Origin of the sequence: Clostridium ljungdahlii, assembly GCF_001636845.1 — a bacterium.
In the GTDB taxonomy this organism is placed as follows: Bacteria; Bacillota; Clostridia; order Clostridiales; family Clostridiaceae; genus Clostridium_B; species Clostridium_B ljungdahlii_A.
This window is the reverse complement of the sequence record NZ_LITT01000009.1, coordinates 1-57671: the sequence shown is the minus strand read 5'-3', so window position 1 is coordinate 57671 and position 57671 is coordinate 1. Positions and strand designations below refer to the sequence as shown.

Here is a 57671-nt window from a genome sequence, read left to right as displayed (position 1 = left end):
TGACCAAATGATTTATGGAAATGGATATGATCATAATTGGATATTAAATAAAAAGGGAAAAAGTCTAGAAATGGCAGCAGAGGTTCTTGATCCTCATAGTGGAAGAGTTATGAAAGTGTATACGACTAAACCAGGAGTACAATTTTATACGGGAAATTATTTAAATGAATTTGAAAATTGTAAGGAAGATACTTGCTACACTAAAAATAGTGGATTGTGTCTTGAAACTCAATATTTTCCTGATGCATTAAATCATAATAATTTTCCATCACCTGTATTAAAGGTAGGAGAAAAGTATAGGCATACGACAATATATAAATTTTTGACTATATAAATTAAAAGAGGAGATGGGTTTAATGAATGTAAAAATTAATAGTGCGGTGGTATATGTTTTTGGTGCACTTGGCGGTCTTTTATTTGGTTATGATACTGGAGTTATTTCAGGAGCAATCTTATTTATCCAAAAACAAATGAGTCTTGATTCATGGCAGCAAGGGTGGGTTGTTAGTGCTGTATTAGTAGGAGCCGTTCTTGGAGCTGCAATTATTGGACCAATGTCTGATAGGCATGGACGTAGAAAGTTGATTTTATTATCGGCAGTTATTTTCTTTATTGGAGCACTTGGATCAGCATTTTCAATAGGATTTAGTACACTTATTATATCACGTATTATTCTTGGTATGGCAGTTGGTTCTGCATCAGCACTAATTCCAACATACTTAGCAGAATTATCACCTGCTGAAAAACGTGGATCTATGTCAAGCTTATTTCAATTAATGGTTATGAGTGGAATTTTATTAGCTTATATTACTAACTACAGTTTCTCAGGCTTACATAGTGGTTGGCGTTGGATGCTTGGCTTTGCGGCTATTCCATCTGCAATACTTTTCCTAGGTGCTCTTGTATTACCAGAAAGTCCTCGTTACTTAGTTAAAGATGGAAAGCTTGATAAAGCCAAAGAAGTTTTGGATCAGATGAATGAACATAATCAAAAAGCTGTTGATGCTGAACTTGTTGAGATTAAGAAACAAGCTGAAATTAAAAGTGGTGGACTTAGCGAGTTATTTGGCAAATTTGTTCATCCAGCATTGGTTATTGCTGTTGGCTTAGCTATTTTCCAACAAGTTATGGGGTGTAATACAGTTCTCTACTATGCACCAACTATTTTTACTGCTGTTGGTTTTGGTGTTCAAGCAGCTTTACTTGCTCACATTGGAATTGGAATTTTTAATGTCATTGTTACTGCTGTAGCTGTTGCTATTATGGATAAAATTGATCGTAAAAAGATGTTGATTTATGGTGGCCTTGGAATGGGTGTCTCTTTATTAATTATGAGCTTTTCAATGAAATTGTCTAATGGTTCATTTATTGGCTCAATTATTTGTGTTATTGCATTAACCGTTTACATTGCTTTCTTTTCAGCTACTTGGGGACCTGTAATGTGGGTTATGATTGGTGAAGTATTCCCATTAAACATTCGTGGCTTAGGTAATTCATTTGGCAGTGTAGTTAACTGGGCTTCTAATGCGGTAGTATCATTAACATTTCCAACATTATTAAGCTTCTTTGGGACTGGTAATTTGTTCATAGGTTATGGAGTTATTTGTTTCGTAGCAATTTGGTTTGTTCATTACAAAGTGTTTGAAACACGTAATCGATCACTTGAAGAAATTGAAACTACTCTTAGAGTACGTGCTGGTGAACAAGGAAAGAAAGTTAGTTAAAAAGATTATTTAATATGTTTGTTAACTGCAATTTTAGGTGTTGATGTGAAAAAATCATCAACACCCGTTTTATATAGAGAAAAAATCACAAATTTATGCTTGTTTATAACGTTTACTTAAAAATTACATACAGTAATGATATAATTAAATTATTATAGGGATAATTTAAAATTTGATTGGTGGTACTAAGATGAGTAGATTAAAATCAGTAGATCAAGAAACAATAAGAATATTAAATCAGAAAAAAATATTGAACTTGCTATATAGGAATAATAAACTTACAAAGCAGGAAATATCCCAAAAGCTTAATATAAGCATTCCAACAGTTATAAGTAACAGCAATGAACTTATAGAACAGGGTTTTTTGGAGGAAGCTGGAGTTGCAGAGTCAACTGGTGGCAGGAAGCCTACGATTCTCAAATTCCTGCCGGACAGCAGATATTCTTTTGGAGTGTGGATTACAAAAGATAAGGTAAAAATTATACTTACAAATTTGAATTTTAAAATAATACATGAAATAGACTTTAGTATGCCGGAAAAATTATATGATTTTACTGATGTGATTTGTAAAACGGCAGAGGCTATTGAATATTTGGTGAATAATTTTAATATTTCACCGGATAAAATACTCGGAATAGGATTTTCCTTACCTGGTACGGTAAATGAAAAAGAACTCCTATTAAAAAATGTACCTAATTTGGGATTTAAAAATGTATCTTTTAAAAAATTTGAGAGGTATTTCAAATTTCCTATTTTTATAGAAAATGAAGCAAATGCGTCAGCTTATGCAGAGACATTTATTAATTTTAATGATGCGAAAAATAGCCTTGTTTTTATATCTATTACAGAAGGTATTGGAACAGGTGTAGTTATAGCAAACAACGTATATAAGGGATTTAATAAACGTGCAGGTGAATTTGGGCATATGGCTATCGTAAAAGATGGCAAAAGGTGTAATTGTGGAAGAAAAGGGTGCTGGGAGCTATATGCTTCTAAAAAGGCACTACTTGGTGCATACAGGGAAGCATTTGATGATGTGAATGGAAACTTGGACGATTTTTTAAAGAGAAGTGAAATGGATTTAAAAGCAAAAGCAGTATTGAATACATATATTGATTTTTTAGCTGAAGGCATTAAAAATATAATATTGACATTAGATCCTAAAAATATACTTATAGGTGGTGAGATATTTCCTTACAAGGATTTCATAGAAAAAGAACTAATTAAAAAGATATTTACGGATAACAGCTTTTATGATGAAAGCCAGTGCAATGTGATGTTTTCAAATCTGGGGGAAAATGCAGCTGTATATGGGGCAGCACTTTTGCCTATGGAAAATATATTTTTTCTAAATGACAATGTATTATGATATATTGAAGAGACACATTATTTTTATCTATAGAAAGTAAAAATTTAAATTTCATGTTGACAAAGTATTCTAAAAGTTATATTATATGTATAAATTAATTGAATAACTTCTTATCGAGAGAGACGGAGGGACTGGCCCTATGATGTCCGGCAACCTGAATATTTTATATTTAACGGTGCTAATTCCAGCAGGAGTAACCTGAAAGATGAGAAACACGAGAATGTAACTTCCTGTGCTTTCCTCATAGGAAGTTTTTTAATAGTTAAATTTAATATTTTAGTTGGCTGACTAGAAAAACTAGAGGTCAAGTTTCATTTGAACTGGAAAACACTTTTTCGTTTTTAGTGGATTTTCTAAGTTTGTTGAAGCTTGGCTTTTTTGTTTATAATTATTACCAAATTAGTAATAAGTACAAGTAAATTAAGAAGTATAAAGTTTAAGAGTAAGCTGGGAAACATTTTAGTTTTTGTTTAAAATTCTGGGGGGAATAATAAAAAAGCACCCTCAGGGATTAAGATAAATAGAGGTCTAAGGCTTTTCTAATACATTTTAAATATTAAAGAGGGTGAAGGAAATTGAGTTTAGTAATTGAGGGATTAAGTAAAAAATATAAAAAAAATAATACAGAACTGGAGGTACTTAGAAGCATAGATTTAACCGTGAAAGACGGGGAGTTTGTATGTGTTTTAGGTCCTTCAGGTTGTGGAAAATCCACGCTTTTGAATATTATAGCTGGATTTGAAAAGCCTAGTAGTGGAAAAGTTATTTTAGATGGAAAAGAAGTAACTTCACCAGGACCAGACAGGGCTGTTGTATTCCAGGAGCATGCACTTTTTCCATGGTTAAAAGTTATAGATAATGTAGAGTTTGGAATGAAAGTGTCTGGAGTTCCCAAAAATGTAAGAAGAGAAAAAGCTCTTAGATATTTAAAAATGATGAATCTTATTAAATTTAAGGATGCTTTTGCTAGTGAACTTTCTGGTGGAATGAAGCAAAAAGTATCAATTGCTAGAGCACTTTGCTTAGATTCTAACATACTTCTTATGGATGAACCTTTCTCAGCTCTTGATAGCCAAACAAGGGATATCCTTCGAATGGAAACTCAGAAAATGTGGCGGAATACCAAAAAGACTATAGTATTTATAACTCATAGTATTGAGGAAGCAGTAATTTTAGCCGATAGGGTTATTTTAATGCCATCAAGTCCGGATTCTGAAAAGAAAGAATTTAGAATACAGTTAGCAAGACCTAGAAAGATAGATAGCCTTGATGTAACTTATATGGTTTCATCAATTATGAAAGAGTTTAAAAGGGAGGTGGAAAAGGTTGCAAAAGCAGATTTTGATGAAAGGTGGGGTATGGAACAAGATCCTATTCTATGTGATATTGATAGTAATATGGGAATTGGCCTATAAGTTTGGTGGCTTTCCATCCATGGTCAAGGTGCTTGAAAGAATTATTGAACTTATAGCAAATAATACTTTAGAAATTGCAATTCTTATAAGCTTGAGAAGACTTGTAATAGGTTTTTTAATATCACTTATTCTGGGAGCACTAATAGGACTTTTAATGGTAAAGTTGAAATATATTAGGGATAGCCTAGGTGAATTTATTGCAGGACTTCAAAGTATGCCTAATGTGTGCTGGGTACCCTTTGCAGTTTTATGGTTTGGACTAAATGAAAAGGCCATATTATTTGTAATAATTATAGGGTCAGTTTTTGCAGTGTCTATGGCAATAGAAAGTGGTATTAAAAATTTTACACCTATATACGTTAGAGTAGCGAAAATGGCAGGAGCTAGAGGATTTTCTTTATATAAGGAAGTGATTTTTCCGGAATCTATTCCAGTAATTTTAGCAGGAGTGAGACAAGGTTGGGCTTTTGCATGGAGAGGTTTAATAGCAGGGGAAATGATAGCTTCTTCAATGAATGGGTTAGGACAAATATTAACTGAAGGTAAGAAATATAATGATATAAATGAGATTGTTGCGGTAATGGTAGTGATCCTTTTACTAGGATTTTTGATTGATAAGCTTGTGTTCCAAAAGATAGAGTATGCCATAAATCGTAAATACGGATTTGTAAAAGCATAATAAGAATTATTTAAAAAGGAGTATTGTATGAAAAAGGAGATACAAGTAAAACAGTTAGAAACAGATATATTAATTATTGGTGGAGGTACAGCAGGGTGTTATGCAGCCTTAACCATAAGAGAAAATTCCAATGCTTCTGTATTAATTGTTGAAAAAGCAAATATTAAAAGAAGCGGTTGTTTGGCAGCTGGGGTCAATGCGCTTAATGCTTATATTGTAAAGGGTAGAACTCCAGAGGATTATGTGGATTATGCAAAAAAGGATGCAGATAACATAGTAAGAGAAGATTTACTTCTTACTATGTCTCAAGGACTTAATAGAGTAACCAAAAAGATGGAACAATTGGGACTTGTTATTTTAAAGGATGAAAATGGCGAGTATGTGGCTAGAGGAAACAGAAATATTAAAATTAATGGAGAAAATGTAAAGCCTATTTTAGCAGCCACAGTGAAAGAACTTTCTGATGTAACGGTTATGAATCAGGTGAATGCAATTGATTATATTGTGAAGGATAACCAAATATTGGGTGCCTTTGCAATTGATGTGGAAGAGGAAATACTTTATGAAATTAGAGCCAAAAAAGTAATATGTGCCACTGGTGGTGCAGCAGGATTGTATAAACCTAATAACCCAGGTTTCTCCAGGCATAAGATGTGGTATCCACCATTTAATACTGGAGCAGGCTATGCTATGGGAATCCGATCAGGGGCGGAAATGACTACTTTTGAAATGCGATTTATTGCTTTAAGATGTAAAGACACTATAGCACCTACTGGAACTATAGCACAAGGTGTAGGAGCAAAGCAGGTTAATTCAAAAGGAGAAGTTTATGAGGCAAAATATGGTCTTACTACTTCTGAAAGAGTTTATGGAACAGTAAGGGAGAACAAGGAAGGCAGAGGGCCTTGCTATTTAAGAACAAAAGGAATTAGTTCTTCACAGGATAAAGAGCTGCAAAAGGCATATTTGAATATGGCCCCAAGTCAGACTTTGAAGTGGATAGAAGAAGGTAAAAATCCAAGTGAACAAAACATAGAGATAGAAGGAACCGAACCGTATATAGTAGGTGGTCACACTGCAAGCGGATATTGGGTTGATACGAAACGTGAAACTACAATTAAAGGCCTTTTTGCTGCTGGTGATGTGGCTGGCGGTTGTCCACAAAAATATGTTACAGGTGCATTTGTAGAGGGTGAGATTGCTGGAAAAGCTGCAATAGAAGCAATAGAAAGGAATAAAAGCGGTACTGTTATTTTATCGAAATCAGAGGAAGATTTAATTATCAAGTCAAAGAAACAGGAAGTAGAAAGAATATTGAATTTTGAAAGCCCTATGTTTTCATCTGAAGAGCTAGAAGAAGCTATGCAGAAAGTGATGGATGCTTATGCAGGAGGAATTGGAAGTAATTATCAGTTTAATGAAAAACAGCTTGCATTGGCGGATGAAAAAATTGGGCAGATTATGAAGCTAAGCAGTAATTTGTATGCAAGTGATATGCATGAATTGATGTTTGTATATGAATTAAAAGAAAGATTGATTCTCTGTAAGTCAGTGATTGCTCATTTAAGAGCAAGAAAAGAAACTAGATGGCATAGTTTTGCAGAAAATCTGGATTATCCAGAGAAAAGTGATGAATGGCTTAAATACGTTAATTCAAAACTTGTGGATGGAAAACTTACTATTTTGTTTAGAGATTTAGTAGGAAGAGGTAAAACCTATGAGCATATCAATTAACAAAGAAAAATGTGTGGGTTGTAAAAAATGCTTATCTGTATGTCCAGGAAGTCTTATAAAGTTAGATAAAGACGGAAAAGCCTATATAAAGTATCCAAAAGATTGTTGGGGATGCAGTTCCTGTATAAAGGAATGTAAGAAATGTGCAATTTCCTTTTATCTTGGGGCAGATATTGGAGGAAGAGGAAGCCGCCTAACTGTTGTGTCAGAAGGGGATATAGTTCATTGGAATATTGAAAAAACTAATGGAACTGTACAGACCATTGATGTAAACCGTAAAGATTCTAATAAGTATTAACAAAAGGCTTTAGATATGTGAAATTAGAAAAATTAGTGATGAAGTGAAGCTTGAATTAGACAGAGTTTGTCTACGATGACTGGGCTTTGCACGTTAAATATAATTTAGGTATTTAACTTATACCAGATTCTTAGTTGAATGAATCAAGTTAAGTAGCAGCTCTTTACGCCTTCGTTAAAAGGGGAATCAGAGAGGATTGTTATCGAAAAAAATAAATAGAAACAGTAGGAGGATTTAATAATGAGTGAATTGTCACATCTTGATAAATTAGAAGCAGAAGCAATATATATTATTCGCGAAGTTGTTGCGGAATGTGAAAAACCAGTAATGTTATATTCAATAGGAAAAGATAGCTCTGTTATGTTGCACCTTGCCATGAAAGCATTTTATCCAGAGAAACCACCGTTTCCATTCATGCATATTGACACTACATGGAAGTTTAAAGAAATGATAGAATTTCGTGATAGAAGGGCGAAGGAATTAGGAATAGAGATGCTTGTTCATACTAACGAAGAAGGGGTAAAACAGGGAATTAATCCTTTTGATTATGGTTCATCTTACACAGATATTATGAAAACTCAGGCTTTAAAACAAGGACTGAAAAAATATGGTTTTACAGCAGCTTTTGGTGGTGGTCGTCGTGATGAAGAAAAGTCACGAGCAAAAGAGAGAATTTTTTCTTTCCGTAACGAGGCACAGGCATGGGACCCTAAAAATCAGAGGCCAGAAATGTGGAAACTTTATAATACTAGAATTCATAAAGGTGAGAGTATGAGAGTTTTTCCTATTTCAAATTGGACAGAAAGGGACATCTGGCAATATATTAAAAGAGAAAATATTGATATCGTATCATTATATTTTGCAAAGGAACGTCCAGTGGTATATAGAGATGGTAATATCATTATGGTGGATGACGATAGAATGAGATTATTACCAGGAGAAAAAATTGAATACAAAAAGGTGCGTTTTAGAACTCTGGGATGCTATCCTCTAACAGGAGGCATCGAATCAGAAGCTGCAACTTTAGATGAAATTATTGAAGAAACATTAAGTGCGGTATCATCTGAGAGAACCACCCGTGTTATTGATACTGAAGAAATAGGCAGTATGGAAAGAAGAAAGAAAGAGGGGTATTTCTAGTATGAAAAGCTTGTTAAAGTTTATAACCTGTGGTAGCGTGGACGATGGAAAATCCACTCTTATTGGACATATTTTATATGATGCAAAGCTTTTATTTGCAGATCAGAAAAAAGCCTTGGAATTAGATAGTAGGGTTGGCAGCCGTGGGGGAGCTATTGACTACTCTTTATTATTAGATGGTCTTATGGCAGAGCGTGAACAGGGTATTACTATAGATGTGGCATATCGTTATTTTACAACAGATAATCGAAGTTTTATTGTAGCTGATACACCAGGGCATGAAGAGTATACCAGAAACATGGCAGTAGGTGCATCCTTTGCAGATCTTGCCATTATACTTATAGATGCAAAACAAGGGGTACTTGTTCAAACAAGAAGACATGCAAGAATTTGTTCATTAATGGGTATCAAACATTTCATATTTGCTGTTAACAAGATGGATTTAATTGGATATAATCAAGAAAGGTTTTTAAAAATTGAAGAAGAAATTAGAAAGTTAAAGAAGGAACTTTCATTGAAAAATATTGAAGTCATTCCTGTATCTGCTACAGAGGGGGATAACATTACAAAGAAGTCAGAAAATATATCGTGGTATACCGGAATACCTATTTTAACTTATCTTGAAAATGTAGATGTGGAAAGTACTGGTGAAGAGAAAGATTTTTATATGCCAGTACAGAGAGTATGTAGACCAGATCACACTTTTAGAGGTTTTCAAGGAGAGATTGAAGCTGGCAGCATTACAGTAGGAGATGAAGTAACAACACTTCCAAGTAGCGAGAAAGCACTAATAAAAAGTATTCATATGACAGATAAGAACGTACAAAGTGCAGTAAAAGGCCAGCCTATAACAATACAGCTTAACAAGGAAGTAGATGTATCTAGGGGATGTGTGCTTACAAAAGATACAAAGCTTGTAACCAGCAATTTAATTACTGCTACCATTCTTTGGATGGATGATTCTGAGTTAACAGCAGGAAAAGATTATTTTGTAAAGATAGGAACAAAAATGCTTCCAGGTGCTGTTACAGAGATAAAATATAAAATTGATGTAAATACAGGAGAACACTTATCTACTGGATTTTTAAAGAAAAATGAAATTGTAATATGTAATATATCACTTTCTGAAAAGATTGTAGTGGACAAGTTTCGCGTGCACAAGACTCTAGGAGAACTTATATTAATTGATCGTATTACTAATATGACCTCAGCTTGTGGTGTTGTAGAAGATATTTTCAATAGTGAAAATAAGAAGGATAAGATTGCATTTCAGTATAATGATCTAAAAGCAAGAGGAGATGTTTTCGAAGAATTCTACTATAATACAGAAAGTTTATCTTTATCGAAATATAAATCAGTATCACATACCTATACAGTGGGAGATGAAATTCCGGTTCAAGGTGAGAGTTACAAGTATCCAGAAAATGTGGATATTTTAGTTCTTCGTGATTGGGTAGCAATTAAAGTTCGTCACAAGAGGATTAGTGACATTCAATCTATTGATAGATATAAGTATACGGGAGTTCCAATAGTCAATGGTAGAGGGTTTGCAGTAAAAGTAAATTCAGCTGAGGAAACGTTAGAGTTCTTAAATGAATATAATAAAATGAAGCAAGAAAATGAAGTGGAATTTTTAAATAAATGGGTTAACCTAGAAACTTATAGAGGAGTAATATTTCATAAGGCTCAGATGGACGTATTATAGAAGTTACAGAAGCCCATGAAATAGTATGAGTCCATATGATGGGAAAAGTTCTACTAAGATGAATATGGTCTATAGATCATGTAGAGTGTTTAGAGGAATTGATGAGCGTGGTAAAAGTTCAGCAATTCCTTTTTATTATCCTGCCTTAAATTTATAGTCATTTTTTACAATTATCTCTTCTATATATTGTATATGAAGAGGATAAACCTTAGAGTGGGATCTAAGTCAAAGATAATTTTAAAATTTTGTTATAAATATTTCGCCTGTCTAGAGAAGCTTCAATTATATAATAGGATATTTATTAAAATTAATAAAATATTAAATCACACCAATTGATATTGATATATACTATAAATTTACTCATAATAAAGTATATATCATATAACTCTTAAAAAGAAGGTATAAAGATGAAAGATGAAGTATTGTTACTGGACAATGTTACAAAAACAATAAAGGGTAGGCAGATAATTAAAGGAATAAGTTTTTCAATGAAGCAGGGAGAAGTAATGGGTTTTTTAGGTCCTAATGGAGCAGGAAAATCAACGACACTTCGTATGATTGTAGGACTTTCAAAGCCTACTTCTGGAAAAGTTGATATATGTGGATACTCTATAACTAAAAATTATGTAAAAGCTATGTCAAATGTGGGATGTATTATAGAAGGACCTGATTTATATAACTATATGAGCGGAATAGATAATTTAAAGATGCTAGCATCCATGAGTAGAGCTGTTACAGAAAAGGATATAATAAATGTAGTAGATTTGGTAGGCTTAAAAAATAGAATTAGGGACAAGGTAAGTACATATTCTCTTGGAATGAAGCAGAGACTTGGGATTGCACAGGCTTTAATGCATAATCCAAAACTTCTCATTTTAGATGAACCAACTAATGGACTTGATCCATCTGGAATAAGTGAACTTAGAAACTTAGTAAAACAATTGGCAAGTGAAAAAAATATTTCTGTACTTGTATCAAGTCATATTATTTCTGAAATAGAACTTATGTGTGACAAAGTAACTATAATTAAAAATGGGGAAACTGTTTTAGAGAGTGCAGATGTAGATAAATTATTAAATAATCAAGGAGTATTCTGGGTTTTAAATGACAATGAAAAGGGAAGAAAAATTTTAGAAGAAATTTGGAAGGTCAAAGGCAATGTAGTTGAAGAAAGGCTTGAAGCAAATGTTTCGCTAGAAAAGCTTCAAGAGATAAATTCCTGCTTTGTGGAACAAGGACTTATGATAAAGTATGTTGACAACAAAAACAAGACACTAGAGGATTTGTTTTTGAACCTGACAGAGGGAAATCAAATTGTTTAATTGGGGGGCATAAAATTTTGATAAGATTAATTGAAAATGAAGTACTTAAGATGCTTTCAAAAAAGAAACTAGTTCTTATTTCTGTAATTTTACTTGTACTCGTATCTCTTTTTTGTTATGGAGAAAATGCATCATATAAACATACAATAATGAGATTTTCAGGTACACCGGGACAAACTCAAAATTATAATTGGAAATCAATGGTGAATCAGCAGATATTATATTTAAAAAATACTATGAACAGTCAATACATAAAAGAGGACAGAAAAAATTCAATAAATATTCAAATTGAACAGCTGCAGTATTATATAAATCACAACATAAATCCAATAACTCCAACTAGTGCAAAATTTACTATTGATTTTATGGATGAGGCAATTTATTTATTTTTACCGCTGCTCATAATTATATTAGCAGGAGATGCTGTTTCTGGAGAATTTTCCTCCAAAACAATAAAGGTATTGTTAACTAGGGCTGTTCCAAGGTGGAAGATACTACTTAGCAAGTACATTGGGGTTTTGATTTTATCATGTATAGTAATTTTAGAGTCTGCGCTTATGTGCGTAATAATATCAAGTTTTGCATTTCACAGTGGAGGATGGAATGAACCTATGGCAACGGGATTTAAAGTTATAGGAGATAAGCTGGATTCCTCAAATGTAATAAGAATTTACCAGTGGCAGTATGCTATCTTAGTATATTCACTTGGATGGTTTGTCTCTGTAAATATTGCAACTTTATCTTTTATGGTTTCTGTAATAGTGAGAAATACTGTTACATCTGTGGGTATAATGCTGGCAACTTTAATAGGAGGGGGGTTCCTCCAGATGTTTTTACAGGATTGGCCGATGATTAAATATTTCTTTGCTGTAAATTTGGATTTAACACAGTATTTAACAGCATCTTATCAACCTGTTTCTGGGATGAGTCTTTCTTTTTCTGCATTAGTGCTGTGTTTATGGTCAATTGCAGCTTTAGTTATAAGTTTCAGCGTATTTCAAAAACAAGATGTATTGGTTTAGGCAGTATGATAAAAAATGGGCTAGCATACTGACTGGTTATTTCTTTGAAAATGCCTTATGAGGTAGGGGGAAAATGTAATGTACAAAAAAGTGAAATTTACAATTTTATCTATTGCTGCATTTGTATTTACAATAGTATTTGCAGCAGGATTTGCATATTCTATTAATATTACTAATGCATCATCTGGCAGCAGCAGTAGTAAAGTTGCAAATAAGGGAAGTGAGAATAAAGCTGTGGATACTAAAATAAAAAAATTAAACAGTAATTCCTATAATATTTTAGTTATGGGTGATTCACTAGCAAGAGGAACTGGGGATGAAACTAATAGTGGATTCGCAAGTGACTTTTCTAAACTTTGGAAAAATAAAACTAAAAAACCCATAGACATTACCAACATTTCCGTTAATGGTGATGTATCTTCTGGACTTTTAAATATAGTAAAAAGTAAGCAGACCCTGCAGTATATACAGGATTCAAATATGATTTTTATTTCTATTGGTGGAAATGAAATAAAAAATTTTAAAAATTCAAGTACAGTTTCCTCTGTTGTTCAGACAGATAGCTTGAAGACAGTTGAAAATAAGTACATGAAAAATCTGTCAGATGTCTTTAAACTAATAAGAAGTAGAAATCAAAATAGTATAATTGTGTTTATTGGATTGTATAATCCTTTTGGAAGTGAGCTAACTGAAGACAAATTGGAACTTCTAAATGAGTGGAATTATAAAACAGACCAACTTGTATCTTCAGATGATAATGCTATATATATTCCTACATATGACCTTTTTAAATATAATTCAGGAAATTATTTTGCTGCAGATAATTTTCATCCTAATTCTATAGGTTATGAGGCCATTTCAAAAAGAATCTTTGAAGCATTGAAAAATTATGAAAAGTAGTTAACATTATAGGAAAATAGTAATATAATTGTATCATTAATTTATAAAATAGGAGGATATATAAATGGTTGGGTTACAAAAATATTTGGGAGCTAAGGTTAATATATATATCTATGCTAGTATAGAATCTTATAACAATGAACGGGAAGATACGTCATTAAAGGATGTAACTGTTATGGGGGTAACAGATGATTTTATAGAAATAGAAGATGAAAGAGGACTTTCTCATTGTATAAACTTAAAAAAGTGTTTTTCTGTTGTAGTTGAGAGGGAAAGGAGCCTTGGATATTGATAGATGAAGCTATTAAGGAGTGCTATTACAATATATATAAAAATTTTTATTTAAATGCAGGAGTGATGTCCTGCTTTATAAAGTCTCTTGTTTTTACATCTGTTGTAAATTTAGAGAATGTAGATATCGAAAATAAGGTACAATTAGATATTACTAAAATTAAATCTGTTGGAAATGGAGAAGATTTAGTTATACTCGATATACCAGGAGACAGAGGACTTGAATATGGATATAAGTATAGAGATAAATATACTATAGTACCAGATTTTAATATGGTATGTCACGATTTTGGAGTAGTTAAAAGTAAGCCTATATTAAAAAAGCTTGCTTTATTTTCAAACACACGTTTAAAAAATTATGATAAATACATGATTATACTTGATAGTAATCGATATGTGGATATTGAAATAAATAGTGTAAATCAATATAACAATCAATATGAGATAACAGAAGAGGATTTGCCGGAAGTTGAAATGTTGAATTTTTTAAAAATCCATAGTGTGCTATATGTATGTGACGAAAATATAAAAGAAGATGCGAAAGAGTATTTGAATTATTTAAGGGCTAACAATATTGGAGTTAATGTGAGTAAGTTAAAGGAAAAGAGGAATTGAAATTAGATGAATAAGAAAAAAGCAGCATTAGGATTAATTATATCAGCTTTGGTTGGAAGCTCAATATATACATACAATCAAAATTACATAACTGATCAGGATCAGGAGAATGCAGCACAGCAGCAGTCTGGCTGCACTTCACCTTTTGTATACTATCCTAATAGTTTTTTTAAAGGATACAAGGTATCAAATGAAGGTAAATCTAATGTGGATTTTTATGGGTGGCACAGTTGGACAAATTCTACCAGTGGAGTGGTAAGTCCATATACAAGCTCTAATTTAAGCAGCATTAAGACTAGCAATGGAGGAGTTACATCCTCTTCAGATCATATAAGCACTTCTGGTTATAGTGGTGTACATGCTGGCAGTGTTGCTGGATAGACTATATATTGGTAGTAGAAATTGGCTAAGAATAGGGCAGCAAGTATGGGACTTATAATAAGGAGTTTAGTAGGATGAAATATAACAATGTGGTAGATGAATTACTTTTTGAATATTACTCAATACACTGCAGACGAAAAGGAGATATCTATTCTCCATATCCTTTTTATTTAACAGAAATTGAATACAATAAAATAAAGAATTACACTAATGTAATTGATAGACTGTCCTTAGATGTGTTGAATAACTTCAATACTAAATACAGTGATTATGAGAGCATGATTCCTGATTTCCCTCTTAAAGATGAAATAATGAATTTAAATAGAGAAATTCCAGATATTTTTTGGACGAGATATGATTGCTTTCTTCAGTATGATGACAAAATATTTTTTAGTGAAGGCAACTATGACAAGCCCTGTGCCCAAAGAGAGCTCGCAATAGGTGAATACTTTAATTGCAATAACAATGCAAATAGAGGCTTTGTTCAAAATTTTAGAGAAAAATTTAATTCAATAATTCAAAAGTATTATGGCGGCAAAAAAATCAATGTATTAGTTCTGGCGGATCCATGTCATTATGAAGAAGTCCACTTATCAATGCTCTATAGAAAATGGCTTGAAGATGATAGGATAAATGTAATTTTTGGAGGAAGTAATAATATATACATTAAAAATGAAGAGGTATATTGTTTTAATAGGCACATAGATGTTATTTTGAGGCAATTTCCATGTGAAAATTTATATGAGGTTAATGACATTAAACTTCTTTTAAATTTATATGAAAAAAATAAGGTGCTTATATTAAATGATCCTAGAGTAATAATTCTCCAAAGTAAAAGTATATTTGCCTATTTTCATAAATTATTGAGAGAAAATAGACTAGATGAAGGTACTGCAAGTGTTGTAAGAGAATGTATTCCATATACAGAGTTATTAAGTGATACGAATTTTGATGTGGTTAGATATAATAAGGATAAATATGTAATAAAGCCTATACTTGGACGTTATAGCGAAGATGTATTTATAGGAAAGCTATATTCAAAAGAAGAATGGAAAAGTATTTTAGATGATATTAAAGAGTATAAACATTACTATGTTCTTCAAGAGTTTAAGGAGATAAGAAAAGACAATGTAGTTGAATTAAGAGGTGGATATACTCATACTGTTGATGCCTTTTGCAATTTGGGAGTTTATCTTACATGTAATGAGATAAGGGGAATATGTTCCAGATGGAACTATGACTATCTTACAAATAATGAAACCACATTTATAACTCCAATAGGAATAAGAAATTCTAAACTCAACATAAAATATAGTAAAAATATAAAAGATAGATGTAGTGAGTTTAAAAAGGTAAATTTAGATCTCGTAAAGTTAGGATTTACGGGTGCCTATAATAATGCCAGGGAGTACATATCTTTAGATGAAGTCATCTTAAGTAGTGACAAATTTGAAGAGTTAAAAAATGCTTCCTGTGAAGTTTTGAACATATTTAGGAAGGTTTCTGAATTTATATATGAAAATAAGGGAATGTTTGATGAAATTTTAGGAACATCAAATGTAAGTGAAAGTATATATTCATCAAAAGATTTTAAGTACTTGAGTATTTTGGGGAGGATGGATTGGGCTCTGGATACGGATAACAATTTGAAGCTTATGGAGCTAAATAATGAAACTCCTGCTGGACTATATGAAAGTACTATTGTAAATGACTATCTTGTAAATAGATATAAACGTAATGTACAAAATCCAAATAAGAATTTGAAAAACATTTTAAGTGAAAATATTGAAGGATATATAATGAAATATTCCCCAAAGACTATAGGAATATTTAGTACATGTTATTATGAAGATTACTATAATATAGATATTGTATATAACATAATAAAAAAAATAGGTGACAAATATGGAATTAGAGTGATAAGAGGTAATGTGTATAATCTAAGAGTTGAAAATGGTAGGTTATATTATTTTGATGATAGGATTGATATGATTTATAGGTATTTTCCACTAAATTGGTTTGAAAAATTCAATATGCAGGATGTTGGAAAGTGGATAAATAATAAAAATTGTATAAATCAACCTGTAACTATGATAGGGCAAAGTAAGTCCATTTTTGCTGTGGTATATGAAATGCTTGGAACAGATTTTTTTACACAGCATGAAAAAAGTGTGATACTAAAATACATTCCCTATACTGATTTTAGTAATAAATCTATGAAAACCATAGATTATATTTGTAAACCCATATTAGAAAGGGAAGGAGAGGGGATATACACTAGGGGACAGCTATCTTGTCAGGATATAAACAATCTGGATAACTATATTTTTCAAGAGAGAATTAATATAAAAACTTTAAACTATATATGTAGGTCAACATTTGGTGAAAAAAGAAAAAATTTATTCCCGATACTTGGATGTTTCTATAGTAAAAGTGAATTTATTGGAATGTACTGCAGGCTAGGAGATTTAATCACTAGAGAAAAATGTATATATATGCCTGTATATATTGATAGGGTGGTATAAGGATGAATAGAGAAAATATTAATAAAATATATAAAAATAAAAGAATAGTTATAATTGGCATTGCTGCTGTACTTTTAATTTCTTTAGTTGTTGTATATGTGAAAAGTTATGAAAAACTTGTAAGTAAATCTTATGTCGGAACTTATCAGCTGCATAAAGTTGATGGATATTATTTGGGTAAAGGAACTAATGATGATGACAAGATGGAATATGTATTTCAAGTAGAACCTATAGATGGATCTAAAACCTTATCTGATAATGTAGATGTTACAGAAGGTGTAACTATAATAGAAAGTTACACTGATGGAGAAAAAGAATCAATATTAAAAATTGCAAATAAATCAATTGCAAAAAAATCCATGGATGCCTTTAAAAATAACTTAGGAAAAAATGATACAGTTTCTGTTTTTGCGGCTTCATATAAAAACTGGAGTGGCAAAGTCAATACAAAGTATGAGTATGAAATTTTGATTAACAAAAGTGATATAAAGGACTTTGATGATTAAAAAGGAGTAAAGCATACTCCTTTTTACAATATTTAACATAAAAATGTGTAAAATTTAATATTTTCCTCTTCCCTGAGTATCTACTTTAACCTTTACATTAACTTGTATATCAGAATTGCTTATTACTTCATTCCAATCTGTGCCCGTTTCTCTGCCGTATTTAGCAGCAGCAACTCTTCCAAGATCCAAAATATCAACTTTATATTCGTTTTTTATTTGGCTTATGGTTCTGTTGCACATTTCTACTACTAATTTTTCAGTATTTTGTTCAAATTCTTTTATATCTTTTGGGTCTTTATACATATTTTCATATAGTTCATTATTTAGTATATCACCTTTTAAATCCAAGTTTATTATAAATTTGTAATTGCCATTTTCTCTATAGCATTTGACTTTTCTTTTAGATGTTGCGTAAAAGTCTATATACTTTTTTGAATTTTGCTGTAATGTTAAAATACCTTTTACATTATTTTCTTTTAGAATATTTATGATTCTAGCTTCTTTTATATCTGTTTTTGCAACCATTTTATCTTTCTTAAATATGGCAATACCTGTAGTTTTAAGTAGGTTATCCCCACCACTATTTCCATCACCTGTAATTTCTATATAGGGCAGCAATGTATTTCTACCTTCTGCATCTATCCTTACTATAATATCCATTATGGTATACTGTGAAGGGAAAAAATTAAATTGATTTAAATTTTTTACCATTTCGTAAATATATTCTGCAGAACTAGCATAACCTTTTACGTTATATTTAAATATATTTTCAACTTTCCCTTTACATACTACACAAAATGCCCTGTCATTTGTATTTGCATTATTAAAAATTATATCTATAAAATTTTTTATTCCATTTCTAGAAGCTTCTTCACTGAAAATATATATTTTATTAATACCTAGTAAAAACTTTTTACTGGATTTTAGCTGCCTATTTTCTCTGGTTTTCCCAATAGTTGAGCCCTCTCCTGTGAGTACATTGCTCACTATTTTATTACCAGATTCAAATGAGTGCATAAGAATTGGTGCAATATAAGAAGTATATGAAGAAGTTTTTTCTATATCGGCTCCAACTCCCACAGGTATTTGTAGGTTTTCAACAAGTTCTCCTTTTGCTCCCATAAAGGATATTACAAAAATTAATATAATTAAAATCAATATAAAAAATTTATTTTTTTTCAAAACTACCACCTTTTTTGAAAGTTATTAAAATTACTATTAGTGAAATATAAATTAAGTTGTATATCAAATAAAATGACATTATCATGTCTGTATAGTGCCTTCTTCTAGTAGGATCTCCATATAAACTTGATAAAAATAAGATTATAGGGCATAAAATTAAGGTAAATGTTTGAGTGGATATTTTATTTATGACCCTATTCAGGCCATAACAAGATGAAAAATAGTAAATAGATAGGCATCTCAATACTACCAATGCCCACAATGATATAAATATATACCTAAAACTATTGATAATAGGTATATTTATACTATCAGCTAATGTTAATATTGGCCATAAGAACTTAGGTGAAATTTCAATACCCAAATAATATATAGCTAAAAAAACAAACCACGTATAAGCAGACATAGTAATTACAGTGCTTGTTATTCCACATTTTAGTAATTTGCTCTTATCTTCAAGGAAGGGGTAAATAAAAAAAACAATTTCAGCACCGCAGTAAAAAAAAGCTGTTTCTTTTGAAGATATTAATATATTTTTAAAACCTGAACCAAATACAGGCATCAGGTTTAAATAAGTTCCATATTTTAAAGTTGCAACAGGTACCAAAAGTAGTATTAGAGCTAAATAGAAAATTATTTTACATAATCTACCTAAGGGTTTCATACCTTTATAAGCTGTGTAAGCTGCAACAGTTAGTACAGGCAAAAATATTTGATAATTTTTTAAAAATGGTGTGGTATATACTTTAAATGCATTAGCTAGGCCTGCAAGTTCTGTAGTTGCTATGAATATAAAAAATGTTATAAATATAAAATTCAAGATACTACCTAAGATTTTTCCAAGAGATTTTTTACTAAGTGTGAATATGTCATTATTGGGGAATTTGTTACAGGTGTAATTTGCTAATATTAATATATATAGGGGATATACTGCACCTATTATGCAGCCTATCCATCCGTCTTGTTTGGCATCTTTTATGGCAGAGTTAGGTAAATATAAAATTCCAATACCAATAAAAGATGAAAGTAAAAAAAATGTAAATTCACTTGATGTTATAAATGTATTTTGAGTTTTATTCATTTATTTTTCCCCCTAAAATGCTGCCTTATAGGATTTATATTAGGTATAATTTTAGGCCGTTTAATCATATCTTTAATGGGTGCTCTTATAAAAGTATCTTTCATATCGCTTTTATTGAATTCAAAATAAGGTACTCCAAAGTTTTCAAGGGAGCAGAGATAAGACAATATAAAAAACCATCCTATAATTATTCCAAGCACACCAAGCCAATTTGAAAGTATAAGCATGGGATAAGCAAGAAACCTTATTGCAATGGACATTTGATAATTTGATATTACAAAAGAGGATACAGTAGAAATACCAGCAACAAATAATGTAGAAGAACTTACTATTTTAGCTTTAATAGCAGCATCTCCGATAATAATACCCCCAACTACACTAAGGGTTTGGCCAATTTTACCAGGAAGTCTTAAACCGCCTTCTCTTAAAAACTCTATAGTTAAATTCATAGCCAAAAATGACATAAAAGGTGTTAGAGCTATTCCCTTTCTAGCTTGAACGAGTGACTCTATAAATTCAACAGGTATGAGTTCAGCATTGAACTTAACAAAAGTTATATAAATTGCAGGAACAGTTATTACTATAAAAGCAGCTATAAATCTTATTATTCTTATAAAAAATGCCTGAATTGTTCTTCCATAATAATCTTCGGGTGTTTGAAAAAATTCTATAAATGTAGTTGGATAAGTTGTAACGTAGGGGGTTCCTTCTAATAAAAAGGCTATCCTCCCTTCCACTAGCGCAGCTTCTATTATATCTGGTCTTTCAGATCCTATAGTTTGAGGAAAAACACTGTACGTGTGTTCTTCTATGAGCTGTTCAATTGTACTATTTGTGGCTACAAAATCCTTATCTATTTTACTTATTTTTTCTTCTATACTCTGCAAAAAGTCTTTGTCAACTATATCTTCAATATACGCTATTACAAAATTACTTTGACTTCTTCTCCCTAATTTAAATTTATGTAAAGTTAGCTTTTTATCTTTTATTCTTCTTCTTAATATGCTTATATTTGTTTCAATATTTTCTACAAATCCTTCTCTTGGGCCTCTTAATGACACGTCGCTAACTGGTTCAGAAATTTGCCTGTAAGTACCACCTGAAGTATCTATTACAATAAAATTTGAAATGCCATTAAGTACTATTATAGTTTTACCGCTATTTATACTATCTGGAAGCATATTTATATCAGTCTCTATACTTGTATTACTTGCAGCAATATACTTTTTGCATAAATAGTCATCCACATTTTGAATAGTTGATATATCTTCATGTACGTGAAGCATTAGAGGATTTAGTATATCCCTATCTATAATATTTTTATCTGTTTGGGCATTCAAATATATAACAGCAGCTGTTAAACTATTCTTATCCCCAATAAATATGTATTTTATTACTAATTCAGATTTGTTACCAACTAAATTTTTTATATTATCAATGTTAGAATCAATTGCGGTTTCTGTGTTCTGCATGTTTATTCACCTCCGCATCAATAATATAATTAGTATGCTCTTTTTTAAAAAATTTATCCCATGATTACTCATGAGGATACCCTCTAAAAAATTGTACAAAAAAACAGGAAGTCTTTAAGCTTCCTGTTTTTTATAGAACAAAGTAGATTAAAAATCAACCTTTTTACCATAATAGATGTATTCTAACAACTTTTTCATTTCAGCATCATTTATACTTCTAGGATTTGATCCAGTGCAGGCATCTAATACGGCATTGTGGGCTATAAAATCTTCACTATCTTTAAATTCTTTTTCATCTACTCCATAATCTTTTAATGTTAAAGGAATATCCATACTCTTGTTCATATCTTTAATCATGTTGGTTAATGAATCTACTAATTCATCATCAGTATTTCCTGGAAGTTTAAGACTCCTAGCTATTTCAGCATATCTTGGCGCACAAGCTTTTTTATTGAAATCTATAACATAAGGAAGATATATTGCATTGGCACATCCATGAGGAATATGGAATACTGCACCTGTTTTATGTGCTAAACTGTGAGTTATTCCAAGAAGTGCATTTGAAAATGCCATTCCAGCTAAACATTGAGCTAAATGCATTTGATTTCTAGCTTCTTTATCTTCATTGTAAGATTTAATTAAATATTGATGTACCATAACTATAGCTTGAATAGCAAGAGGATCGGAGAAAACTGAATGAAGTCCTGCAACATATGCTTCAATAGCATGGGTAAGTGCATCCATTCCGGTATGTGCAGTTAATTTAGGCGGCATTGTTTGAGCTAATGCTGGATCAATTATAGCTATATCTGGTGTTAAATTGAAGTCAGCTAAAGGATATTTAATTTTAGCTTTATAGTCTGTTATTACAGAAAATGCCGTTACTTCTGTTGCAGTACCACTTGTAGAAGGTATAGCTATAAATGTTGCTTTTTGTCTTAATTTGGGAAGACCAAAAGGAACTACAGCCTCTTTAAAAGTAAACTCAGGATATTCATAGAATATCCACATAGCTTTTGCTGCATCAATTGGAGAACCTCCACCTATTGATACTATTAAATCTGGCTCATACTCTCTCATTAGTTTAGCGCCATTCATAACAGTTTCTACAGATGGATCTGGTTCAACGCCTTCTATTAATTTTGATTCAATACCTGCTTCTTTCAAGTAGTCTACTACCTTATCAAGGAATCCAAATCTTTTCATGGATCCTCCACCTACGACAATAACAGCTTTTTTTCCATCTAGGTCTTTCAAGGTCTCTAATGAATTTTCTCCAAAATAAATGTCTCTTGGTAAAGTAAATCTTGCCATTTTTATCCTCCTTGTAAGTACATAAAGTATTTTTAAAAGATTGTTAAAATATTATCTAGCTGATTATACTATACTTATCTGGATTATGCAAATCAGTCTAGGTAATATTTTGTAATATTTTAGAACGCATACCTTTGTAAATCTTAAACTATTGATAAGTATATTTTTATTATGTGGAGTAGAAAATAAAAATATACCGTATTATAAAGTAAAACTGTATATTTTTATGGTTAGTATTTCTTCATATAGTAGCTGGAAAAGAGGATACTCAATATAACTTTTAAAAGCACAATGGTTGAAAATGTAATACAAATTGTTCTAAATCCTAAAAGTCCAGTTACAACAATAACTGCTGATTCAAGGTAAATCATTATAGTGTAAACAAAAGATTTTGTCTTTGCTTTTATGAACTGTGTACGTTCCTCTGTTTGCGCCATTTCAATTTTTGCTGCTTTTTTAGGATCTTTTAACAATTTTATGTTGGTGATAATTCCGATTATTCCTGCAATTGTAAAAGCAATACCAATTCCTGAAAGCATCTCTTTACTGTGATTGTCTGTAAAATGTCCAAACAGAAAAAGTAGAAGTGCAATAATACCGAAAATAGTTTGAAATATAAAGTATATAAGATTTCTTTTAGCATGATTCATAAAACTATTCCTCCTCTTCAAAAATAAATACTTGTTCAATTGTCATATTAAATATCTTTGCTATCTTATAAGCAAGAAAAATAGATGGATTATATTTACCATTTTCCAGTGATATTATTGTTTGTCTTGTTACATTGCAGAAATCTGCTAATTCTTCTTGTGTGATTTTTCTTTCTTTCCGAAGCTCCCTAATTTTATTTTCCATATTTTGAGGATTCACCTCCCAAATGTATAGCATGCTTTACAATTATAGTATAGTTGACTTTACATTTAGTGTCAAACTAACTTTACAATATTATATATAAATATCTGTTTTTTCTTCCTTCTTTAGTGTGTATTTTAGAAGTTGCATAGCTTATGATATCTCCAATAGCTGTATTAGTTGGAAGTGTTAGAGTAGGAATATTGAGTGCACATCTTACTGCATTATGACCGGCAAGGGATCCTGTACATATAGCTTCTGATCGTTTTAGCAAAATGCAAGTGGTCATACATCTTTAGAAAAGTCATTTTTTTTACTGCCCCAGAACTTTATATCAAGGTTCCCGGCACATTTGTACTAGGTTCTCTATTCTATCATCTTTGCCAGTAAATTTCGATTTCCTTGAGTGTATTGCTATTTTCATGTGCTGTGTACCTCCTTAAATAGAAGTTTTTGTATGTAAAACTAAAAAACATATAAGAAAATATCTTATATGTTTAAAACATAGATCAGTTGCCAAAGTTTTTATTAGAGAGTTCTTTTATAAAATCATAAGCTTTTTCACCTTTACTTGAGGTTTGTGAAATATCTTTAATAGCTCTGTTATGGAGAGAGTAATTCCTATCTATAGTTTTATTTACTTCTTCAAATTTACGATCCATTTGTTCTGATAGATTTTTATGACATTCAGCTAACAATTGTATGTCTTTACCCTGTCTTTCAAGTAATATAGTGTTTTTATCAACCTTTTTTTCTAGTCCATCAATTCTTTTGTCTATACCATCAATTCGATTGTTAACACCATTAAATCTCTCGTCAATCTTCTTAAACCCTTGCTGCATTTCAGCATACATTTTAGTCATGAGTTCAAATATTTTATCATTTTCCATAATTATTCTCCTTTAAGGTAAAATATTTTATTCTATTTATTGATTTTCAGATGAAGAGAACTTATTGAAATTCTCAAGGTAGTCATAAGCCTTTTGACCTTTAGTTACGGCAGATTTAATTGATTTTACATCACCAGATATCTCAGCAACGGTATGAGTTAAATTATCTATTTCAACTTTATGTACTTCTGAACTGTGTTCAAGAGCTTTAAGAATTTGAGTGCTTTCTGATGTTTGAGATTCGAGTGCATCAAATTTTGATTCAAGTTTATTAAGTCTCTCGTTAGTTTTATTCTGAGAGTCAAGTATCTGTTGTAATAATTTTTCAACATTATCCATAATAATAGATCCTTTCTTTATATGTAATAACATTATATCATGAAATTATATTTTATTGAGAAGCAATTTATGTGTTACTATTTGAAACATAATATGCTATAGTACTGTCGTCTGTATTAGTGCTTGAACTTTGTTGTTTACTTGTAACTTTTTGTTCTTGATTTGTATTTGATGTTTGTGGAGTATTTGGGGTATTGCTTTGTGATGATGAAGTACTATTTTGTGATGAAGGGGTTACGTATGTTTGTAAGTCCCATTAAATAATTTACTGATACATTGAAATAATCGGAAAATAATTTTAGGGTTTCTATATCGGGTTCTCTTCTTCCTGTTTCGTAATGAGCATAAGTTGCCCTATTAATGTTCAAATTTTTACTTAATTCTATTTGTGTTAATCCTTTTTCCGATCTGAGTTTTTTTAAATTATGTGATATATCCATTTAAATACACCTCACTTTTATATTATCAAAAAATGATACAAAAACGAACAAATAATACAAAAAGCAACTATGATATAAACATAGATACGAAATGTATCATATATAATTAAATCATCCTGCGTAAGTACTGTTTTTAACTAAAAAATAAACTTATGCGTAGAAATATTTAACCGTGCTTGTGGTTGTAAAATATTCGCAGCATAAGTTTATTTTTTGTTTAGAAGCCTACTTAGAGCTATTAAACTAATTTTTTATTAAATATATTTGAAAGACCAGTATTTTTAATTCTATTTTGTATTTCTTCTCTGTCTATGGAATATAGACCTTTTTCTTTCATTCTGTTAAAAAATTCTGCACCAGCAAAAGTATATCTGTTTTTTCTTCCTTCTTTAGTGTGTATTTTAGAAGTTGCATAGCTTATGATATCTCCAATAGCTGTATTAGTTGGAAGTGTTAGAGTAGGAATATTGAGTGCACATCTTACTGCATTATGACCGGCAAGGGATCCTGTACATATAGCTTCTGTGTGACCTACAAAGAGACCACTTTTCTCTCCACCGCAAAATAAATTATCTATGCCATTTACTTTTAAGTCTACAGAAACGGGTGCTATGGAAAGATATCTTATAGAATTTCCTTTACCCCCAGAATATGGATCTATGAATTTGACATTCTCTAGTCCTCGTATTTTACGCAACTTTTCTAAAGGATAATAGGATGTCATTAACTTTACGTGGCCTGTATCTAGAAGTATTACATTTTGTGCAAATTCTTTTAAAGCATACTGCTGGCATACTTTAGCCTTTAATTTATCCATATTTATATCTTCTTCTGGAACTTTAAGTACTACTGCACCTTTTTCTTCAATTTCATGCAAGAGATTTTTATCTATAGTATCTTTGGCAAGTTTACAGGAACCGCTGAAAGCTCCGTAAGTTCCATCTAATCTCTCGCCGTGAAGATCTTCTACTCCAGCACATTTGCTTATGCTTATCCTAGGTCCGAAGGAAGGGCATCTAAGTATGCACATGGAGCAACCATTACCATATTTTATACAGTTTCCCATAGGACCTGTGGAACCTGTAGTCTCAACAAAGGCATCTGCTTCTTCATAATCTCCATTTGAGGTATATATGCCTTTTATTTTAGTACCTTCCATTTTTACATCCACTACTCTTGATATTAGTTTTAATTTTATATCTTTACTTAAAATATATTTTCTAACAGCTGGTTCGATTTTATTTACATCATAGAGCCAAGCATGAACATGGTTTATAGTATTGCAGCAGGCTTAGAAAATATTAGGATGAAGCTTGTGTGTTTTTTCACTTCCCCATAGGTAAACATCAATATCACCTGTATTACCATTCCAGTAGATTTTGTCAATTATGTTTTCTAAGATGTGCCTTTTGATTGATACATCTTTTATTAGGGAGAAGGATGAATTAAAATCTTCTAAGTTTTTCTCTATTATATCTAGATTTATCTTTCTATACATATTTTCTTCTTCGATACTTTTAGACTTGTCTAATTTCAAATTTAAATCTTTTATTGCTTTTGCTAAGTTTTCTATTTTATTTAGGATAAATTCAGAAGCAGGGGAGTTAGCTGCATTTATATTTGATAATTGCTGCAATAATGTGTTCATTTGATTATTTTTATCTTCGATTTCTTTTTTTAACATTTCAGTAAAGTTGTTTTTAATAGAGGAGCTTGATTCATTTTTATGACATTGTAGTTCTTTTAAAAGCTTATTTATGTTTAGTTTTTTTATATTTTCAGTAATAGCTTTTTCAATTTTTGGACCGTTGGCATTAGGGTTAGCACATCTGCTTTTTCCAGAATGGGCTTTCATTGTACATACATAATAGTAAATTCTTCCATTCCCATTTTTCTTAGACCTTCCGTAAGAGACACGCATTGGTGCACCGCACAAAGCACATTTTAATATTCCAGATAACAAAGATTTTTTAGAGGTTCCCTGTCTTGGATTAGATTTTCTCTTATTTTTATCTAATTGAAATTGTACTTCTAGCCAGGTAGTACTTTCAATAATTCCTTTATGCTTGGCAACTGCAGCAATCCACTTATTTGTATTTCTAGTTATATATTTTGAATTGCGTTTATTATATGTAATAATTCCATTGCCATTAGGTATGCCGCAGGTAGTTATACTTAAGCCCTTTAAATATTTAAAAACCGAATCGTCTGATTTGACATAAACGGGATTTCTAAGAATATCATTTATTGACATAGATGAAAAGTCTCCACCATTTTTTCCTTTTATGCTATTAGTAAGCAAATATTTAAGAACTAAGGATATAGAACCAAATTCCATGTATTTACTATATATCAATTTAACTTTATCCAATTCTTTTTTTATAGGAGAAAGTTTATGCATAAATTTTTGTTTCATTTCAGAGTTATAATAAGTTACTTTCTTAGAATTGAAACCAAGGGGAGTTTGACCTCCAAGCCAGCGGCCGGATTTTGCAAGTTCTAACATATTATCTCGAACACGTTCTGCAATAGTTTCCCGCTCTAACTGTGCAAATACAGAAGCTATATATACCATGGCTTTACCTATAGGTGTACTTGTATCAAACTGCTCTTTTACACTTACAAAAGATATATTGTGTTTCTGTAATAATTCTAATGTAGTAGAAAAATCAGCAACATTTCTACTAATCCTGTCTAATCTGTAGCATATTAAAAAATTAAATTTTTCTTTTTTAGCATCCTTTAAAAGTTCTTGAAATCTAGGCCTATTTGTATTGCCGCCAGAAAAACCTTCATCTTCATATATTATAAAACTGCTTATTTTCAAATTATTCTTTGCGTATTCTTTACATATTTGTACCTGATTTTCTATAGACTCACCTTTGCATGTAAATGTGGATTTTCTGCTGTATACAGCTGCTATCATTTTTTAAAATCACATCCTCAAAAATTAATATAGTCTTATATTAAATTACATGGGCTTAATTAACTTTTTATTCCTTTTTAAATTAAAAATTTTCATCACACAATAAGTTGATGTGAATATAATATTGTAGGTAAATATGCTTAAAAAATAACTGGGAGATGTTATTTTATGGCCAAGCCAATAAAAGTAAGAATGCATTATTCAAAAGACCCTAAAATAATGGATGAACTGGAAACAAGAAAGGCAAGAGCTTTTGCAAGAGCACTTATAAGCGAATTACGTGTTGAACAAATAGATGAACTCATAAAAACATTAAAAGAAAGACAAACATGGAATAAATAAATAAGTATAGACATATTGAAAACCATTCAAACTAAAATTAAGAATATGAAAAAATGAGTGTACCTTCGGAGGAGGTATAAGATGGAAAACAAAACTAAAATGAGATTTGAAAATATAGAGCAGAGAGATAAACAGTTAAAAGAGTTTAGAACTATAAAGTATATTATAGATAAGAAAAATCCTTTAATAGTATGGATATATATTTAAAAGGAGGTGCAGCAATATGAATAAGGAGGTACGGCTTTTAAAAGCAGATGAAATTGAAATAAGAGTACAGAGCTTAAAGAAAACTGCAAACGGTGTAGGATGTGTTTTGCTCTTATATAAGGATGCAAGAGTTGATATGAAAATACTTGATGAAACGTTTGGAATGACAGGGTGGAAAAGAACTCATGAACTTATAAATGGAAGATTATTTTGTAATATAGATATTTGGGATGATGAAAAGAAACAGTGGATTAGAAAGCAAGATGTGGGAGTGGAAAGTTATACGGAAAAAGAAAAGGGTCAAGCTAGTGACAGTTTTAAAAGGGCAGGATTTAATATTGGAATAGGAAGAGAACTTTATACAGCTCCTTTTATATGGATTAGTTTACAGCAGGGAGAATTTGCTGAAAAAGATGGAAAAGTTACTCTGTCACCAAGGGTACATTTTCAAGTTAAGTCAATAGGATACAACAAGAATAGGGAAATCAATCAGTTGGAAATTCAAGATAATTATTATAGATTAAGATATTCTTTAGGAAAAGCTGGTGGTGATCAGAATAAAACAGTTACTATAGACAATAAAGACGTAATAAATAAAAATGAGCTTCACTGCGAAAAGTGTGGAAACATCATATCGGAAAAAGTAGCAGATTATAGCAATAAAAAATTTGGAAAAATGTTATGTATGAATTGTCAGGTAAATGTTAAAGGTGCTCGAATTTTAAGTACGGCCAAATAAACAGAGTTCTTGAAATTAGATGGATACTTATTGTAAACATGTCGAAACATCCTAGAAAGATGACGTTTTGACATGTTGCTTTTATTTGAATTAAAAAGTTAAAGCTTTTAATAAGGTCGCAATACTATAAACGGAGCATGCTTATGACCGGGAAAATCCAGGTTTTTGTGTCTAGTAAGACTGTCTGTGATGCTTATTAGATCTCCTGCTCCAAGTGCAGTGATTTCTTCTGCAGCAGTGTATCTGCCGTTATTTCTCATTATTCCTCCTACATTTCCTAGGCCAAGTACCATGTCTGTTTTTTCATATACAACTACATCAGCACCTGCTTTTTTGGCAGATAAAGCTGCGGAGCATCCGGACCATCCTGAGCCAATTACTATTATTTTCATAAAAAAATACCCCCTATAATAATCTTCTACCTTTAAATAAATCTCTTGGATCCATCTGCACCTTGCATAGTCTTCTAACTATGTCACCATCATAGTGTTTGGTGCAGCTTGCACATATTCCTTCACCGCAGCTCATTTTGGAATTATTGCAGCAGGAAAAATTTATGAATTTGTTTTTTGAATTGTTCATTTTATCTATAAAATCTATAATTTCATAACTCATTATATCCGGGCCTCCACAGTGTACTAAGTTTATGGAATTTTCCCGGAGAATTTTTTCCAAAATTAATTTGAATTTCTCAGATAGATTTCCCTCGTCTAATATAGTGCAATCTAACACTTTTGATTTGCATTCTTTAAAATAATCCTCATAAAAATTTTCTTTAAATTGTGTGTCAATAATAGATATAACCTTGTTCTTATTGGAATATAATTTTTTCATAACTGGAATAGAAGGAGCAATTCCTATGCCTCGAGCTATAATTAATGATATACCATCTTTAGCATTAGAAACATTTGAAAGTCCCATTATTCCGTTTGAAAACGGTCCTCTAAGAAGTATTTTATCTCCTTTATTTAATTTAAAAAGAGCTTTAGTTTTTGTGCCGCTTGATTTTATTGCAACATCTAGAGTATTGTTTGTTTTATCAGCGTTTATAATGGAAATTGGTACATCGTAATAATTTACACTTTCCTTATTCCTTAAAAATACAAAGCTTCCAGCATTAGATAATTCTCTTACTAGGTTTTCTGGTCCTTCTAAAGTAAACATGCAAAGAGAATCTTCAGCTACTTTTTTGTCTAATATAGGACAATCATAAGTTTTTCTTAAATTTTTTGCTTTTTTACCATTGGAAATATATTGTTCATATATACAAACTCCACACCAGTCTTTGCATTGGCAAAACTCTTCACCGGAAAGTTGAGAGCATAATATACAGTCAAGAGTCTCTGCCAGGTGGCATGGACAATAGTCACTTCCTGCATCAATACAATACATGTAAATAACCTCCGTTGATATTATTATAAAACTATGTACAATATTAGATTATTTTTCAGAATGATTTTTGTTACTTTAAAATGAAAAACTATGTTAAAATAAAAACATTGACTGCTAAATTTAATTACTCAGATAGGGGTGTTCTGTTGAAAAAAGGATACATATATTCCGTATTGTCTGCCATATTATTTGGAACTTGCGGAATCATAATAAAAATTGCTTTCTCAGAAGGGGCAAATTCTATAAATATATTGACACTTCAATATATGATGTCAATTCCAATTATGTTTCTAGGCATACTTATAATAGATAGTAAGGCTTTAAAAATAGGAAAAAAGGATTTATATCACACAGCAGTTCTTGGCATAGTGGGTAATACTTTTATGACTATTTTCTATTACATGGCTTTTAATTATCTTGACGTTTCAATGGTTACCATACTGCTTTATACATATCCTGCTATGGTTTTTATTTATTCAGTAGTATTTCAAAAAATGCAGGTAGGTTTTAATAAAATTTTTGCTCTTATTGCAACTTTTATAGGTTGTTTTTTAGCTTTGGGTCTTAACCAGGGGATAAAGGCCTTTTCAACAAAAGGTTTTATGTATGGAATTCTAGCAGCAGTATTTTATGCTTTTATGAATATATATACGGAGAAAAAAATGGATAAATTAAATCCACTTTCAGTTAACTTTTACTCCATTATTTTTTCATTTTTATCTTTAATAATTCTTAAATTTCCAGTGGAAGTGTTTAGACAGGATTTGAACGGAAAATTAATTGTTTGCATTGTAATATTAGGAGTGTTTTGTGAGATAATACCTTTAACTTTGCTTTACGCGGCAATTAAACATATTGGATCTTTAAAAGTTTCAATAATAGGTAATTTAGAAATACCTACAGCTATGTTTCTTTCCTTTTTTATTTTAAAGGAACCTTTAACACTACTTCAAATTTTTGGAGCAGCATTTGTCATTTATGCCGTTTATAGTATTAAAAAAATAGATTGATTTTTATTTAGTTATCACAGTCATATTAGGTGACTATGATAACTATTTCAGACTGAAAATTGAGATTCATGCATTAATAGATAAAGTATATTAATGGAAAAGAACATTTAGATATGAAAATTATTTTAAAGATTTTTGTTTTTTACTGTAAGAACAAGCTTTCTTTTCGATAGTATCTAGAGATTCACTTAGACATTCTTCAATAACATCAGGTGTTATTAATATATTTTTCTTCTTCAAATTACCGCCTCCTTTTACTCATTAAATTTAATTATATTCTATTAAACGGAATATGTCAACTAAATTATTTCGAAATACATACTTTTATTGGAACAATATATAGTATATAGTTATATGACTATAATTATAACTAATAATTAAATATTCTGCTGTAATTTTTTTAATATGTAAATACTATAAATAGTAATATATTAAAAATAGGGGGTATATTAGTGAAGAAAATCATAGCTTTCATAATTTCAATAGTTATATCAACATGTGGAGGAGAATTTGTATATGCTAAAACTGCTTATGGTGTAAGTAGAATAAGAGGGGCAAATAGATATGAAACATCTGCAAATATAGCAAATAGTTTTAGTAGCGACAAATTGGAAAATGTAATTATTGCAAGTGGGGATAATTTTCCAGATGCTTTAGCAGGATCTGTGCTTTCAAGAAAGGAAAATGCTCCTATATTGTTAGTAGGAAAAGATGTAAGTTCTAGTGGAGAGTCTATTAACTTTATAAAAAATAAGTTAGATAAAGTAGGAACTATCTATATATTAGGAGGAAAATCATCTGTAAGTAAAAATTTTGAGAGTTATTTTAATTCATTAGGATACAGCAGCGTTAAAAGATTAGGGGGAAGAGATAGATTTGATACAAATTTTACAATTGACAGATATTTAATGACAGAAAAAGGTACTCCAGTGGTTGTAGTAAATGCTTTTGGATTTGCAGATGCTTTAAGTGTTTCAAGTATTGCTGCGTCAAAAAGATACCCTATTATCATGACTGATTCATTTAACTTAGCTGATGAAACAAAAGAAACACTGAAAAGTATAGAGCCATCTAAAGTATTTATTATTGGGGGAGAATCATCAGTAGCAGGTAATATAGTAAGTCAGTTAAAAGAAATTGTCCCATCACTCAATAGCAATAGCATAATAAGAATAGGGGGCATGAACAGATATGATACATCCTTAGATGTATGTAAATACTTTAATCAAGCTTCAAATGAAGCTGTCATTGCAAGTGGTGAGAATTTTCCTGATGCGTTATCTGCAGGTGCACTGGCCGCAAAAAACAATGCACCCATAATATTAACAGATGGAGTTGGCATATCAGATCAAAAACAATACTTGGATGGATGCAACTATGAAAAAGTTATTTTAGTAGGCGGCACTGGAGCTGTAAGTGAAGATGTACAGAATGCTTTAGAGGGCAAAACTGTTATTTCAGATGAGGATGCTAAAAAATTGCTGCTTCAGGGTGATGATGCCTTTAAGAAAATATTAAAAATTAATGTAGATGGAAACTCCTATGTGGATGTATCAGGTGTAAGCTATGCTCCCGTAACAGATAACATGGGGGAATACAATTCCATAAGTAAATATTTAAATCAAAACTATGGATTGAACAACTATTATACGAATGATTTTGTAAATACTCTAATAAATTTTATGTTTAAGGATATTGATGGTAAAGTTTATATGAGATATGGAAATCCAGAACCTGCACTCACTGTTGAAGATTCTGAAGTAGGTTCTAAGAAATATAATGGTAATAAAGTTGATATTATGTTAAAGGGTTATTATTATGGAGAGTTATCCTATGCCAATGCCACTTTAGTTTATGATGGGAATAGGTGGCTCATAGATAAGTTTGATAACTGGGGAGTAGAATAATTTATCTTGTAATATAGGAAACTATTGGAGATTAATTACGTCCACATTATTGACGCTGTTGTTTGTACCGGTTGTATACACATATGATTTTAAGAAATCTTTAAAAAAGTCAAATAACATTTAATGAAAAGTAAACACATACCATGTTTAAATCGGTATGTGTTTACTTTATACTATTCTAATTTTATATTGTATTCAATACCGTGTTGAAAGCTAGGTATAATAGGACATACTAGAGCTGTTATATTTACATTATAGTGCCTGTATTGATTTTTGATATATAGAATACTATAATAGCAAATATAGGCAGTTTGAGACGGAAGGTGCTATATTTATGGTGAATACTTTAGAAAAAGAGCTATTTTTCATAATTAACAATTTGAAAATGGAAGGATATGTTTCTTTTTATAGGAGATATCAAACAGCATTTTTTATTGCAATAACCATAGTTGCAGTGCTATTATCATTTATAATTGTATTTTTTATAAATATGAAAAAGAGAAATTTAATGGAGCAAAGATATAAACTAGCTGTAGAAAGTTCTAACATTGCTATTTGGGAATATGACATAGATAAAAATAACTTTTTCGCTTCAGATAAGTGGGAAGAAATTACTGGGTATAAAGTTAGCAAGAATGATAATCTTAAAATCATATTAGAAAAATTGTTACCAGATGAAAATAAAAAGATAGTGCTAAATTATTTACAGGATCACCTAGCAGGGATAACTCCTTTTTGTGAATGCGAGTTTAAATTAACAACTAAATGTGGGAAGAAAAAATGGATTTTTATTAGAGCAAAGGCAATTAGAAATGCAAAAGGAAAAGCTTTAAAAATAGCAGGCTATGTTGCTGATATTACAGAACAAAAGCTTATACAGGATAAAAATAAATATCTAGGTTATTATGATAGCTTAACAGATCTTCCTAATAGAAAAATGTTTCAAGATAAGCTGGATAATGTATTGAAAAACTCTAGTGAAAATAGTAAAAAAGGAGCATTACTTTTTATAGATTTAGATAATTTTAAAAGGGTAAATGATACTTTAGGTCATCAATGTGGAGACAAGCTTCTTCAATATGTGGCAAATACATTAAAAAATATTATGGGAGAAGATAATACTGTATTTAGATTAGGTGGAGATGAATTTTTGATAATACAGCATGACATAAAGGATAAGAATGATGTTGTAAAAGTTTGTAATAAAGTAATACTTGCATTTAAAGGACCATTTAAAATAAACGAAAATTTAATTCACATTAGTGTTAGTATAGGCATCGCCATGTATCCTCAGGATGGGACTACAGCCGATTCTTTACTGAAAAATTCAGATATAGCTATGTATAAAGCAAAGGATTCATGTAAAGGTATATATAAATTTTATAATAGAAGGATGTCTTATGAAGTTTCGAGAAAAGCAGAACTAGAAGAGGGGCTTAGAAGTGCTTTAGAAAATAATCAATTTCAGTTATATTACCAACCTGAAATTGACTGTAAAACTGGAAGAATCAAGGCTATGGAAGCTCTACTAAGGTGGAAAATTGGGGAAAATGAATTCGTTTCTCCAATTGAATTTATTCCCGTAGCTAAAGACACATCATTAATAGTTCCTATTGGTAAGTGGGCACTGGAAACTGCTTGCAAGCAGCATAAACGATGGTTAAATAAAGGATATGATTTTGGTATTATATCAATAAATGTCTCAAAAGTTCAATTACAACATCCCAATTTTTTTAAAATGGTAGAGACAGTTTTACATGAAAGTAATCTTCCACCAGAGCTTTTGGAAATTGAAATTACAGAAAATGAAGTTATGCAATCTTTACAATCTAATATAGCTGCCTTAGAAAAGTTGAGAAGACTTGGAATAGGCATTGCCCTAGACGATTTTGGGACAGGTTATTCTTCATTAAATTATTTAAGATTACTTCCTATAAATACTCTCAAAATTGATAAGTTTTTCATTAATCGAATTCATCTTAATTCCAAAGATTGTTCTGTAGTAGACGGCATAATAAATCTATCTCACAAGATGAATATAAGTGTAGTTGCTGAAGGAGTTGAGTTCGTAAAACAATTTGAAATACTTCGATCTATGAATTGTAATAAAGTTGAAGGACACCTGTTTAGTAAGCCCATGCCTGTAGAAAATATTGAAAGTGTGGTTTATTCAGTATGTAAGTTTAATCATATGTAAGCATGAATTAAATATAATTGTATTTAAAACACATTATGCTGTTATACAAAAAATAAGGGACTGTCACACTGAAAATAAATTCTACAACATATTGTATTGGTAAGTAAATTATAAAACAATATGTTGTATGTAAATTTCTTAGTGCAACAGCTCTTTTCTTAATAAATTTATTAATGTTTCCCTGCCAATTCCTGATCTTTTTTAGGATTTGTAAAGCTAGGTTCTGTAGGATTAGGGTCTCCATAGTATCTACCTGGTGTTGAAAGGTCAAAATACAATTTGGAATCTTGAGTTACACCAAAATCCTTATTTGAACCTGTATCTTTAACTTTATTTAGTGCCTCTCTAAATAGTGCATTGTGAGCTTCTTCACGTTCTAGTAAGAAATTTATTGTCTCACGTACATATTTATCATTGACTTGACGATATAAGTATTCGTATACTACTTTTGCCCTTTGTTCAGATGCTATATTTGAAAGCAAGTCTGCCACAAGATCTCCTGTAACGGTTACATAATTTGCAGTCCATGGTTCTCCAGAAGAGTTCATTAATACTGGTGCTAATCCACCTAATACGTGAGTTTCAATTTCTCCACTACCTACTGAATTAAAATCAACTGAATGACCGTTCAACAAATTTACAGTCTGTGCAACCATTTCCATATGGCTGAGTTCTTCTGAACCAATATCTAAAAATAAATCCTTTATTGCAGGATCATTTACTCTAAAACTCTGGGATAAGTACTGCATGGCAGCCTTAAGTTCACCATTTCCACCACCTAATTGTTCTTGCATTAGTACTGCATATTGTGGATTGGGTTTTTCTACCTTAACTTCTTTTAAAAGTGGCTTCTCATGTTTAAACATTAGTATATCAACCTCTCCTTCATTTTGTAATTTATGAATCTAATTTAGTTTTTACAAAATGAACACATATAATACATTTTATAGTTGATGTGATTTCAATATACAAAAAACTAAAGGAAAAGATTGAATAAAAAGGTTCTTGGCATTTTTGATTGATATGTTAGGAATTGTATTTAAAAGGTTATTTTATTTGCTGTCTTAAATTTTTAAATAGCTCAAGCATAAAGGCTTGTTCATTAATTATGTGTCTAACTAGTTCCTGCCAAGCTTTATTTGCTTTTGCTAAAGTAAGCAATTGGGGATAAAAAGATAGGGCACGGGTATCGTAATATATGAATCCATCAATTAATTTTTTTATATGCATAGTATATTGAGCAGGATTGGTGCTTGTAGACTTTTTTAGCTGAACTGCATTGTTATATAATTTTAAAAATGCATTGTGAAGGTTATTTAAGCCATCTACTATAGGTCTTGGTAGTTTAATATTAGAAAGGGAAGCTACAGTCTTGAGAAAAATTGGATGATCACTTGAAATATGAGACCACAGTTGAAGTTCATTGAAAACGCAAGTAAATTGATTCATGTAAGTGTAGCAATACATGAGTTACCTCCTGATAAAATTATACATAATAATATAATATGCAGGCTATTATGAAAAGGTTACCATAATAAAATTATTTTTAAACAGGCACATAAATTTGTAAGTTTTATATGCCTGTTTGTTTATAATATTTTCTTTAATAAATTAATGTCTGTTATAGGTTTTTTGCAGGTAAAGTTTTCACAAATGTATGTGGTAGTTTTATTGTTGATGTCTATATAGTTTTCTATAATAGGGGAAATAGTGCTTAAGTCTTTATTTAAATTGCAGTACAAAATTGAAATTGTAAAAGGATTAAAGTTCTCATTTATCATATGAATTACTTGTTTTCCTTCTTCAATGTTACTGCCTGCAGATACAATAATTTGCCTTATAGGTGATTTTGAAAATAAAAGTGCTATAAGAGAAAATGAGCATACTCTTGGGAAACCATTTATTTCCTTTGAAAAAGCTTCAAATAATTGTTTGGCTTTATCTTCAAAATCATAACTGCTTGTTAGATGGGACAATCGCAGCAAATTTAGTGCGGCTACGGAATTACCAGAGGGAAGGGCACTATCGTGTATTTCCTTTGGCCTTGTAATTAACTTCTCACCGTCATTTCCATATAGGAAGAAGCCTCCATTTTCTTTATCCCAGAAAAGTTTTAATAAATCTTCATTGAGTTCCAGTGCTTTTTTTAGATAATCTGTGCTGTAGGTTGTTTCATATAATTCTATAAGTCCCCATATTAAAAAGGAGTAATCATCTAGATAGGCTAAAAAAGAAGCTTCTCCATCACGATATCTTGCAAGGAGACGGCCGTCGGATCTAACTAAGTTCTTATAAATAAAGTCTACAGCTTTTTTGGCAACTTTAGTATATTTGGAGTTGTTTAAGACTCTGCCAGCTATTGACATAGCAGCAATCATAAGACCGTTCCAGGAGGTTAAAATTTTATCATCTTTATAAGGATGTATTCTTTTTTCTCTTTCAGCAAATAATTTTTCTCTGCAGTTTTCTACAAATTGCATATCATCTTCTGGAATAGAACTATTTATTAGGTTCAAAATATTTTTGCCTTCGAAGTTTCCACCTTTTGTTACATTAAAATAAGAACAAAACTTGCTGCCATCTTCTTCTTGAAGTATATCTTTTATTTCTTCTTCTGACCAGACGTAAAATTTACCTTCTTCACCTTCAGAATCAGCATCTTCTGCAGAGTAAAACCCACCTTCATTTGAAGTCATGTCCCTTAATACATAACTCAGTATTTCTTCTGCTGTTTTACAGTATTTTTTATTACCTGTAGTTTGAAAGGTTTCAATATAGGCTATAATTAAGAGCGCATTGTCATAGAGCATTTTTTCAAAATGTGGAACGAGCCATTTTCTATCTACAGAATAGCGGCTGAATCCAAAACCTATATGGTCATATATTCCGCCTTTTCTCATGCAGTCCAATGTTTTTTCCACCATTTCTAAAGCAGAGGAATCTTTGGTTTTGTAAAAATATCTGAGCAGAAAAAGCAAGTTATGTGCTGATGGAAATTTGGGAAAGTCTCCAAAGCCTCCATATGTAGGGTCAAAATCATATTTGAAATTTGAAAAAGTTTTTTGAAAGATATCTTCATTAATGGTTTCATTAGAGATTTCTTTTGAATTTTTTAGGAAATCTAATATTTGTGTGCTGGCATTTAAAAGTTCACTTCTATTATTTTTCCATGCCTTTTTAATGTAGTCTAAAATAGACATTAACCCCATGAGTGCATCTCTACTATTTTTGGGGAAATAGGTACCTGCAAAAAAAGGCTTTTGATCAGGTGTCATGATAATTGTAAGGGGCCATCCGCCGCTTCCAGTGATGGACTGACATACATCCATATAAATACTGTCTATATCAGGCCTTTCTTCTCTGTCTACTTTTATGGATATGAAACTATCATTTAGCATTTCAGCTACCTCTGTGTCCTCAAAGCTCTCTTTTTCCATTACATGGCACCAGTGACATGTGCGTTTGTGGTAATATTCAGCTATACCCAATAGATAAGAATATAGGCTTATCTTCTGATTTTGCCTTGTTAAATGCTTCATCTCCCCAAGGATACCAATTTACTGGATTGTGTGCATGTTGAAGCAAGTATGGGGATTTCTCATTTATTAATCTATTGGGCGTGCTTGTAATTGCCATAAGACCACCTCCTTTATTTTATTTACAGACATAGTATATCCAAGATAAAGTATTTTCAGTCTTACAAAATAAAGGATGTAATAAATAAGTTACTGGATATGGTTAATCTGATTACAGGTAGTGGAATATAACAGGCTTTAGCACTCAAAACAAAAGAAGGACTGGGGAATAATCCTCAATCCTTTTTTTGTGTTTGCTTTTCTTGTTCTAGTTCTTTTACTATTCGTGCCATTATATTGAAACTTCTGCTTAGGGATTCATTGGACGGTCTAGTGGCTTTAACTGTAATTGTAAGTTCAAAACCATTTATAATTCGTTTTTCTGTATATTCCCTAACATATTTGCTATCACACATTGAAAGTCACGTCCATATTTGCATAGCCCTCGTTACTTTTTATGCTAATTGCTAAATAAATTATTATGATCATTTCTATTTCCAACCCCTTCTGAAATTATGTTTTTATCTTTCAAAAGGTGTATAGAAAAATCAGAAATATTGTGACATAAAGGGTATGAAAAAATAATAAATAAAATGATAGTACAATAATTGCTATAGGAGTCCCAATAGTACACAAAACACAAGTATATCAAGTATACTTGGAAGTGCTGACAACTCTAGTCTTGTAAAGAAACTTAGCATGACATTTCCTAATTTAATTATTAAAGATACAATTAAATTTACTGCATAGGAGCAATTAGCTCCTTCTTTTTTGCTTTAAAATTTAAGGTATGCAACTTTAAGTGTGGAATAATTTTATATAATGATAAATAAAAAAGAATTTTTATTTTGTATTTATTGACAATATATTTGTTTTGTGACATAAAAACCGTAACATTCAATTTTGGATAATACAGTGTTTTAGTAAATTGTTTGGCTTTTATAGTGGAATCATTAAATAAAAATATTGCAAAAATAATATAACTTTTATTAAAATTTATCCTATAAGTATAAGTAATACTACAAATATTAGTGCAAAAAGAATTATACAAATATACATGCTCTTTTTATCTCTATTTATAATAACCAACCTGGTTAAAACTATCATAAAAAATAAAGCACTAATAATAGATAAATTTAATATGACAATGGTCTTAATTCCGTTGTTTGCCAACTCTTTAATTGCAATAATATTTGAAAACAATATTGCAATTATCCCTGCAAATATTGATAAAACTTGAATATTTTTAATAATATTATCATCAAGATTTTTTTGTATATTTTCATAAGTTTTTTCAGCCTTCTCCATCTCACTTGTAAATTTCGTTTGCATATTATTTATCTCGTCTTGGTGTGGAGCAAGAAATTCTTCAAATGCCGATTCAAAACAATCTTTAATTTCCTTTGCAGATTCTTCAAGTGATTTCTCTTCTTCTTTATCTAAACATATCTTACGGTATACGTTGCTCCCAGATACTTGCATATCAGTTGTTAATCTAATTTGACTACTTTCTGTATTAATTTGCTTTTTTGTATAGAATAAACCTCTATCAATATCTTTATCATCTGTTGCATTGTTTTTGTAAGGATTTTTATCTTCAGTTATATATTCTACTAATCCCAATGCTACAAGTCTATTTATATTGTTTTCTATAAGTTTTTTACTTTTTAATATGTTATTTTTTTCAATGGTTTTATAAACAATTTCCATATCCACTTCACTAACGGTAACCAATCTATATTTTACTATGTATTCTGCACTACATTTTGCAATATCCATAAAAATTTCATACGCATCATTTTTTTTTAATTCATCAATAAAATATTGTTCATCTCTTATCATTTATATATCCTCTATTTTTCAATTATTTTCTTATTATAATAATTCAATTATACTTGAAATAATATCCAATATCAATTTAACAAAGAAAAATACAATAATGTGATGTAAAGAATATGAAAAAAGTAACAAATAAATTAATGGTACAATAACTGATATGTCGAATATATTGATTTTACTGGTCTTACATCTGACGTACCAATAACTGATACCTAAGTAATTCTTAATACATATATCTCTTTATATTTATATTATTATTATTTACGTATTAAAAATTGGTATGTCACAAAATAAATATTAAATCTATACACTCTATGAAGTTTAAAAATTCATGGAGGTTTTTTATTATGGTTGAATTATTTGATACTCAGTTTGTAGATGATGGAAAGGGCAATACTGATTTTTTAATTACTTTTAATATAAATGTTTTGCGTGACAAGGTATTCCCTCTTTTAACTGCTTCCGAACTAAAAATTTGGTTAACTATATTGTCTTTTACTAATTTGCAAGGCACTTGTTTTCCTTCACAAGCTAAAATTTCTGAAATATCCAATATATCAAAAACTACTGTAAATAATGCCATAAAGAAATTAGTGGATATTGAGGTCAATGGTGAACCCTTATTAAAGAGAGATGTTGTAGGCCATATAAGAAAGAAAAGTATATATTCTGTAGCAAGAGAAGCAGACGAAGGAGAAGCAAAAGGCACAATGACACCACAGATGGTAATAGAACTGTTCTGCAAAGCTTTTGAGAAAGAATATAACACTAAATATAATGTTGTTTGGCAAAGAGATACTAGACCTGTAAAGACTAAATTAATAAAAAATTATACAGATGATGAGATAAAAACAATTATAGAGATTGTTATAACTCAATATAAAAAAAGATGGTCAAGTCCTAAGTTCCCGACACCTACTATAACTGCTATGTGTGGTTGGTTGTCTACACAGGCTATGACAATCGCTAAAGGTACTCACAAAACTTCAATTAATAACCCAGAAAAATTTGAGGTAAATAATATGTGGGATGGTGACACATTTTGATAGGAGGTAGTATGTATGTTCTATAACTGTAAATTGAGCAGAGATTGCCGTAGAAGAGAGTGTAATGTGTATTGCTACCCTTATGTGCTGCTACATGGAACTAATGGAAAAGGGGGGTTCTGGGCGACAAGGAATACCCCTAAAAAATATGATGATTGCTTCGTGGAAACTTTACCAATTAAAGCAGATAACCCAAGAATATATAAAGCTGTAATCAATTATATAGAGAATATATTGGAGAAAGTTCAAAAAACAAATAGAGGATTGTACTTTACTGGAGGAACAGGTACAGGAAAGACAACTACAGCAGTTACTATAATGAATGAATATTTATTATCAAGGGTAATACAGCATTGTAAGAGAGAGAAGCTAATAGAAGTAAATCCAGTGCTATTTGTAAGGCTATCGGAGTTCCAGAATGTATATAACGCACAATTTAGGGGCAGTAGTACCTTGCAGGATGAAAGTTCCTACAGGTTCTACAATTTAAAACATAAAATGACTGAGGTAGATCTATTGGTTGTAGATGATATAGCACTACGTAATTTACCAGAAGGTTTCCAGAATGAATTGTACGAGATAATTGATTATAGAGCTACTGAAGACGCAACTACAATATTTACTTCTAATGTGACATATGAGGAATTACCTGAGTATGTGGGAGAACGTATAGCAAGTAGAGTACAGGGGATGTGTGGACAACAGGTATTAATGAAAGGCACAGACCATAGAACAGGAGGTTTGTTTTAATGGCTAATATTGAATGTAGATTAATATCAAAAATATTGGATGAGCAGGACATTACTTTACTTAGGAGGGGAATACTACTTGAAAGTGATTTTTACACGCAGCATAAGACTTACAACTTCATATTAGGCTATTCTAGGCAGTATAATACTCTGCCACCTTATGATACGGTTGTGTCAGAATGTGAAAATTTTGAGTACGAGCCAGAGGTTAGTGATCATTTTAATTACTTAGTCAGCTCTTTAAAAAATGCTACAGCTAAAAGAAAATCTTTTGAACTTCTACAGAAAGAAGCAGGAGAAAAGTTTCAAAAGTTAAAAGGTGCAGACTTTGTGAACTGGTTATCCATAGAGGTTAATAAAATAAAAGATATTGTAGAAGTGGATATTGGAGTAGGGACAAACTTTGCTGTTAACGGTAGTGACAGATGGAAATCCTACAATGAAAGCAAAACTAACAGAACAGGTATATTTATTCCTACACCTTATAAAAGTTTAACTGAAAAATTAGGTGGTGGAACAGAACTCGGAGATTATACATTAATTATGGCCTTTAGTAACAGGGGTAAATCATGGATTGCTTCGGATATAGGATTAGCTGCGTGGAGAAATAAGTTTGGAGTTTTACACTACTCTCCAGAACTTTCAAAGAAACAGCAATTAGATAGGCTTGACACTTTAAATGGTCATTTTAAAAATTCAGCTTTAAGAATTGGAAAGCTAACTAATGAGGATCAGTACCAAGAGTACCTTTCAAAATTTAATGATAAACAAGAGATACCATATATAGTAAAGACAATGGAGGATCTGAATAAAGGACTGTCAGTTGATACTATTGAAGCAGATCTTTTGGCTAATCCCGATATTAAAATGGTTATTATAGATGGACTTCTTCTAATGAGCCATAAAGGAAAAGGTCAATCCAACAGGGACGCACTTTCTAATACTTCAAGAGCTTTACGTCAATTATTTGGAAAGCATAAAGTAGTAGGAATTGTAGTACATCAAACTCCACAGTCGGCAGAAAAGGAAAATAAAGAGAAAAGCGAAGCAGGAGACAGAATAGTAAAATGTCCAGAGCTACACCAATATTCAGAGAGCATTGCAACTATACAGGACGCTTGCACAGTTTTAACTTTTGACGCATTTCAAGGCAGTGGAAAGATCAAGATTGCGAAAGCTAGGTGTCCACACGTAGATGAAGAGATAGAGCTGCATACCGATTTTGATAATGGTTTTATACGAGAGGTAGAAGCTTGTGACTATTTCTAGGAGGGAATATATGAAGATTAATGGTGCAGAAATAAATATTGACTTTTTGGCAGAGCTTGAATACTTTGATTGGTCTAAGAATGTGATAAAAGGAGATAAATTTCAAGCTTGCAGCCCTTTTCGTGCAGAGCATAATCCTAGTTTTGCTGTTAACTTAGAGAATGGCCTATGGGTTGATAGTGGGAGCATAGACGAAAAACTTCATAAAGGTAATTTTATAAGTTTATTGGCATATCTACGAAATGAGGAATACGAGGAAATAGAAGATTACTTACTACAGAAATACAGTACGATACTGTCTGATACGGAGGACTTACAGCTCAACTTAAATTTATGTATGGGTAAGGGGCAGTACAAGACATTTAGTAAAGAGTTTGCAAGTCAATATTACAAAAAGAAAGACGTATATCTTACAAACAGAGGAATATCTACAGAAGTACAGAACATTTTTGAAATTGGCTATGAGGACAAAATGACAGCCATAGTAATACCTTGGCATGACAATAGAGGTAATATAGTGACCTTTAAATATAGGTTTACAGAAAGAAAAGAGTTCTTTTATATTAAAGATGGTCAACATATTAGAAATCACCTTTATGGTCTGTATTTTTGTATAAAGATGAAAGCAAAAATAGTATATCTGTGTGAAGCAGAGATTGACGCATTGACACTATGGACATATGGCTATTTTGCAATTGCAGTTGGTGGCAGTAGCCTTTCCGATGTACAAAAGAACCTTATTCTAAATTCGGGAATAGAAAAACTTGTGATTGCAACAGACAATGACCAAGTAGGCCACAGGTTCAGAAATGCCTTAAAACAGGAACTTGCTGCACATATGACACTTTATGATTTCAAATTCCCTTCTGGAAAAAAGGATATAAACGAATTAAAAGAGAGTGAACTTTTTAACTCTTGTGAAAGTATTGCACATCCAAAAATTTTTCTTAAAATCTGATAATTTAGTTTTTTACAAGGCGGTTTACATTTGGTAAGCTGCCTATTATTTTACCCTAAATCGTGAATACTCCATACACTCCATAAACACACTATTGTTTGAAATTACGATATTCTGTTATTGTGATATTGCAGCGAAAGTATACAAATAAATGTTTCTGTATGCTAGGTAAGCTGTAATTTTTTTGACCTTATGATTACATAATATCGTAATTATAGAATTACAGATTAATAAAAAACAATAAAAAATTTTCGGGTGTATGTCACAAGACAAAATTGCTTTCTATACACCTTATGAAACCCAAGGAGGAAGAAAAAAATGATAAACAAAATTGATGAAATGGTGCTGAAATTAAAAGGTGAGGAAATGTCTAAGATTGAGAGAGAATGGTTATTTACAGATCTATATGTTGCTGTACAGCCAGAGTTTAGTAAGATCATCCGCAGATACTTTACTAAGAAGAACTTATTAGGATTTACATTTGATGTTACTGATTACGAGTCTAGGTTTGCACAAATTATACAGGACGCTATCACAGACTTTGACAAGAATAAAGGTACTTTTATGGCTCTGTTATGTGCCTATGCTGACATTCAATTCAAAGATATAACACGATACAACTTAGCTCAGAAACGCTTTGATATGAAACAAAGAGCTTGTAGCTTTGATGAATTGTTTGAGGGAAATGGGGTTGACATAGAAGATTTGGGACAAGCTAATTTGCTAGAGTGTGATACTGCATTAAGTATAATAAAAGAATTTATAAAGACAGATAAAGAAGGTCAAATAATTTCAATACTAGCTTCATGTGGAAATAAAAATGACAGAAAAGAAATGCTAAAAGATTATTTCAATGGTAAATACGGAGCAACGGAAAGGAAGAAAGTTCAAAGAGTTAGAGAAAGACTTGCTAAAAACTTACTATCTAGTGGAATTTTTTTGTAAAAAATAAAATAAATGGAGCAAACGTACAAGGTGCTATTTTAGTCATTATGACTTTAAAATAAATTAAAAATTTTAAGGAGGAAATTATTATGAGTTTAGTTTCAGGTAGAGGATCACAAATTAGGTTTGGTGGAGATGTTGATTTAAAAACTGTATTTATTAGATTGAAGCAGAATGAGAGTGTGAAGGTAAGAGTATTAAGTGTAAATGATTATGTAGAATATTTGTCTCATGGAAGCTATGCACACAAAATTTATACACAGCCTTGTGTAGCTCCAAATGGTGTTGAATGTCCTCTATGTATAGCAGCAAAGTCTGGAGTAGAAGGCTTTGACGCCCTATATGTAAAAAAGAGATATTTGTTTGCCTTTGCAGACCTGGAAATGGGCAGCATACGAGTTTGGGAATGTTCTTATAATCAAGCAAAAGACTTGTTATCCCAGATAAAAGAATATGAAGATGATATAAACGAGGTAGCATTTAATTTTAAGAGAACTGGAACAGGAACAGAAACAAGCTATAAGTTAAACCCTATCTTAAAAATGAAAGGTGATTTAAAAGATAAGTTTGATAAATTTGAGGGTGGCGAAGTTGAGTTAAGCTTCTTTGATGATGTGCTAGTACCAAGAAGTGAAAACATGATGTTAGATGTGTTAAGCGAAGCAGGTTTCCCAATGAGTGAGTTTTTCCCTAACTATTTATCAAAGGAAGTAAGAGAAGTAAATAACGCTGCTAATGATGAAGAAGAACCAGCATTTTAAATAACTGAGGGTGTAACAACCCTCTTTTTTATTTGCTTTACGTCACAAGGAGAGTCCTTTACCTATACACCTTATGAAGTAAAAACGAAGGGAGATTATTATGGGATTAGCAAAAAAAGGTACATTAAAGGTAGTAAGTCCAAGAGGTTCGGAACTAGAGAAGGCTTTATTTAATCAGTTTAACATCTTTCACAGTAGAGACTGTTTCCCGATCAAAGAAGTTGAGAAAATAATATTGAAAGAAAGGCAGCATGATGTGTATTTAATGGATAACAAGCCAAAAAGACCACCAGAAAACTTATTAATTTTTAGTCCCTCTGGAGCTTCTAAATGTAACAGAGAACTTATATTTAATGCTAACAAAGAAAAGAAGATAGAAGAGAGGTATCCATACCAGAGAAGGTGGACAAGGAATTCAACAGCAGTACATGAAGTCACACAGAGCGATCTATTATACATGACACACCTTATGAAGAAACCAGACTTTAAAGTTAAGTTCCTAGAGAATGGACTCCCAGCTTGGGAAAAGAACCTAAAAACATACAAGGTATTTAAACATAATGGAGTGGAGTTTTCAATACTGGGAATGATGGACGGAATACTTACTTACAAGGATGGTACAGACATAGGATTTGAATTTAAGACCAAAACTAACAGTGTGGCACAGGTTGGCAACTACAAGATGAAAGAACCAGCACTTTACCACAAGCAGCAGTGTGTATGTTACTCCTTACTGTTTGGTATGGATGAATTTGTACTAATGTATGAAGCAGTAGCTAAGGATGGCTGGAATAAAAACGGAGAAGCAAGAACAGATATAAGAACCTTCTATTATAAGGTTGATGAAAAGGACAGAACTTTATTACTAGACAAATATGCACAAGTGGTTAAGGACTTTGAAGCAATGAAATAGACTTTCAAAGGATGTTGCTGTTATTGAAAAAGGAAAAAATAATTGGTCTGGATACTGAGACAACAGGATTGGATTACGATAAAGACCATATTGTAGGAATTTCTATGACATTACCAAAAGCAGACTACCATTGCTATATTCCAGTAGGGCACGTTACAGGAGAAAAGCAACTCTCACCAGAGTATGTTTTTAGCTCTCTAAATAAGTATTTAGAAAATGAGAAATTAGGTAAGGTACTTCACAATGCAAAGTTCGACTTTCATATGTTTTACAAGGAGGGCATTTATGTTAAAGGTCTTATAATGGATACTATTATTGCCATGAAAATACTGAATGAGAATGAGCTAACTTATGCTCTCAAAAATCTGGCTACAAAGTACGGAAAGTATTTTGGTTTTGAAGATAAGTCAATGACATATGAGGAGTTATTCGGGAAAGGTGGTTTTGAACGTACACCATTTGATATAGCAACTGTTTATGCTTGTAAAGATACCCATTTATGTTACAGGTTCTATAAATGGATAGATACACAGTTTGATAGGCTGCCAAAGATAAAGAAAATATACTATGAGATAGAAAATCCATTGCTGATTGTATCTTTTGATATGGAGAAGAATGGCTTTGAAATGAATTTAGATTTTGCACAAAAGTACAAAAGAAATTTGACAGTAGAAATTATACAACTGGAAAAGAAGTTATATAAGATATTCGGGGAAATTAATTTAAATAGTCCGACTCAATTAGGTAAGGTAATATACGATCAGATGAAATTACCTGACATATCAAAAACAAGATCAGTGGACGCTGAAACAATTAAAAAGTTGGCAGACCATTCATCTGATATAAAAGCACTCTTAGATTACAGAAATAAAAAGAAATTACTTGGTACCTATATAGAACCACTACCACAAAAAATCTGGAAAAGGGACAATAGACTACATGGTAATTTTAATCAGAATGGAACAAAAACAGGTAGGTACAGTTCAAATGATCCTAATTTGCAGAATATACCTCCAGAAGCAAGGCCAATGTTTGTAGCTCCGAAAGGGAAAGTTATCATAGGCAAAGATCTTAGCCAGATAGAACCACGCTGTCTAGCTTATATGTCTGGGGATGAGCACTTTCAACATCCTTATTTACATGGTGGGGACTTATACTCCAGTCTTGCTTCTAAAACTCTTAAATTAGATATGAAGTATTGTCTTGACGGAGCATATGATCCAACACATACCTTTAAGCCTAGAAAGAGGATGAAAACTGGATTACTTGCTGTAATGTATGGAACCTCTATTTTTACACTCTCACAGCAATTAGGAATTACATTAGAGGAAGCAAAACAGTTTATAGAGGACTTTTTAAATACCTATCCTACAGCAAGAGATTATATACAGTCTATAAAAGATTTTGTAGATGAAAATGAGTATGTAGAAACTTATTTAGGCAGAAAGAGGAGATTTATTGGTCATAAAAAAGTAGCACAGCAGTATAAAGCAGTATGTAAGCATATTATTGATGTTCTGGGCTATATGCCTACAAATATATGGCAAGAGAAAAAATTATCCAGACATATTAAAAATACTTACTGGAAATATGCTAAAGATTACGGTAGAGTTACCAGACAGGCTGTTAATGCTGTTATACAAGGAAGTTCCGCAGACTATATAAAAATAGTTATGTTAAGGGTAAACAACTATCTTAAAATACTTGGAGAAGAGTATAAGCTACTTGGAATTATACATGATGAAATACTTATGGAAGTTCCAGACATAGTAGCTCCAGAGGTTATAGCAGAGCTAGACCGTATAATGACTTCAATTGAATGGTTCAAGTTCCCTATAAAGACTGATACCGTAATTATGTATCAGTGGGGAAATGAAATAAATGTTAGTAAGTGGCTAGAAGATAGAGAAAATTATAATAAGAAAAGGAGTGCTTAACATGGGAGAAATAGGGTTCAGATATGAAGAGGAAGAAGAAATTATTGAGGTTGGACAGGCTACCATTGAAGAGGTTGAAGCACCAGAATTAAACAGCGAACTTATTAGAGCTATCAATATATTGGTTAGTGTGCTTCAACAATATAATGGAGTGATAAAAGGAATTAATATTGAAACCACAGCCAACTCAGAATACTCGGCTAAACTAAAATATTAAGAGTGGGGGAAGGGTAAATGAAAGTGTATTTACAAGGAATAACACAGGTAAATAAGTTGGAAGAATTAATAAAGAAAGTTGTGCTTAAAATGGCTGAACGTATAGGCTTAGAGGCTTCTGTGAATTTTAAGGTTGAAGATGTTGAAGCTAAAATAATGTTTAACATGGATGGTAATGACACATATGCTACAGTGCCAAGGGATGTGCAAGGTACAGTAGCAAATGAATTATTTGAGGTCCTCGTACCATTAGATAGGGAAGGTAATATTGATGAAGATAAGGTAAAGGATAATGAGAAAGAAAGTTTCTATGATGGTTATACATTAGCACAGGCTCTTGGTAAAGAGTACAAATATGAAGGTATTGAGAGCAAATACAGAAATGGCGATTTGAAAATTATAGAATATTTAGGTGAGAATACTCCAGGCGAGCCTATGGCAGTTAAATATAGTATAAAGGGTACAGATAGGGAATTAATAAGGCACTACAAAGGAGACAAGCTTGTGGCTGAATATGAAAGTAAACCAAAAATAGAATAAAAAAAGGAGAGCTGAGTAATTGGCTCTCCTTGCTTTTACTATTTATTGTTATTAAGAAGGGGTGTTGCTGATTTTGTATTCTCACTGTATAAATTTAAAATTTCCTGTGGTATAGTGTTTTCTTTTACCCACTTTTCTCTCTCTTTATCAAAACGCTCTTTAGTTTCTTGATCGAACTCTATATCAAATAAGTCTCTTATATCTGTAATTCTAAGAGCTATCATAACGGTTATAATATGTGTCTTACTTGTAGATGTCTTATTCCCTTTTACAAGCTCAGTAATTGTTCCAGCACGTAATCCTGTTATTTCTGCTAATTGCTGCTGCGACAATCCTCTTTCTTTTAAAACATCATCCAATTTTGATACATATTTTACACCTGGAACACTGTCTAATATCTTAATCATTGTGTCGTTTGATTTCTCATGTAATAGAAAATTTGAAGTAATTTTTTTCATAACAATCCTCCTTCTTATTCACTCTTTAATTATGCAATAACAGTATAACGCAACTTTGTCACACTGTCAATGCTTTGACTATACACCTTATGTAAGGTTCAAAAATCAAGATAGGGAGGTCAAAGCTATGAGAATAGCCATGGTAGGTAAAATGAGATCTGGCAAAGATACTGTAGCCGATCTAATCACATTGAGGTGTAATTGCAAACATATTGCTTTTGCTGATGGAATAACAAAAGTAATACAAATATGTTTCCCAGAAGCATTTATGCAGGAAAAACCAAGGGAGCATTATCAATTTATAGGACAGCAATTAAGAAAACTTAATCCTAATGTATGGGTAAATTATGCTGACAGAACCATAAAAGATCTGGGGAGCATTACAAGTATTATTATAACAGATTGCAGACAGTCAAATGAAGAGGAATATTTAAGAAGAAATGGTTTCTTTATTGTGAAAGTAGTTGCAGACGACAAAGTTAGACTGGACAGGATTGCTAAAGCTGGTGAGAGTGTGACAGATGAACAATTCTACCATGACACAGAGAAGCAAGTTGATCTTATAGAAGCAGACTACGTAATTGAGAATAATGGTACATTGGCAGAAATGGAAAAGAAGGTTGAAAGACTTCTAGAATACTACCTGTGTTACATTGAACCACAGCTAAAATATAAAAAACAACTGGAGGATTACGAATATGAAGATAAATAACTATACTGTACCTTTTGTTGTAAAGATGATACAAGAAATATACAAGTTAGATGAACAGAGGTTTTACAAGGCAGATCTATCTGCTAGTGATCTGCTTATGGATCTAAATTTAATACTTAGCAAAATCAATTTAACAAATAAGCAGGCATTTATCTTAGAAAAATACTGGCAGGAAGGCTATACATAAGATGAAGTAGCAGAAATGTTAGGAATCACGCAGCAAATGTGTGTTAAACACTGTAATGCTATAAGAAAAAAGATAAGAAAAGTCCTTATTGAAATGGAGGAAATACAAAATGATGATAAAGAATGAGATTGTAGAAGTTTTTGAGAGGAGGATTGATGATGTTGTAGTAAGAGAAAACCTACCTAATCTACAGGAGAGATTTAAGGCTATAGAACAGATAAGTGAGGATTACTACCAGCAGACAGAGAAAATTCTACCGTCTTATTTGTTAAATAGATTAGGTGATTGGGTACTGGAAGAAGTCTTAAAAGATAAAACAGTGGACAAGGTTGCAAATGATGAGTATGCGGTTCTAAGTTATAGGCAAATAAGGCGTAGAACTAAAAGGGAAAATTCAGTTAGTTCTGAGGTTATGGACTACTTAGATTTAAAAATGAATAAGAATTATTCTAGTCTTTTAAAAACTGTTAGAAGGGAATGTGATTAGTCTCATAAATGAAATTTGTAGAATAATTGAAATGAAGGTACAATGGTATATAATAATATTTCAAATAGTTTTGGAAAACCGCAAATAAAATTTAGCACTATATTGTGTAAACGAAGATAAGTACTGGTTAAAGCTGGTGCTTATTTTGTATTATGAAATTTATTAAGGTGAATAATTGAAATATATTTTGAACGAACTTTAGTCCAGGTATAACTTTGAACTAAATTGCAATTTAACGACATGTTTCAAATTCCACATCTCAATACACTTCAACACACTTTTTAAAAATTCATTATTATTTCTACGTATATAAATTAAACACTAATTTAAATGTACAAAATTTCATTTTAAATAGTTTTAAAATAAATATTAGTAATTCTAAAACTATTTAAAGTAACGAAAAATTTTTTTATTGACAAAAAAACTGGTTAATGTTACGATTTAGCTATAAATAAGAATTTGAAACTACTAATTTTTGAATATAATTTATGAGGAGTGATTTTTATGTCGGTTAGTTTCTTGAAAAAGGTTTATATTAATCCTTTTGTAGACTCTTGTGAACCTATAATAAAAATTGAAATAGTTCAGGTAGACTGCATTTATCGATATACTAGAAGAAAAAAAATTGAGGGAAAGCCAAATTACGAAGTAATGTATAAGAATATAAGTTTCGATGTCCACGGAACTTCATTAGATGATAGTTTAAAAAAATGGAACCTGAGCCTTTGGGAATACCTTGATCTCTTATCAAAAGAAACTGAACAAATTAAGAAAAAATATAATTTTTATTGCTCAGATACATTAGTACTAAATTTTTATTACTTTATTCAAGACGTACTAGGAGAAAATGATATCTACCTTGTGAAGCTAATGCACAAAATTCTAAGCGAGCTAGGTATACCACACACACGGGTTAATGATACAGCTATCCGTAGTGTGATTGAAGATAGAACAATTGACAAAGAACGAATGGATTCATTCAATGAATGTATCAAGACACCATACTTAAGAAAGAAATGAATACCCATAATAAACAAAAAAACTATAACGTTACTAAGGGTGTTAACAATATTTCCGGCAAAACCTATGCTAAGGAATAGGTTGCAAAACTAATTTTCATAAATATTTGTGCCGTAGAAGCAACGGCAAGATGGAGGTTAAAATGTCAGATGAAGAATTAGAAAAAGAACAATTAATCGAAAAAGTAAGTAATGGTACTATTTCAGTAAGAGATATTATAGAAGTATTAGTAGAAAAGATAACTGAACTTAGCGAGGAACAATATTATGATTATGGTGATGAATGGGAAGAAGAACGAAGACAGAGAGAAGAAGAAGAAGAACGAAGACAGAGAGAAGAAGAAGAACGAAGACAGAGAGATGAAGAAGATGAAGAACGAGAAGATGAAATAGCTTTTGAAAGAGCATGGGATGAATGTAACTCCAGATAAATAATAAAACAATTTACAATAATTTGCAACGTAAGTATAACAAAAATATAAAGTGAGATGACTAATCCCCTTTAAAATACTTGTTTTATTGACTATGTAAAAGTAATAGGTTTAATAAAAACGTTACATATAATCAAATAATATTAAGGCAAGAACAGGTTGTATTTTATAATACAGCCTTATTTTTTTATAAGAAGGGGGTATTTTTTTACTAGGGGGGAGGGGGTTACTTCATTTTTAGAAGGAGGGGGCTACCTGCTCCAGACTTTTTTAGAAGGAGAGGTCTGTGAAGTATGGGTAATTTATACGTAAGAGGGATGAAGTTGCCGAGTAAATATGTACAGCTATTTGTAGAAAATACAGTTAACCATATTGTACAAATAGTACATAAGAAATGCTAGAAACCTACCCTATATTGAGTAGAGCTTTATAGAAAAGAATAGAGTCTTATCCAGAAGTATTGAGACAGTAAAATTATAAGTCCATTGTTCCTATGAGCTTTGATCATTTCTACTATATGTGTGTATGTGTATGTATCAGTACCTTATGTTTAAGAAATGCTATAAGAATTTATAGGCATATGTAATGATGTAGTGTATGAAGATGTGTATATATGTGTACGCCCGCCCGCGAGCTGCTATTAAAGTTCCTCTCATGTATCTCCCTATCCAACTGGAAATTGCAGGGTATATGGAAATCAAAAGGAATTATAAGGCTTTACTGGGATTGAACCTAGAGTATACATGTATACCCAATAAATAACAAGTAAATATTTGATAAACATACAATTAATGGCAAAATAAATTACCTAAAAAATTTACAAATAGAAGTGGTGTTTTTTGCTGCTGCCTGATGCTAATACTATACTAACATAACCTTTTTAAGATACCTAACACAAAATTATGTCAATGGTAAAAACTACATAAAAAAACTTTCAAAAATCTATAGACATAATTTCATAATTACGTTATAATGTAAACATAGATAAGGAGACAAGCTAAATATATTAAAAAGAAGGTGAAAAAGAAGAGAAAAAAAGGCGGCACAGTTAGTACAAAGATTAATTGATAGCTACAATATAGAAAAAAAGAATGGCAGAATTTTAATCTGACAATTACAAAATAACGTATTAATGTTATTTTAATAAAATAAAAGGAGTGGTAAAAATAATAAACATATATTTAACAAATTTAGGAAAATACAATGAGGGCGTACTTATGGGGGAATGGCTTGAATTACCAGTTAGTGAAGAGGAATTAAACGATTGTATGAGACGCATAGGAATTGACGGTGAAGAGTATGAGGAATACTTCATTACAGACTATGAAACAGATGTTGACGGTTTGGAAATTGGAGAATATAGCAACTTAGAGAACTTGAACGATCTGGCCGAATTATTAGAAAGTTTGACGGAATACGACTTAAAGAAAGTTAGTTCCATTATTGAATGGCAAGGACTGGAATTAAGTGAAGCTATTGAAAATCTAGACAATTATAATTTAAATGAAAGTGTTACCAATGATGAAGAACTTGGGGAATATTGGCTATTTGAAAGTGGCTGCTATGAAATTCCAGAGAATCTAGTACCATACATTGACTGTGAAAAGTTTGGTAGAGAACTTGCAATGAATGGAAATGGCTTTATGTCAAATAATGGCTGGATTGAGGAGTACTAAAAGGAGGTAAAAGTCAATGAATATAGATAAAAAAGTTATTGCAAGTTGTGGACTGTGTAATGCTGCAAGCCTCAATTTATATGAAATTTTGAATGGTATAGATGATTATGTTATTGCAGGTATAAACAATAATAAACCACGTAAATACAAGCTATACAGCACGAACAAAGGTATATATTTTAATTGGGGCGGAAACCGTTACTATCTACATGAGTTTATAAGATTATAGGAGGGACTAGCAATGGAAAAGCTATGTACTGCTGCAAGTCCACTACAATTTTAACTTTATAATTACAGCATAACGTAATAAAGTAAATATGAAAAGGACGGTTTAAAAATGGAATTAAGGAACTGGAGGGCATTTACTGATTATGAGGTGGTACACAAAGGTCTTAATTTTGCCTATAATGAATTTAAAAATAAGTTTGATAAAAAAGAGTTAACAAGGTACAGCAGGACTCACACTGTAGACAACCGTTTTACCGTTCAAATAATAAGTACAGCTTTACAAAATAACGGTGTAGGGATCTGCAAGTATAAGAACAAACTTTATTTTTACAGATATGATAAGTTAAAAAAGGACTTTAAACTATTAGAGATTGACATAATAAAATATATATAGGTATAATTATATTAAACGGAGGTATACAAAAAAATGAGTAATAATAACGAATTAATAGAAATGCTTAAACAGGTATTAAAAGAAGAATTAAAGCCAATTAGAGAAGATATACAAGGATTAAAAGGTCAAGTATCTGAAAATACCAGTATATTAAAAGCTCTGGAGCATAAAACGGATGTAATTAAGGCAGAGCAGGAAAAAATGAGTAATGATATGGCACATATGCAAGGAGATCTAAAAGCATTAAGTAAAGATGTAAATAACTTAGAAATAATTACCTCTAGTAACTGGAATGACATAGCCAAACTTAAAGCAGTAAAATAATATTATATGGAGCATATAAGCCATTAGGACAACGTAAAGATATAAGTTAATACTAGCACCTTTAATATAAAAGAGCCTTGAAAGGCTCTATTTTTTTACCTTTTTTTACGTTTTAAAGTGTTGTTAAACTGCAAGATAAAAGGGTTAAAAGTGAGGTAATGTTGCATAAGGTTACAAGTGCCATTTTAATAATATAGGCACTTAAAATAGTAGCTATGAGCCTTTTTAATATCAGTGAATAAATAGTGTGAACTGTTTGCAGCAGCATACAAGAAAAAAAACAGGAGGTCAAAGGATATGAGTAAAAGAAACGACAACCAACTCGCTAAATTAGCTACAAAATACAGAAATGCCAAACTGACTGAGACTCAAAAAAAGGTTGCAGAGGAAATAGCATACAAGGGATTAACTGGAAAATTAGAAGAAGAAATTGCCAAGGAATATAATATTAGTCGTTCCACTATTTGGAGGTGGAAAGCACTACCATCATTTAATGAAGAAACAAACAGAATTGTTAGGGAGTATCAGAAGTCCCACCTAGTAGATGTAAATAACATTCTTATCCATATTTTACAAGAAGGCACAGAAAAAAGTAAATTAAAAGCAATAGAGCTATATTACAGAAACCAAGGATTATTTAAGGATGTCACGGAAGTAACGGAGAAAAAGGAAGTGAATGTAAATGTAGATGATATATTGAAAGAGTTGGATGATATGTAATAGTATGATAAATCAGTATAACCTGATATATCAAGCTATTAATGTAACTATTTTCATATATTGTAAGGCAGCATATACCGTTTAATTATGGTAGTGCTGCCACCTTTTTTATACACTTTTCGTCCTCATAATTTAACAATATTGAGACCATCAAATATTGCCAGTGCTTTAAATAAAGTGTTACCATATATCAACGTTATAATATTATCATTAATTGGTATCAAAAGTAGGGGATCAGCAGCATTATAATGGACCCAAGAATTAAGACAAAAAAATGCTTGCTTTTTAGTTAGGTTCTCCATAATATTTTTATTAAGGATGGTGAATCACATGAGAAAAAATTATAGTTCTGAATTCAAAGCAAAATTAGT

Annotated in this window: 59 protein-coding genes, 4 pseudogenes and 1 riboswitch (1 of these 64 running past the window's edge); of the genes and pseudogenes, 43 read left to right on the top strand and 20 right to left on the bottom strand. The window is 31.2% G+C overall.

The genetic code is table 11. The annotated features are described in order from the left end of the window. From WY13_RS04835 to WY13_RS04755, 17 genes are all read left to right on the top strand, one after another. Positions 1-334: the end of an aldose epimerase family protein gene (locus WY13_RS04835; RefSeq protein WP_063554580.1), read on the top strand. It extends 728 nt beyond the left edge of the window; only the last 334 of its 1062 coding nucleotides appear in the window; its start codon lies off the left edge, out of view; it ends in the stop codon at positions 332-334. A gap of 22 nt (positions 335-356) precedes the next feature. Continuing rightward, entirely contained in the window at positions 357-1724 is a 1368-nt protein-coding gene (locus WY13_RS04830; protein WP_063554579.1) for a sugar porter family MFS transporter, read from the top strand. Between the two features lie 190 nt (positions 1725-1914). Then, positions 1915-3093, top strand: coding sequence for an ROK family transcriptional regulator (locus WY13_RS04825; protein WP_063554578.1), 1179 nt, complete (start codon positions 1915-1917; stop codon positions 3091-3093). A 107-nt stretch (positions 3094-3200) separates the two neighbouring features. Beyond that, positions 3201-3305: riboswitch (SAM riboswitch) on the top strand. Positions 3306-3668: 363 nt separating this feature from the next. Further along, positions 3669-4508: an ABC transporter ATP-binding protein gene (locus tag WY13_RS04820; protein ID WP_063554577.1), complete on the top strand. Its 840-nt coding sequence runs from the start codon at positions 3669-3671 to the stop codon at positions 4506-4508. After that, the gene (locus tag WY13_RS04815) at positions 4474-5187 is read left to right on the top strand and encodes an ABC transporter permease (protein WP_242866328.1); all 714 of its coding nucleotides are present in this window, start codon (positions 4474-4476) and stop codon (positions 5185-5187) included. Before WY13_RS04820 ends, WY13_RS04815 begins: the two co-directional genes overlap by 35 nt. A 27-nt stretch (positions 5188-5214) precedes the next feature. Beyond that, positions 5215-6921 (top strand): adenylyl-sulfate reductase subunit alpha, encoded by a 1707-nt coding sequence (locus WY13_RS04810; RefSeq protein WP_063554575.1) that lies wholly within the window; start codon positions 5215-5217, stop codon positions 6919-6921. Continuing rightward, entirely contained in the window at positions 6905-7219 is a 315-nt protein-coding gene (locus tag WY13_RS04805) for a 4Fe-4S dicluster domain-containing protein (protein WP_063554574.1), read from the top strand. The genes WY13_RS04810 and WY13_RS04805 overlap by 17 nt, the downstream gene beginning before the upstream one ends. A gap of 240 nt (positions 7220-7459) precedes the next feature. Next, positions 7460-8359, top strand: a complete 900-nt coding sequence (gene cysD, locus WY13_RS04800) for a sulfate adenylyltransferase subunit CysD (protein WP_063554573.1) — start codon at positions 7460-7462, stop codon at positions 8357-8359. 1 nt (position 8360) lies between these two features. Next, the gene (locus WY13_RS04795; protein ID WP_063554572.1) at positions 8361-10064 is read left to right on the top strand and encodes a sulfate adenylyltransferase subunit 1; all 1704 of its coding nucleotides are present in this window, start codon (positions 8361-8363) and stop codon (positions 10062-10064) included. Between the two features lie 407 nt (positions 10065-10471). Further along, positions 10472-11386: an ABC transporter ATP-binding protein gene (locus tag WY13_RS04790; RefSeq protein WP_063554571.1), complete on the top strand. Its 915-nt coding sequence runs from the start codon at positions 10472-10474 to the stop codon at positions 11384-11386. A 17-nt stretch (positions 11387-11403) separates the two neighbouring features. Further along, complete coding sequence (locus tag WY13_RS04785) at positions 11404-12408, top strand: ABC transporter permease subunit (RefSeq protein ID WP_063554570.1); 1005 nt, start codon at positions 11404-11406, stop codon at positions 12406-12408. 78 nt (positions 12409-12486) lie between these two features. Beyond that, positions 12487-13308 carry an SGNH/GDSL hydrolase family protein gene (locus WY13_RS04780; RefSeq protein WP_063554569.1) on the top strand — a complete coding sequence of 274 codons (822 nt, stop codon included), beginning with the start codon at positions 12487-12489 and terminating at the stop codon, positions 13306-13308. 64 nt (positions 13309-13372) lie between these two features. Then, entirely contained in the window at positions 13373-13600 is a 228-nt protein-coding gene (locus tag WY13_RS04775) for a hypothetical protein (protein ID WP_063554568.1), read from the top strand. Then, a complete protein-coding gene (locus WY13_RS04770; protein WP_063554567.1) occupies positions 13597-14214 on the top strand; it encodes a hypothetical protein in 618 nt (205 codons plus the stop codon). The genes WY13_RS04775 and WY13_RS04770 overlap by 4 nt, the downstream gene beginning before the upstream one ends. Before the next feature lie 6 nt (positions 14215-14220). After that, positions 14221-14595, top strand: coding sequence for a hypothetical protein (locus WY13_RS04765; protein WP_063554566.1), 375 nt, complete (start codon positions 14221-14223; stop codon positions 14593-14595). 74 nt (positions 14596-14669) lie between these two features. Beyond that, a complete protein-coding gene (locus WY13_RS04760; RefSeq protein WP_063554565.1) occupies positions 14670-17120 on the top strand; it encodes a glutathionylspermidine synthase family protein in 2451 nt (816 codons plus the stop codon). A 2-nt stretch (positions 17121-17122) separates the two neighbouring features. Continuing rightward, positions 17123-17626 (top strand): hypothetical protein, encoded by a 504-nt coding sequence (locus WY13_RS04755; protein ID WP_063554564.1) that lies wholly within the window; start codon positions 17123-17125, stop codon positions 17624-17626. A gap of 54 nt (positions 17627-17680) precedes the next feature. Here WY13_RS04755 and WY13_RS04750 read toward each other — a convergent pair whose 3' ends face one another. The 12 genes and pseudogenes from WY13_RS04750 to WY13_RS04695 form a co-directional block, all read right to left on the bottom strand. Further along, positions 17681-18817: a Ger(x)C family spore germination protein gene (locus WY13_RS04750; RefSeq protein WP_347459136.1), complete on the bottom strand. Its 1137-nt coding sequence runs from the start codon at positions 18815-18817 to the stop codon at positions 17681-17683. After that, positions 18795-19889, bottom strand: a complete 1095-nt coding sequence (locus WY13_RS04745; protein ID WP_063554562.1) for a GerAB/ArcD/ProY family transporter — start codon at positions 19887-19889, stop codon at positions 18795-18797. The genes WY13_RS04750 and WY13_RS04745 overlap by 23 nt, the downstream gene beginning before the upstream one ends. Then, complete coding sequence (locus WY13_RS04740) at positions 19886-21361, bottom strand: spore germination protein (RefSeq protein ID WP_063554561.1); 1476 nt, start codon at positions 21359-21361, stop codon at positions 19886-19888. The genes WY13_RS04745 and WY13_RS04740 overlap by 4 nt, the downstream gene beginning before the upstream one ends. Before the next feature lie 147 nt (positions 21362-21508). Next, positions 21509-22675, bottom strand: a complete 1167-nt coding sequence (locus WY13_RS04735; RefSeq protein WP_063554560.1) for an iron-containing alcohol dehydrogenase — start codon at positions 22673-22675, stop codon at positions 21509-21511. A gap of 230 nt (positions 22676-22905) precedes the next feature. Then, the gene (locus WY13_RS04730) at positions 22906-23325 is read right to left on the bottom strand and encodes a hypothetical protein (protein WP_063554559.1); all 420 of its coding nucleotides are present in this window, start codon (positions 23323-23325) and stop codon (positions 22906-22908) included. 4 nt (positions 23326-23329) lie between these two features. Beyond that, positions 23330-23530: a helix-turn-helix transcriptional regulator gene (locus WY13_RS04725; RefSeq protein WP_063554558.1), complete on the bottom strand. Its 201-nt coding sequence runs from the start codon at positions 23528-23530 to the stop codon at positions 23330-23332. A 94-nt stretch (positions 23531-23624) separates the two neighbouring features. Continuing rightward, positions 23625-23789: pseudogene (locus WY13_RS04720) on the bottom strand (FAD-dependent oxidoreductase); the annotation flags it as partial. A gap of 247 nt (positions 23790-24036) precedes the next feature. Then, positions 24037-24417 carry a hypothetical protein gene (locus tag WY13_RS04715; RefSeq protein ID WP_063554556.1) on the bottom strand — a complete coding sequence of 127 codons (381 nt, stop codon included), beginning with the start codon at positions 24415-24417 and terminating at the stop codon, positions 24037-24039. A 36-nt stretch (positions 24418-24453) separates the two neighbouring features. Beyond that, a complete protein-coding gene (locus WY13_RS04710) occupies positions 24454-24756 on the bottom strand; it encodes a hypothetical protein (protein WP_063554555.1) in 303 nt (100 codons plus the stop codon). Between the two features lie 215 nt (positions 24757-24971). Next, positions 24972-25196 (bottom strand): helix-turn-helix domain-containing protein, encoded by a 225-nt coding sequence (locus WY13_RS04705; RefSeq protein WP_063554554.1) that lies wholly within the window; start codon positions 25194-25196, stop codon positions 24972-24974. A gap of 238 nt (positions 25197-25434) precedes the next feature. Continuing rightward, positions 25435-26466, bottom strand: a pseudogene (locus WY13_RS04700) (FAD-dependent oxidoreductase); the annotation flags it as partial. A 21-nt stretch (positions 26467-26487) separates the two neighbouring features. Further along, positions 26488-28122, bottom strand: coding sequence for a recombinase family protein (locus WY13_RS04695; protein ID WP_063554552.1), 1635 nt, complete (start codon positions 28120-28122; stop codon positions 26488-26490). 168 nt (positions 28123-28290) lie between these two features. Between WY13_RS04695 and WY13_RS20850 the strand changes: the two genes are divergently transcribed. From WY13_RS20850 to WY13_RS04690, 3 genes are all read left to right on the top strand, one after another. Then, on the top strand, positions 28291-28464 hold the full coding sequence (locus tag WY13_RS20850; protein WP_156498962.1) for a hypothetical protein: 174 nt from the start codon (positions 28291-28293) through the stop codon (positions 28462-28464). 81 nt (positions 28465-28545) lie between these two features. Next, positions 28546-28671: a hypothetical protein gene (locus WY13_RS22045; protein ID WP_013238508.1), complete on the top strand. Its 126-nt coding sequence runs from the start codon at positions 28546-28548 to the stop codon at positions 28669-28671. A 16-nt stretch (positions 28672-28687) separates the two neighbouring features. Then, complete coding sequence (locus tag WY13_RS04690; RefSeq protein WP_063554551.1) at positions 28688-29410, top strand: hypothetical protein; 723 nt, start codon at positions 28688-28690, stop codon at positions 29408-29410. A 134-nt stretch (positions 29411-29544) separates the two neighbouring features. Here WY13_RS04690 and WY13_RS04685 read toward each other — a convergent pair. Next, positions 29545-29802, bottom strand: a pseudogene (locus WY13_RS04685) (FAD-dependent oxidoreductase); the annotation flags it as partial. Between the two features lie 13 nt (positions 29803-29815). Beyond that, the gene (locus WY13_RS04680) at positions 29816-30802 is read right to left on the bottom strand and encodes a sulfide/dihydroorotate dehydrogenase-like FAD/NAD-binding protein (RefSeq protein ID WP_063554549.1); all 987 of its coding nucleotides are present in this window, start codon (positions 30800-30802) and stop codon (positions 29816-29818) included. 146 nt (positions 30803-30948) lie between these two features. Here WY13_RS04680 and WY13_RS04675 point away from each other — a divergent pair, with 146 nt between their 5' ends. The 3 genes from WY13_RS04675 to WY13_RS04665 all read left to right on the top strand — a co-directional run bounded on the left by WY13_RS04675 (position 30949) and on the right by WY13_RS04665 (position 35916). Then, the gene (locus WY13_RS04675) at positions 30949-31812 is read left to right on the top strand and encodes a DMT family transporter (RefSeq protein WP_242866327.1); all 864 of its coding nucleotides are present in this window, start codon (positions 30949-30951) and stop codon (positions 31810-31812) included. A 452-nt stretch (positions 31813-32264) separates the two neighbouring features. Continuing rightward, complete coding sequence (locus WY13_RS04670; RefSeq protein WP_063554548.1) at positions 32265-33719, top strand: cell wall-binding repeat-containing protein; 1455 nt, start codon at positions 32265-32267, stop codon at positions 33717-33719. Positions 33720-34053: 334 nt separating this feature from the next. After that, positions 34054-35916 carry a sensor domain-containing protein gene (locus tag WY13_RS04665; RefSeq protein ID WP_063554547.1) on the top strand — a complete coding sequence of 621 codons (1863 nt, stop codon included), beginning with the start codon at positions 34054-34056 and terminating at the stop codon, positions 35914-35916. Between the two features lie 170 nt (positions 35917-36086). Here WY13_RS04665 and WY13_RS04660 read toward each other — a convergent pair whose 3' ends face one another. The 5 genes and pseudogenes from WY13_RS04660 to WY13_RS04635 all read right to left on the bottom strand — a co-directional run bounded on the left by WY13_RS04660 (position 36087) and on the right by WY13_RS04635 (position 41333). After that, complete coding sequence (locus tag WY13_RS04660) at positions 36087-36782, bottom strand: manganese catalase family protein (protein ID WP_063554546.1); 696 nt, start codon at positions 36780-36782, stop codon at positions 36087-36089. 181 nt (positions 36783-36963) lie between these two features. After that, on the bottom strand, positions 36964-37383 hold the full coding sequence (locus WY13_RS04655; protein ID WP_063554545.1) for a DUF2935 domain-containing protein: 420 nt from the start codon (positions 37381-37383) through the stop codon (positions 36964-36966). 122 nt (positions 37384-37505) lie between these two features. Beyond that, a pseudogene (locus WY13_RS04650) lies at positions 37506-39552 on the bottom strand (thioredoxin domain-containing protein). Positions 39553-39727: 175 nt separating this feature from the next. Continuing rightward, a complete protein-coding gene (locus tag WY13_RS04645) occupies positions 39728-39907 on the bottom strand; it encodes a hypothetical protein (RefSeq protein WP_063554543.1) in 180 nt (59 codons plus the stop codon). Between the two features lie 580 nt (positions 39908-40487). After that, the gene (locus WY13_RS04635) at positions 40488-41333 is read right to left on the bottom strand and encodes a hypothetical protein (RefSeq protein ID WP_063554541.1); all 846 of its coding nucleotides are present in this window, start codon (positions 41331-41333) and stop codon (positions 40488-40490) included. Between the two features lie 344 nt (positions 41334-41677). Between WY13_RS04635 and WY13_RS04630 the strand changes: the two genes are divergently transcribed. The 10 genes from WY13_RS04630 (at position 41678) to WY13_RS04585 (ending at position 50664) form a co-directional block, all read left to right on the top strand. Further along, entirely contained in the window at positions 41678-42376 is a 699-nt protein-coding gene (locus tag WY13_RS04630; RefSeq protein ID WP_063554540.1) for a helix-turn-helix domain-containing protein, read from the top strand. Positions 42377-42391: 15 nt separating this feature from the next. Beyond that, positions 42392-43126, top strand: a complete 735-nt coding sequence (locus tag WY13_RS04625) for a DEAD/DEAH box helicase family protein (RefSeq protein WP_063554539.1) — start codon at positions 42392-42394, stop codon at positions 43124-43126. Then, the gene (locus WY13_RS04620) at positions 43126-44394 is read left to right on the top strand and encodes a DnaB-like helicase C-terminal domain-containing protein (RefSeq protein ID WP_063554538.1); all 1269 of its coding nucleotides are present in this window, start codon (positions 43126-43128) and stop codon (positions 44392-44394) included. The genes WY13_RS04625 and WY13_RS04620 overlap by 1 nt, the downstream gene beginning before the upstream one ends. A 10-nt stretch (positions 44395-44404) precedes the next feature. Then, on the top strand, positions 44405-45352 hold the full coding sequence (locus tag WY13_RS04615) for a toprim domain-containing protein (RefSeq protein ID WP_063554537.1): 948 nt from the start codon (positions 44405-44407) through the stop codon (positions 45350-45352). Positions 45353-45670: 318 nt separating this feature from the next. Next, positions 45671-46297, top strand: coding sequence for a hypothetical protein (locus WY13_RS04610; protein ID WP_063554536.1), 627 nt, complete (start codon positions 45671-45673; stop codon positions 46295-46297). Between the two features lie 89 nt (positions 46298-46386). Continuing rightward, the gene (locus WY13_RS04605) at positions 46387-47058 is read left to right on the top strand and encodes a hypothetical protein (RefSeq protein ID WP_063554535.1); all 672 of its coding nucleotides are present in this window, start codon (positions 46387-46389) and stop codon (positions 47056-47058) included. 100 nt (positions 47059-47158) lie between these two features. Further along, a complete protein-coding gene (locus WY13_RS04600) occupies positions 47159-47971 on the top strand; it encodes a hypothetical protein (protein ID WP_063554534.1) in 813 nt (270 codons plus the stop codon). Positions 47972-47994: 23 nt separating this feature from the next. Further along, a complete protein-coding gene (locus tag WY13_RS04595) occupies positions 47995-49908 on the top strand; it encodes a DNA polymerase (RefSeq protein ID WP_063554533.1) in 1914 nt (637 codons plus the stop codon). Position 49909: 1 nt separating this feature from the next. Further along, positions 49910-50125 carry a hypothetical protein gene (locus WY13_RS04590; protein ID WP_063554532.1) on the top strand — a complete coding sequence of 72 codons (216 nt, stop codon included), beginning with the start codon at positions 49910-49912 and terminating at the stop codon, positions 50123-50125. A 17-nt stretch (positions 50126-50142) separates the two neighbouring features. Beyond that, complete coding sequence (locus tag WY13_RS04585; protein ID WP_063554531.1) at positions 50143-50664, top strand: hypothetical protein; 522 nt, start codon at positions 50143-50145, stop codon at positions 50662-50664. 38 nt (positions 50665-50702) lie between these two features. On the opposite strand, the gene WY13_RS04580 is transcribed toward WY13_RS04585, so the two are convergent. Further along, on the bottom strand, positions 50703-51122 hold the full coding sequence (locus WY13_RS04580; protein ID WP_063554530.1) for a helix-turn-helix domain-containing protein: 420 nt from the start codon (positions 51120-51122) through the stop codon (positions 50703-50705). Between the two features lie 127 nt (positions 51123-51249). Between WY13_RS04580 and WY13_RS04575 the strand changes: the two genes are divergently transcribed. From WY13_RS04575 to WY13_RS04530, 10 genes are all read left to right on the top strand, one after another. Further along, entirely contained in the window at positions 51250-51834 is a 585-nt protein-coding gene (locus WY13_RS04575; protein WP_063554529.1) for an AAA family ATPase, read from the top strand. After that, complete coding sequence (locus WY13_RS04570; RefSeq protein WP_063554528.1) at positions 51821-52021, top strand: hypothetical protein; 201 nt, start codon at positions 51821-51823, stop codon at positions 52019-52021. Before WY13_RS04575 ends, WY13_RS04570 begins: the two co-directional genes overlap by 14 nt. Before the next feature lie 109 nt (positions 52022-52130). Next, positions 52131-52508 carry a hypothetical protein gene (locus WY13_RS04565; protein ID WP_063554527.1) on the top strand — a complete coding sequence of 126 codons (378 nt, stop codon included), beginning with the start codon at positions 52131-52133 and terminating at the stop codon, positions 52506-52508. A 504-nt stretch (positions 52509-53012) separates the two neighbouring features. After that, positions 53013-53528, top strand: coding sequence for a hypothetical protein (locus WY13_RS04560; RefSeq protein WP_063554526.1), 516 nt, complete (start codon positions 53013-53015; stop codon positions 53526-53528). 142 nt (positions 53529-53670) lie between these two features. After that, entirely contained in the window at positions 53671-53958 is a 288-nt protein-coding gene (locus tag WY13_RS04555) for a hypothetical protein (RefSeq protein WP_063554525.1), read from the top strand. A gap of 1157 nt (positions 53959-55115) precedes the next feature. Beyond that, complete coding sequence (locus WY13_RS04550; protein WP_156498961.1) at positions 55116-55634, top strand: antirestriction protein ArdA; 519 nt, start codon at positions 55116-55118, stop codon at positions 55632-55634. 16 nt (positions 55635-55650) lie between these two features. After that, on the top strand, positions 55651-55863 hold the full coding sequence (locus tag WY13_RS04545; RefSeq protein WP_063554524.1) for a hypothetical protein: 213 nt from the start codon (positions 55651-55653) through the stop codon (positions 55861-55863). 108 nt (positions 55864-55971) lie between these two features. Continuing rightward, positions 55972-56256 carry a hypothetical protein gene (locus tag WY13_RS04540; protein WP_063554523.1) on the top strand — a complete coding sequence of 95 codons (285 nt, stop codon included), beginning with the start codon at positions 55972-55974 and terminating at the stop codon, positions 56254-56256. A 33-nt stretch (positions 56257-56289) separates the two neighbouring features. Further along, complete coding sequence (locus WY13_RS04535) at positions 56290-56580, top strand: hypothetical protein (protein WP_063554522.1); 291 nt, start codon at positions 56290-56292, stop codon at positions 56578-56580. 297 nt (positions 56581-56877) lie between these two features. Beyond that, the gene (locus WY13_RS04530; protein ID WP_063554521.1) at positions 56878-57300 is read left to right on the top strand and encodes a phBC6A51 family helix-turn-helix protein; all 423 of its coding nucleotides are present in this window, start codon (positions 56878-56880) and stop codon (positions 57298-57300) included. Positions 57301-57671: the final 371 nt, after the last annotated feature.

Bases quoted from the DNA above. Each gene is read 5' to 3' on its own strand.
- WY13_RS04830 (WP_063554579.1), top strand. From the start codon at position 357: ATGAATGTAAAAATTAATAGTGCGGTGGTATATGTTTTTGGTGCACTT.
- WY13_RS04825 (WP_063554578.1), top strand. From the start codon at position 1,915: ATGAGTAGATTAAAATCAGTAGATCAAGAAACAATAAGAATATTAAAT.
- WY13_RS04810 (WP_063554575.1), top strand. From the start codon at position 5,215: ATGAAAAAGGAGATACAAGTAAAACAGTTAGAAACAGATATATTAATT.
- WY13_RS04805 (WP_063554574.1), top strand. From the start codon at position 6,905: ATGAGCATATCAATTAACAAAGAAAAATGTGTGGGTTGTAAAAAATGC.
- cysD (WP_063554573.1), top strand. From the start codon at position 7,460: ATGAGTGAATTGTCACATCTTGATAAATTAGAAGCAGAAGCAATATAT.
- WY13_RS04795 (WP_063554572.1), top strand. From the start codon at position 8,361: ATGAAAAGCTTGTTAAAGTTTATAACCTGTGGTAGCGTGGACGATGGA.
- WY13_RS04790 (WP_063554571.1), top strand. From the start codon at position 10,472: ATGAAAGATGAAGTATTGTTACTGGACAATGTTACAAAAACAATAAAG.
- WY13_RS04780 (WP_063554569.1), top strand. From the start codon at position 12,487: ATGTACAAAAAAGTGAAATTTACAATTTTATCTATTGCTGCATTTGTA.
- WY13_RS04775 (WP_063554568.1), top strand. From the start codon at position 13,373: ATGGTTGGGTTACAAAAATATTTGGGAGCTAAGGTTAATATATATATC.
- WY13_RS04765 (WP_063554566.1), top strand. From the start codon at position 14,221: ATGAATAAGAAAAAAGCAGCATTAGGATTAATTATATCAGCTTTGGTT.
- WY13_RS04760 (WP_063554565.1), top strand. From the start codon at position 14,670: ATGAAATATAACAATGTGGTAGATGAATTACTTTTTGAATATTACTCA.
- WY13_RS04755 (WP_063554564.1), top strand. From the start codon at position 17,123: ATGAATAGAGAAAATATTAATAAAATATATAAAAATAAAAGAATAGTT.
- WY13_RS04745 (WP_063554562.1), bottom strand. From the start codon at position 19,889: ATGAATAAAACTCAAAATACATTTATAACATCAAGTGAATTTACATTT.
- WY13_RS04740 (WP_063554561.1), bottom strand. From the start codon at position 21,361: ATGCAGAACACAGAAACCGCAATTGATTCTAACATTGATAATATAAAA.
- WY13_RS04735 (WP_063554560.1), bottom strand. From the start codon at position 22,675: ATGGCAAGATTTACTTTACCAAGAGACATTTATTTTGGAGAAAATTCA.
- WY13_RS04730 (WP_063554559.1), bottom strand. From the start codon at position 23,325: ATGAATCATGCTAAAAGAAATCTTATATACTTTATATTTCAAACTATT.
- WY13_RS04725 (WP_063554558.1), bottom strand. From the start codon at position 23,530: ATGGAAAATAAAATTAGGGAGCTTCGGAAAGAAAGAAAAATCACACAA.
- WY13_RS04715 (WP_063554556.1), bottom strand. From the start codon at position 24,417: ATGGAAAATGATAAAATATTTGAACTCATGACTAAAATGTATGCTGAA.
- WY13_RS04710 (WP_063554555.1), bottom strand. From the start codon at position 24,756: ATGGATAATGTTGAAAAATTATTACAACAGATACTTGACTCTCAGAAT.
- WY13_RS04705 (WP_063554554.1), bottom strand. From the start codon at position 25,196: ATGGATATATCACATAATTTAAAAAAACTCAGATCGGAAAAAGGATTA.
- WY13_RS04695 (WP_063554552.1), bottom strand. From the start codon at position 28,122: ATGATAGCAGCTGTATACAGCAGAAAATCCACATTTACATGCAAAGGT.
- WY13_RS20850 (WP_156498962.1), top strand. From the start codon at position 28,291: ATGGCCAAGCCAATAAAAGTAAGAATGCATTATTCAAAAGACCCTAAA.
- WY13_RS22045 (WP_013238508.1), top strand. From the start codon at position 28,546: ATGGAAAACAAAACTAAAATGAGATTTGAAAATATAGAGCAGAGAGAT.
- WY13_RS04690 (WP_063554551.1), top strand. From the start codon at position 28,688: ATGAATAAGGAGGTACGGCTTTTAAAAGCAGATGAAATTGAAATAAGA.
- WY13_RS04680 (WP_063554549.1), bottom strand. From the start codon at position 30,802: ATGTATTGTATTGATGCAGGAAGTGACTATTGTCCATGCCACCTGGCA.
- WY13_RS04665 (WP_063554547.1), top strand. From the start codon at position 34,054: ATGGTGAATACTTTAGAAAAAGAGCTATTTTTCATAATTAACAATTTG.
- WY13_RS04660 (WP_063554546.1), bottom strand. From the start codon at position 36,782: ATGTTTAAACATGAGAAGCCACTTTTAAAAGAAGTTAAGGTAGAAAAA.
- WY13_RS04655 (WP_063554545.1), bottom strand. From the start codon at position 37,383: ATGTATTGCTACACTTACATGAATCAATTTACTTGCGTTTTCAATGAA.
- WY13_RS04645 (WP_063554543.1), bottom strand. From the start codon at position 39,907: ATGTGTGATAGCAAATATGTTAGGGAATATACAGAAAAACGAATTATA.
- WY13_RS04635 (WP_063554541.1), bottom strand. From the start codon at position 41,333: ATGATAAGAGATGAACAATATTTTATTGATGAATTAAAAAAAAATGAT.
- WY13_RS04630 (WP_063554540.1), top strand. From the start codon at position 41,678: ATGGTTGAATTATTTGATACTCAGTTTGTAGATGATGGAAAGGGCAAT.
- WY13_RS04625 (WP_063554539.1), top strand. From the start codon at position 42,392: ATGTTCTATAACTGTAAATTGAGCAGAGATTGCCGTAGAAGAGAGTGT.
- WY13_RS04620 (WP_063554538.1), top strand. From the start codon at position 43,126: ATGGCTAATATTGAATGTAGATTAATATCAAAAATATTGGATGAGCAG.
- WY13_RS04615 (WP_063554537.1), top strand. From the start codon at position 44,405: ATGAAGATTAATGGTGCAGAAATAAATATTGACTTTTTGGCAGAGCTT.
- WY13_RS04610 (WP_063554536.1), top strand. From the start codon at position 45,671: ATGATAAACAAAATTGATGAAATGGTGCTGAAATTAAAAGGTGAGGAA.
- WY13_RS04605 (WP_063554535.1), top strand. From the start codon at position 46,387: ATGAGTTTAGTTTCAGGTAGAGGATCACAAATTAGGTTTGGTGGAGAT.
- WY13_RS04600 (WP_063554534.1), top strand. From the start codon at position 47,159: ATGGGATTAGCAAAAAAAGGTACATTAAAGGTAGTAAGTCCAAGAGGT.
- WY13_RS04590 (WP_063554532.1), top strand. From the start codon at position 49,910: ATGGGAGAAATAGGGTTCAGATATGAAGAGGAAGAAGAAATTATTGAG.
- WY13_RS04585 (WP_063554531.1), top strand. From the start codon at position 50,143: ATGAAAGTGTATTTACAAGGAATAACACAGGTAAATAAGTTGGAAGAA.
- WY13_RS04580 (WP_063554530.1), bottom strand. From the start codon at position 51,122: ATGAAAAAAATTACTTCAAATTTTCTATTACATGAGAAATCAAACGAC.
- WY13_RS04575 (WP_063554529.1), top strand. From the start codon at position 51,250: ATGAGAATAGCCATGGTAGGTAAAATGAGATCTGGCAAAGATACTGTA.
- WY13_RS04570 (WP_063554528.1), top strand. From the start codon at position 51,821: ATGAAGATAAATAACTATACTGTACCTTTTGTTGTAAAGATGATACAA.
- WY13_RS04565 (WP_063554527.1), top strand. From the start codon at position 52,131: ATGATGATAAAGAATGAGATTGTAGAAGTTTTTGAGAGGAGGATTGAT.
- WY13_RS04560 (WP_063554526.1), top strand. From the start codon at position 53,013: ATGTCGGTTAGTTTCTTGAAAAAGGTTTATATTAATCCTTTTGTAGAC.
- WY13_RS04555 (WP_063554525.1), top strand. From the start codon at position 53,671: ATGTCAGATGAAGAATTAGAAAAAGAACAATTAATCGAAAAAGTAAGT.
- WY13_RS04545 (WP_063554524.1), top strand. From the start codon at position 55,651: ATGAATATAGATAAAAAAGTTATTGCAAGTTGTGGACTGTGTAATGCT.
- WY13_RS04540 (WP_063554523.1), top strand. From the start codon at position 55,972: ATGGAATTAAGGAACTGGAGGGCATTTACTGATTATGAGGTGGTACAC.
- WY13_RS04535 (WP_063554522.1), top strand. From the start codon at position 56,290: ATGAGTAATAATAACGAATTAATAGAAATGCTTAAACAGGTATTAAAA.
- WY13_RS04530 (WP_063554521.1), top strand. From the start codon at position 56,878: ATGAGTAAAAGAAACGACAACCAACTCGCTAAATTAGCTACAAAATAC.